This is a genomic window from Aeromonas sp. HMWF016, from assembly GCF_963878195.1.
Lineage (GTDB): Bacteria > Pseudomonadota > Gammaproteobacteria > Enterobacterales > Aeromonadaceae > Aeromonas > Aeromonas lacus.
Window position 1 is genome coordinate 1 of the sequence record NZ_CAWNWX010000105.1, and the last position, 43057, is coordinate 43057.

38 protein-coding genes are annotated in these 43057 nt (G+C 58.5%); 26 read left to right on the forward strand and 12 right to left on the reverse strand.

Translation table 11 applies throughout. The features are described from left to right. Positions 1-85: 85 nt before the first annotated feature. The 3 genes from AACS24_RS17445 to AACS24_RS17455 form a co-directional block, all read right to left on the reverse strand. Complete coding sequence (locus AACS24_RS17445; RefSeq protein WP_033113718.1) at positions 86-322, reverse strand: DUF2789 family protein; 237 nt, start codon at positions 320-322, stop codon at positions 86-88. Between the two features lie 341 nt (positions 323-663). Further along, complete coding sequence (locus AACS24_RS17450) at positions 664-963, reverse strand: DUF3301 domain-containing protein (protein ID WP_041208068.1); 300 nt, start codon at positions 961-963, stop codon at positions 664-666. Between the two features lie 110 nt (positions 964-1073). Further along, positions 1074-2114, reverse strand: coding sequence for a DUF3549 family protein (locus AACS24_RS17455; RefSeq protein ID WP_108570423.1), 1041 nt, complete (start codon positions 2112-2114; stop codon positions 1074-1076). 259 nt (positions 2115-2373) lie between these two features. Between AACS24_RS17455 and AACS24_RS17460 the strand changes: the two genes are divergently transcribed. The 6 genes from AACS24_RS17460 (at position 2374) to ptsG (ending at position 8767) form a co-directional block, all read left to right on the forward strand. Then, entirely contained in the window at positions 2374-2709 is a 336-nt protein-coding gene (locus AACS24_RS17460) for a YqcC family protein (RefSeq protein ID WP_033113715.1), read from the forward strand. Next, positions 2706-3479 carry a tRNA pseudouridine(65) synthase TruC gene (gene truC, locus AACS24_RS17465; RefSeq protein WP_108570425.1) on the forward strand — a complete coding sequence of 258 codons (774 nt, stop codon included), beginning with the start codon at positions 2706-2708 and terminating at the stop codon, positions 3477-3479. The genes AACS24_RS17460 and truC overlap by 4 nt, the downstream gene beginning before the upstream one ends. Before the next feature lie 77 nt (positions 3480-3556). Then, positions 3557-3991, forward strand: coding sequence for a flavodoxin (locus AACS24_RS17470; RefSeq protein ID WP_108570426.1), 435 nt, complete (start codon positions 3557-3559; stop codon positions 3989-3991). Between the two features lie 526 nt (positions 3992-4517). Beyond that, a complete protein-coding gene (locus tag AACS24_RS17475; RefSeq protein ID WP_108570427.1) occupies positions 4518-5837 on the forward strand; it encodes a maltoporin in 1320 nt (439 codons plus the stop codon). Between the two features lie 77 nt (positions 5838-5914). Continuing rightward, positions 5915-6916, forward strand: coding sequence for a MalM family protein (locus AACS24_RS17480; protein WP_258222861.1), 1002 nt, complete (start codon positions 5915-5917; stop codon positions 6914-6916). A 420-nt stretch (positions 6917-7336) separates the two neighbouring features. Then, positions 7337-8767, forward strand: a complete 1431-nt coding sequence (gene ptsG / locus AACS24_RS17485; protein WP_033116101.1) for a PTS glucose transporter subunit IIBC — start codon at positions 7337-7339, stop codon at positions 8765-8767. A gap of 160 nt (positions 8768-8927) precedes the next feature. On the opposite strand, the gene AACS24_RS17490 is transcribed toward ptsG, so the two are convergent. From AACS24_RS17490 to map, 4 genes are all read right to left on the reverse strand, one after another. Beyond that, positions 8928-9311 (reverse strand): DUF3461 family protein, encoded by a 384-nt coding sequence (locus AACS24_RS17490; protein WP_033116100.1) that lies wholly within the window; start codon positions 9309-9311, stop codon positions 8928-8930. A gap of 130 nt (positions 9312-9441) precedes the next feature. Then, complete coding sequence (dapD, locus tag AACS24_RS17495; protein ID WP_108570428.1) at positions 9442-10269, reverse strand: 2,3,4,5-tetrahydropyridine-2,6-dicarboxylate N-succinyltransferase; 828 nt, start codon at positions 10267-10269, stop codon at positions 9442-9444. A gap of 173 nt (positions 10270-10442) precedes the next feature. Further along, positions 10443-13079 carry a bifunctional uridylyltransferase/uridylyl-removing protein GlnD gene (gene glnD, locus AACS24_RS17500; RefSeq protein WP_108570429.1) on the reverse strand — a complete coding sequence of 879 codons (2637 nt, stop codon included), beginning with the start codon at positions 13077-13079 and terminating at the stop codon, positions 10443-10445. A gap of 86 nt (positions 13080-13165) precedes the next feature. After that, positions 13166-13954: a type I methionyl aminopeptidase gene (gene map, locus AACS24_RS17505; RefSeq protein WP_108570430.1), complete on the reverse strand. Its 789-nt coding sequence runs from the start codon at positions 13952-13954 to the stop codon at positions 13166-13168. A 369-nt stretch (positions 13955-14323) separates the two neighbouring features. Here map and rpsB point away from each other — a divergent pair, with 369 nt between their 5' ends. The 17 genes from rpsB to accA all read left to right on the forward strand — a co-directional run bounded on the left by rpsB (position 14324) and on the right by accA (position 33587). Beyond that, on the forward strand, positions 14324-15052 hold the full coding sequence (rpsB, locus tag AACS24_RS17510) for a 30S ribosomal protein S2 (RefSeq protein ID WP_005303470.1): 729 nt from the start codon (positions 14324-14326) through the stop codon (positions 15050-15052). Between the two features lie 104 nt (positions 15053-15156). Further along, the gene (tsf, locus tag AACS24_RS17515; RefSeq protein WP_033116096.1) at positions 15157-16038 is read left to right on the forward strand and encodes a translation elongation factor Ts; all 882 of its coding nucleotides are present in this window, start codon (positions 15157-15159) and stop codon (positions 16036-16038) included. Positions 16039-16109: 71 nt separating this feature from the next. Then, positions 16110-16844: a UMP kinase gene (pyrH, locus tag AACS24_RS17520; protein ID WP_041208077.1), complete on the forward strand. Its 735-nt coding sequence runs from the start codon at positions 16110-16112 to the stop codon at positions 16842-16844. Between the two features lie 48 nt (positions 16845-16892). Further along, positions 16893-17450, forward strand: a complete 558-nt coding sequence (frr, locus tag AACS24_RS17525; protein ID WP_108570431.1) for a ribosome recycling factor — start codon at positions 16893-16895, stop codon at positions 17448-17450. Between the two features lie 72 nt (positions 17451-17522). Then, complete coding sequence (gene uppS, locus AACS24_RS17530; RefSeq protein WP_108570432.1) at positions 17523-18299, forward strand: polyprenyl diphosphate synthase; 777 nt, start codon at positions 17523-17525, stop codon at positions 18297-18299. Positions 18300-18326: 27 nt separating this feature from the next. Beyond that, a complete protein-coding gene (locus AACS24_RS17535; RefSeq protein WP_041208079.1) occupies positions 18327-19184 on the forward strand; it encodes a phosphatidate cytidylyltransferase in 858 nt (285 codons plus the stop codon). Beyond that, positions 19184-20380 (forward strand): 1-deoxy-D-xylulose-5-phosphate reductoisomerase, encoded by a 1197-nt coding sequence (ispC, locus tag AACS24_RS17540; protein ID WP_108570433.1) that lies wholly within the window; start codon positions 19184-19186, stop codon positions 20378-20380. The genes AACS24_RS17535 and ispC overlap by 1 nt, the downstream gene beginning before the upstream one ends. Further along, on the forward strand, positions 20380-21732 hold the full coding sequence (rseP, locus tag AACS24_RS17545) for a sigma E protease regulator RseP (RefSeq protein ID WP_108570434.1): 1353 nt from the start codon (positions 20380-20382) through the stop codon (positions 21730-21732). The genes ispC and rseP overlap by 1 nt, the downstream gene beginning before the upstream one ends. Positions 21733-21766: 34 nt before the next feature. Continuing rightward, complete coding sequence (bamA, locus tag AACS24_RS17550; RefSeq protein WP_108570435.1) at positions 21767-24307, forward strand: outer membrane protein assembly factor BamA; 2541 nt, start codon at positions 21767-21769, stop codon at positions 24305-24307. A gap of 149 nt (positions 24308-24456) precedes the next feature. Then, positions 24457-24969, forward strand: a complete 513-nt coding sequence (locus AACS24_RS17555) for an OmpH family outer membrane protein (RefSeq protein ID WP_033116088.1) — start codon at positions 24457-24459, stop codon at positions 24967-24969. A 3-nt stretch (positions 24970-24972) separates the two neighbouring features. Continuing rightward, entirely contained in the window at positions 24973-25992 is a 1020-nt protein-coding gene (gene lpxD / locus AACS24_RS17560) for a UDP-3-O-(3-hydroxymyristoyl)glucosamine N-acyltransferase (RefSeq protein ID WP_005343790.1), read from the forward strand. Between the two features lie 24 nt (positions 25993-26016). Next, complete coding sequence (fabZ, locus tag AACS24_RS17565) at positions 26017-26478, forward strand: 3-hydroxyacyl-ACP dehydratase FabZ (protein ID WP_005338559.1); 462 nt, start codon at positions 26017-26019, stop codon at positions 26476-26478. A 5-nt stretch (positions 26479-26483) separates the two neighbouring features. Continuing rightward, positions 26484-27275, forward strand: coding sequence for an acyl-ACP--UDP-N-acetylglucosamine O-acyltransferase (gene lpxA, locus AACS24_RS17570; RefSeq protein ID WP_108570436.1), 792 nt, complete (start codon positions 26484-26486; stop codon positions 27273-27275). Beyond that, on the forward strand, positions 27268-28407 hold the full coding sequence (gene lpxB, locus AACS24_RS17575) for a lipid-A-disaccharide synthase (protein ID WP_108570437.1): 1140 nt from the start codon (positions 27268-27270) through the stop codon (positions 28405-28407). Before lpxA ends, lpxB begins: the two co-directional genes overlap by 8 nt. A gap of 75 nt (positions 28408-28482) precedes the next feature. Next, complete coding sequence (gene rnhB, locus AACS24_RS17580; protein WP_108570438.1) at positions 28483-29073, forward strand: ribonuclease HII; 591 nt, start codon at positions 28483-28485, stop codon at positions 29071-29073. Positions 29074-29141: 68 nt separating this feature from the next. After that, positions 29142-32621 (forward strand): DNA polymerase III subunit alpha, encoded by a 3480-nt coding sequence (dnaE, locus tag AACS24_RS17585; protein ID WP_108570446.1) that lies wholly within the window; start codon positions 29142-29144, stop codon positions 32619-32621. 15 nt (positions 32622-32636) lie between these two features. Beyond that, complete coding sequence (gene accA / locus AACS24_RS17590) at positions 32637-33587, forward strand: acetyl-CoA carboxylase carboxyl transferase subunit alpha (RefSeq protein WP_108570439.1); 951 nt, start codon at positions 32637-32639, stop codon at positions 33585-33587. A 149-nt stretch (positions 33588-33736) separates the two neighbouring features. Here accA and AACS24_RS17595 read toward each other — a convergent pair whose 3' ends face one another. Together AACS24_RS17595 and tal are read right to left on the reverse strand one after the other, a co-directional pair. After that, entirely contained in the window at positions 33737-33919 is a 183-nt protein-coding gene (locus AACS24_RS17595; RefSeq protein ID WP_005338547.1) for a DUF3545 family protein, read from the reverse strand. A gap of 159 nt (positions 33920-34078) precedes the next feature. After that, positions 34079-35029 (reverse strand): transaldolase, encoded by a 951-nt coding sequence (tal, locus tag AACS24_RS17600; protein ID WP_033116083.1) that lies wholly within the window; start codon positions 35027-35029, stop codon positions 34079-34081. Between the two features lie 711 nt (positions 35030-35740). On the opposite strand from tal, the gene AACS24_RS17605 reads away from it, so the two are divergent. Then, positions 35741-37171 (forward strand): alanine/glycine:cation symporter family protein, encoded by a 1431-nt coding sequence (locus AACS24_RS17605; protein WP_033116082.1) that lies wholly within the window; start codon positions 35741-35743, stop codon positions 37169-37171. A 73-nt stretch (positions 37172-37244) separates the two neighbouring features. Here the strand turns inward: AACS24_RS17605 and AACS24_RS17610 are convergent, their stop codons facing one another. From AACS24_RS17610 to AACS24_RS17620, 3 genes are read right to left on the reverse strand one after another with little or no spacing between them, the layout of a single operon-like run. Beyond that, positions 37245-39215, reverse strand: coding sequence for a transglutaminase TgpA family protein (locus tag AACS24_RS17610; RefSeq protein ID WP_108570441.1), 1971 nt, complete (start codon positions 39213-39215; stop codon positions 37245-37247). Further along, positions 39202-40185 (reverse strand): DUF58 domain-containing protein, encoded by a 984-nt coding sequence (locus AACS24_RS17615; protein WP_108570442.1) that lies wholly within the window; start codon positions 40183-40185, stop codon positions 39202-39204. The genes AACS24_RS17610 and AACS24_RS17615 overlap by 14 nt, the downstream gene beginning before the upstream one ends. Next, the gene (locus AACS24_RS17620; protein ID WP_108570443.1) at positions 40182-41102 is read right to left on the reverse strand and encodes an AAA family ATPase; all 921 of its coding nucleotides are present in this window, start codon (positions 41100-41102) and stop codon (positions 40182-40184) included. Before AACS24_RS17620 ends, AACS24_RS17615 begins: the two co-directional genes overlap by 4 nt. A gap of 212 nt (positions 41103-41314) precedes the next feature. Here AACS24_RS17620 and ampC point away from each other — a divergent pair, with 212 nt between their 5' ends. Beyond that, a complete protein-coding gene (gene ampC, locus AACS24_RS17625; protein ID WP_108570444.1) occupies positions 41315-42463 on the forward strand; it encodes an FOX/MOX family class C beta-lactamase in 1149 nt (382 codons plus the stop codon). A 293-nt stretch (positions 42464-42756) separates the two neighbouring features. Beyond that, positions 42757-43057, forward strand: a 301-nt coding sequence (locus AACS24_RS17630; protein WP_146181406.1) for an MFS transporter, incomplete at its 3' end; no start/stop codon positions are given.

Here is a 43057-nt window from a genome sequence, read left to right on the forward strand (position 1 = left end):
CTGCTGAATGGGTGGATGAGGGGGCCAAAGTGGCTGGTCGGGGCGGGATCTTAACCAAAGCCCGCAGGGGATAAAAGGGGAGGGCTCAGCGGGGCTGGCGCAGCATCAGGTCGAGCTGGTCGATCGCCTCGCACCAGTCGGAGTCGTGCCACAGGGCATCGCGCAGAAAGCTGGCCTGGGCTGCGCTCCAGAACTGCGCTTCCGGCAGCAGGGTCTCGTTGTCGAGATGATGCTCGTGGACGAATCGATAGAGGCTCAACTCGTCGTTGGCCATGCCGAGCTGGGCGAACAGGGCGGGTAAATCGTGGTGCAGGGGGGCCATCTCGTCTCTCCCTTGGCTAATCCCTGAGATTATAGACAGGCGGATTTTTTCCCCCGCTGCGGGTCGGGGTTTGATCCTGATGGCGGAGGGGGCATTGCGCCGCTTATGACGAGGGCTGGAGAGAGGAGAGATGGCCCGGCTTGATCGCTATAAACAAAATTTATGGGTTTTAGGAAAATGACCCAATTCCAGCTTATAGCGAGGGAAGCGCATAGCTGACGGCATCCAGCATGCCGTTTGTGCTCACCAGAAGGGTTCGTCCGATCTGTGCCATATGGCTTGCCGGCCCCGACCCGGGTGGGGAGGGGGATAAGCAGGCCGGGTGATGGAGCAAGGGGATGTTAAACCGTGGGAATGCGATGGGGCGGCAGCTCGACGCCGATAACGTGCAGGCCCTGCATCTTGAGGGTGCCCTGATAGTGGCTCTCGCCATCGCTGGAGAACTCGAACTGGTAGTGGGTGAGCAGCCTGAGCGGTTTGCCGGCCACTTCACGGCGGCTGCGGGCCAGCGACAGCAGTTGCAGGTCGTGGTGCTGGCAGTAGCGGCGCATATATTGCCACGCCAGTTCGGCCTGACGGCGTTGCAGCCAGAAGGCGCCGGCTATCGCCATCAGCGCCAGAATTCCGAGCATCTCTCCCATAGGCAGCTTCCTTGTTGTCGGATGATTGTCAGAGCTGGCTGTCAGCCAGATAGCGGGAGCCTGTGGCCAGGCTCCCTTGTTTCCCAAACCGTGGCCAATGGGCCTGCAGATCAGGCAGTGGCAAACAGGCGGCCAATCGCCTTGCCCAGCTCCTCGCTGCGTTCCGGGTCACGCAGTCTGGCCAGCATATCATTGCGCAGGGCCGGTAAAGTGACGAGCTCGGCAAAAACCTGATTGAAGAACCGGGTCGGTTGCAGGGCGAGCTGTTCCAGATAGTCGCCGAGCAGTCTGGCATCCTTCAGATCGGGCCAGAGCCGGCCTGCGATAGCGAGCAGCAGTGCCGGGCCCGGCTGGGTTTGCAGCAGGGTCAGCAGCTTGTTGGTACGCAGCGCGCTGCCGGGGCAGGAGGCCATGGCGCGGCAGAGGTAGGCCAGGGTCTCCGGGTTGGGCGTGGCACACTCCTGCTCCTTGCCGATCCGCTCGAGCAGGGCGCCTTGCACTGCTGGCGGCAAGGGGGCGCTCTCCAGACTCTGGCAGAGGGCGTAGAGCGGCTCTTGCGGCAGCTTGGGCAGCGCCTTGCAAACCAGCGCCAGATTGCGCTCATCATGCAGCCGCTCCGCCAGATCGGCAAAACCCTGCAGCCCCAGCGTCTGCCAGCCGGTGTCGTTGGGGGCTGCCAGATAGTGGCAGAGCGCTTCGTAATAGGCAGACGGGGCCTGCTCCAGCTGGCGCGCCAGCTTGGCGTGCAGGCTGGCCATCTTGGCCTCGGCCGGGCGGAAGGTGTAGGGGTTGTCAGCCAGTCGCTTGGCTTTCTCTTCGTCGAGCTCGCCGGTCAGCTTGTAGCCCAGCGTCTCTACCACCTGATCCATGAAGTGCTTGGGGCCGCTCGAGATGAGCAGGCCGCGCTCGTCGAGAGCAAACTTGAGGAACCAGAGGTAGTGACGCGATTCGCTCGGCTGGAAGAAGTGGACGCCGAGCCAGGCGTGTTGCTGCAGCGGCCAGGGGTAGGGCTCTTGCTGCTGTTCGATGCGCACAAAGGTGTCGCTTGCCAGCGGCCGCACCTGGCGGCCCATGTCAAACAGCTGGAACTGAGTGCCAGCCTGGGTCAGAAAGTCGGTCAGAGTATTGATGGCGGTCGGCGTCGCAGACATGGAGAGCTCCGGCTTGAATATGATGCGGGCCGATTATAAGGCCATGGCCACGGATAGCCAGCGTTGGCTCCGGCTCTGATGGCGAGCCTGAGGCGGGATCTCTGCATGGCAGCGGCTCGGGAGGAGGTGTATAGTATCGCCCTTTTTTACGGGCGGTTGGCTGCGAAGGCTGCCGCTCTGGTTGGCGTCTTGTTGTTGCCTTGCTCGGCAAGCGCGCCGCCATCCCGGATCAACCTGTGGTGATGAGGAAGTACACGATATGAATCAATATTTGCTGGTCGCCGGCTTGCTGGGGGAACTCACGGCCGAGCTGCAGCGCCTCGAGCGCTGGCAGGCGGAGCATCCGGGCGAGGAGGCACTGGCCAGTACCCTGCCTTTTTGTGTCGATACCCTGAGCTTTGACCAGTGGTTGCAGTTCGTGCTGATCCCGCGCATGGAGCAGCTGGTGGTGATGCAGGCGCCGTTGCCGAGCAGCGTCTCCCTCTATCCCATGGCCAGCGAAGTCTATAAAGAGGAGCTGGCCGAGGTGGAGGCCCTGCTGCGGCTGATCGCCCGCTTCGACCTGCTGCTCTCCGGCAAAGTGGTCGAGCAATGATGGACGAGCAGAGCAAAGAAGAGAAAGCGCTGCAGCTCACCCTGCTCTATCAGGATGAGTGGCTGGTGGCGGTCAACAAGCCCTCCGGCCTGTTGGTGCATCGCAGCTGGCTCGACAAGGCCGAGACCCGCTTTGCCATGCAGATGACTCGGGATCTGATCGGTGGTCGCCATGTCTATCCGGTTCATCGTCTCGACCGGCCCACCTCTGGGGTGCTGCTGTTCGCCCTCGATCCGGCGGTTGCCCGTACCCTGACCGAGGCGTTTGCCAACCGTCAGGTGCACAAGGAGTATCTGGCGCTGGTACGCGGCTGGGCGCCCGAGCAGGGGGTGATCGACTACCCCCTCAAAGAGCAGCTGGACAAGATTGCCGACGCCATGAGCAATCCGGATCGGCCGGCGCAGGAGGCGGTCACCAGCTTCCGCCGGCTGCATCGGGTCGAGCTGCCCCATGCGGTCTCCAAGAAACACCCCACCAGTCGCTACAGTCTGGTCAGATTGTTCCCGAAAACCGGCCGCAAGCATCAGCTGCGCCGTCATATGGATCATCTGTTCCACCCGATTGTGGGCGACACCACCCACGGCGATGGCCGTCATAACCGCTTCTTCCGCGAACACTATGGCTGCGAGCGCCTGCTGCTGGTGGCCCGCACCCTGAGCTTTACCCACCCGATCCTCAAGGTGCCGATGCGGATCCAGGCGCCGCTTGGTCAGGATGTGCTGCGCCTGTTTGCCGAGCTGGGCTGGCCTGCCAGCGAGAGCGACTACTGATTTTCATCAGGTTGCATCTGGCGCCATCTTGCCGATAAAGTGGCTCATCATCCGACTGAAATGGCAGGGAGCAGGTGATGGCACAGATCGATATCGTGGTGGGGAGCGTCTATGGCGCGGCCATGCTGGTGGCCGAGACGCTGGCTGATGAGCTGACACGGCAAGGGCACAAGACAGCGCTTTATGAAGAGGCACGGCTGGAGGATATCGACCCCGGCCGTTTTTTATTGTTGGTCAGCGCCACTACGGGGCAGGGGGACATTCCCCCCAATCTGCAGCCCTTTGCTACCGATCTGGCTGAGCGAGCCCCCTGGCTCAAGGGGTTGCGGTACGCTCTGGTCGCCATGGGGGACAGCAGCTACGACCATTTTTGCGGCGCCGGCCGTCGGCTGGATAGCCAGTTGCAGGAGCTGGGGGCAGCAGCGGTTGTCCCTCGCCTTGAGCTGGATGCGACCCTGCACGATGAGCCGGAGCGGGTCGCTCTGGCTTGGCTAAAAAGCTGGCATATATAGCCGCAAAATTACGCTGTAATTTGCTTCATATAAGTCCCCTGTCCGGTTCGGCAGGGGATTATTATTTGTACGCTATTCTCCCCATGCTCATCAAATATCCGCACTGACAGTGACGACATATTTCTCACTGACACCGTTTTCTTGTTTGTGTCGTTCTAAAAGGCAGCAAGACATATCAGGAAAATAAAAGTTCAATTATGAAAGCGATTTCAGTCATGTTTTTGCCAATGAGTGATCAAATATTCACTTTCATCTCGTTGCGAATTAATTGATGAGAGCGGTTTCAGATTGATCTTGATCGCTTCCTTTTTGATTTTGTTGGTGAGTTGTTGTCTATTTTTTGGGTTTTTAGCTGAATTGGTGTGAGGCGATCGTTTGCCGAGCGATTTGTCGCCATTTTGTGAGTCGGTTCATATTTGTCGCGATATGTGCTCCCTATAATCGACCTCGGTTATCACCAGCAGGATTGCCCGGTGATAAATATTCAGGATCACACTCCTCACAGCGGGAAATAAGGAATATGACAATGAAAATGAAGTGGCTCCCGATTGCTGCAGCTGTTACTGCCGCCCTGGCTTCCCAAGCCGCCTTTGCCGTAGATTTCCACGGTTACTTCCGTTCCGGTGTCGGTGTTTCCGATAACGGCGACATGCAGACTATGAGCAAGAACCGTGTTGGTCGTCTTGGTAACGAAGCTGAAACTTATTCTGAAGTTCAGTTGGGCCAAGAGGTTTACAACAAGAACAACCAGACCTTCTACGTAGACTCCATGTTTGCCATGGTTGCAGGTAAACAAGGCCGTGACTGGGAAAGTACCGGCGGTGATAATGCAGACTTCGCCCTGCGTCAGTTCAACGTTCAAGCCAAAAATATGTTTGGCGGTAACGAGACCCTCTGGGCCGGTAAGCGCTACTACCAGCGTCATGATATCCATATCTCCGATACCTACTACTGGGATGTATCCGGTGCTGGTGCTGGTGTAGAAAACATCGAAGTGGGTCCTGGCAAACTGTCTGTGGCTGTGGTTCGCAATGATCCATGGGATGCTATCTATAAGGGTGATACAGAGGCCAACACTCAGTATCGTCTCGATGCAAATGGCAACTATGTGCTGGATGATAAAGGCAACAAGATCAAAATTGATGATCGTGTAGACACCAATACCTTCGATATCCGTTACGCTGGCATCCCGCTTTGGACTGATGGTTCTCTGGAAGTTGGCTACGACTATGCCAAGGCCAATTTGACTGATGAGCAAAAGCGTCAGAATCCGGATTACAAAGATGGCCATATGTTCACTGCTGAACTGACCCAATCCATGCTGGGTGGTTTCAACAAAACTGTGGCCCAATATTTCCTTGATGGTCTTGCTAAGCAAGGTGTTGATTATGGTTCTGGTTCAGGCAGTGGTTTGAGCCAAGCTGCCGCCAGTGGTGACGGCTTCCGCCTGATCAACTGGGGTGTGCTGCCGGTAGGTGATAAGGTCGAGTTTGGCCACCAAATCCTTTATGCACAAGCCAATGGCCTTGACAAAGATACTACCGACATGGATACCTTCTCCGCAGTTGTACGTCCGATGTACAAGTGGAACGATGTGATGAAGACCATCGCAGAAGTCGGCTACTTCAAGGACAACAAAGAAGTTAATGGTGTGAAAACCAGCTCTGACGGTTCCAAATATACTTTGGCTCAGGCTTGGTCTGCTGGTTCCAGCTTCTGGGCTCGTCCGGAAATCCGCGTGTTTGCTTCTTATATGCAGCAAGATGGTAACTTCCGCGAAAACAGTAACGGAGTTAAGCAGGACAATGCTTGGAACTTCGGTGTACAAGCCGAAGCTTGGTGGTAATCTCACCATCACCTGATATCAAGTCGCCCCCGCTTGTCGGGGGCTCTTTTTTTCAAGATGGCGTGTAGGGTATGCAGATGAAATATAGCAAGGTAGCGTTGACGATTTTGTGTTCCACTCTGATGACGGCGTGTGCGTCTCTTGAGGCTACAGTTGCTCCCACCCAGGAGTACAAGAGTATCCTCGATAGCCGTGCCAGCGCTCTGCAGCAACTCGGCACAGTCACTGTATGTTGCTCTAGTATCAGCGAGTTGCGGTATCAGCCATTGGCCGCTGAGCAGAAAAAAGTGATTGCCATTGATGGCAGTTCTCCGGCGTTCAACTTCCCGGAAGGCAAGAGTTATTATGCAGCGTTCAAGCTGCCGACCAATTCCGGCGATCTCAAAATTACGGTTGCAGGTCTGATCGACAAGACCCTGTTCAACCCCACTGTATTGATGCTGGACTCCCAGTTCAAACCGACTCGTACTATTGGTTCCGACATCATTACCTATAAGCCGGCCAGAATGCTGGATGGTGATCGGGTAGAAGGGGTCTTTACCATTGACCGTTCCTATGTGGGTAACCCGAACAACGAAACCTACATGGTGATTTACACCACTCAGGCTACTTTGAGCCAAACCACCCAAGCGATGAGCCCCTCCAAGATGATGGCCAAGTCATTGAGTGTTCAGGATTATGGCGCCAAAGATCCGCTGATCCCTCACTCTGCCTGGGGTGTGGTTAGCATTGATGTGGAAGACATGAGCTCCACCAAGCTCGGCGATAACTTCTACAAACCGGTTTACCAGGAAGCGATCGATGCCAACACACCGATCGTCGATCCGGCCCCGAACAAGCTGGTTGTTCCTGCAGCAACGGCAACCACAGCGGCTGTTGCAACAAGAGCCACAGCCCCTGCCAAACCGGTTCCGGCCATGCTGAGTGAAACCGAAGCCTTCTATCAATCCCAGATCGAGAAGGCGGTGAAAGCGGGCGATATCGACAAGGCGATGCAACTGGTCAATGAAGCCGAACGTGCCGGGTCGACCAAAGCGAAACAGGTATTTGTCGATGCGGTGAAGCGCTCGCAAAAATAAGCTCAAGCAAATTTGAGTGAGCACTATATTTATTAAGGCCTCCCTTGTTGGAGGCCTTTTTAATCGGTAGACTGTAATAATAGAGAATTGGCTTGTTACATTGAGTTACATGTTGTTTCGGTGTGCATTATTTGGAATGATAAAAATACAAAGCGAAACTGTAGTTTATATTTAAGTGTAATAGAGTGATTGTGCCGAGCTGCATTCACCAAATATATGTAATTCCGCCTCCAGAACAAGTTGTGATCTCTCCTCCAAAATCAATATTCCACTCCCATCGAAAGCAGAAATTTACGACCCGCTGGGTTATATTCTGATGGTCAAAATAAGCAAACCCCATTCGATAATATTTCGATGAAGAGTCGTTGGTTCATCCTAATAAATCGTTCAGGGACGACAATCCATTCAGGAGCGCACACAATGTTGAAAAATGCTTTCGCTAATCTGCAAAAGGTTGGTAAGGCGCTGATGCTGCCAGTATCAGTCCTGCCAGTTGCAGGTATTCTGTTGGGGGTGGGTGCTGCCCACTTCAGCTGGATGCCGGAAATTGTTTCCCAGTTGATGGAACAGGCCGGTGGTTCCGTATTTGGCCAGATGGCCCTGCTGTTCGCAGTGGGTGTAGCCCTTGGCTTTACCAATAACGACGGTGTATCCGGTCTGTCTGCCATCGTTGGCTACGGCATCATGGTCGCCACTCTGAAGGTAATGGCACCTGTGATGGGTGTTGAAACCATCGAGACCGGTGTGCTGGGTGGTATCCTGGCCGGTGGTATCGCTGCCTGGGCCTTCAACCGCTTCTACAAAATCCAGCTGCCCGAGTATCTGGGTTTCTTCGCCGGCAAGCGTGCCGTACCCATCATCACCGGTTTCCTCTCTATCGGTCTGGGTGTCATCCTCTCCGTAATTTGGCCGCCTGTAGGTGGCGCTATCGGTGCCTTCTCTGACTGGGCTGCCAACCAGAACCCGGTACTGGCCTTCGGTATCTACGGTGTGGTTGAGCGTTCTCTGATCCCGTTCGGTCTGCACCACATCTGGAACGTACCGTTCTTCTATCAGGCTGGTACCTGCGTCAACGGTGCCGGTGAAACTGTTCACGGTATCATGACCTGCTTCCTGACCGCTGATGACGCGTCCCGCGCTGCCGGTAACGGCTTCGGTCAGCTGGCTGGTGGCTACCTGTTCAAAATGTTCGGTCTGCCTGCTGCTGCGTTTGCCATCGCTCACGCTGCCAAGCCGGAAAACCGCGCCAAGGTAGTGGGCATCATGGCCTCTGCAGCCCTGACCTCTTTCCTGACCGGTATTACCGAGCCGATCGAGTTCTCCTTCCTGTTCGTTGCTCCGGTACTGTACGCCATCCACGCTGTACTGGCTGGTCTGGCTTACGTGTTGACCAACACTCTGGGTATCGTTCACGGTCACACCTTCTCCAACGGTTTCATCGACTTCGTTGTTCAGTCCCCGCGTGCCAGCCACATGATGCTGCTGGTTGGTCTGGGTCTGGTATACGCTGCCATCTACTACGTGGTGTTCAGCTTCGTTATCCGTGCCATGAACCTGAAAACTCCGGGTCGTGAAGACGAGAGCACCGAGTCCACTGTTGGCCAAGGTAAAGACGAAATGTCTGCCGCTCTGGTTGCTGCCTTCGGTGGTAAAGAGAACATCGCTTCTCTGGATGCCTGCATCACCCGTCTGCGTGTTGGCGTGAAAGATGTAGCCAAGGTTGACCAGGCTGGTCTGAAGAAACTGGGTGCTGCCGGTGTGGTAGTGGCTGGTTCCGGCGTACAAGCCATCTTCGGTACCAAGTCCGACAACCTGAAAACCGACATGGATATCTGGATGAAGAGCAACTAATTCAGTTGCCTGACATCAGGTTCCGGAAGAGGGAGGCGCAAGCCTCCCTCTTCTTTTTGTATTCAGTTTGGGCGCAGGTAATGAGTCCATCGTGAAGCTTGCTGGTACGCGGCAATAAAAAGAGCGCCACATCGGGCGCTCTTTAAGCAATGGGGGAGGGTTAGAGTTTCTCCAGATCCCGCTCGATTTCGCTGATCTTGTTCTGCACCACTTTTTCCAGATGGCGCAGGTCGCGGAGGATCTTCTGTTTGATATCGGGGTCGGCATGAACATGAACGCCCTGGGTCAGGCTGTCGAGTTCGTCCACCACGTATTTCAGGTTGGCGTTGATCTCGGTGACATCCTTGTACTCATGGGTGCCCGAGTCGACCAGCATGGTTTTGCGCTGGCGCGGGTATTTGAATTTGACACTCTTGGCGAAGAACTCGCCCTTCTGCTTCTTGAAGTAGATCTTGAGGATGTCGTGGTTGGCCTCCTGGCGCAGGGTGTAGCTGTCGACGGAGGCGGGATCCTGGATCCCCAGGCTCTTGAGATTCTCGTACATCAGGCTTCCTCGGTTTGAAACGATCCTGTCCCATCTATCTTAACCGAAGCCTCATGGCTTGCCTGTGACAGCGGCGCCAAAATCAAAAGGGCGCCATCAGGCGCCCTTTAAATCATGGCAGCAAAACTGCTTACTCGTCGATGGAGCGCAGCAGAGCGTTGATGCCGACTTTGGCACGGGTCTTGGCATCGACCTTCTTGACGATCACCGCTGCGTAGAGGCTGTATTTGCCGCACTTGGAGGGCAGGGAGCCGGAGACGACTACGGAGCCAGCCGGTACGCGGCCGTAGTGGATTTCGCCAGTTTCGCGGTCATAGATGCGGGTGGATTGGCCGATGAAGACGCCCATGGAAATGACGGAACCTTCCTCGACGATCACCCCTTCAACCACTTCGGAGCGGGCACCGATAAAGCAGTTGTCTTCGATGATGGTCGGGTTGGCCTGCAGCGGCTCCAGTACGCCACCGATGCCGACACCGCCGGAGAGGTGCACGTTTTTGCCGATCTGGGCGCAGGAACCGACGGTAGCCCAGGTGTCGACCATGGTGCCTTCGTCAACGAAGGCGCCGATGTTGACGTAAGAGGGCATCAGCACAGTGTTGGGTGCAATAAAGGAGCCTTTGCGGGCGGTCGCCGGCGGCACCACGCGTACACCGGCAGCCTTGAACTGCTCTTCGGTGTAGTTGGAGAACTTGAGGGGAACCTTGTCGTAGTACTGGGCGTCGTCACCCTTGATGATGCCGTTGTCGTTGATACGGAACGAGAGCAGTACCGCCTTCTTCAGCCACTGATGAACAACCCACTCACCGGCGATCTTCTCGGCAACCCGGGCCTTGCCGGAGTCCAGCAGCTCAATGACTTGCAGGATGGCGGATTTGGTAGCGCTGTCCACAGTGCTCGGGGTAATGGTGTCGCGGCGCTCGAAGGCCGCTTCAATGATCTGTTGCAACTCGGTCATGACAGGTTTCCTTTAAAAAATTCTGTTTGTTGTATCACACTTTTCCGACTGTTTTTAAGTGGCTGACCGGAATTCTTCCGACCAGCGACCATTTCTTTCATATTTCCCATCCAACCATTTGTTTGGTATGGGAAAACGGAGGTGAAAACAGCCTCTTTCGAATCAGATTGCACTCACTCCATGACAAATTGCTGCGGATTGAGCTGATGCACCAGCCGCTCTTCCAACTGCAGTTGCTGCTCCGCCGTCAATGGCTCGCCATCAAGGCTGGTCAGACTGAAAAAGTCCTCGACCCGTTCGCCGAAGGTGGCGATCTTGGCGGCGTGCAGCGACAGGCCACACTGCTGGAATACTGCACCGATCCGCGCCAGCAGGCCGGGAGTATCGAGGGCGGTCAGCTCCATCAAAGTGTGGCGGCTCTCCCCTTTATGGGGCAGGAAGACCACCCGGGTCGGCACGCTGAACTGGCGGTGGCGCCGCGACAGCGGCTTGTTGCGCAGCACCAGCTTGCCTGGCTCCTGCAGCGCCTTCTCCAGCGCCTTCTTGATGGTGGCGGTGCGGTTGGGGCTGATGGGCTCGCCGTTCGGTTCCAACACCACGAAGGTATCGAGCACGAAGTTGCTGCGCGAGTTCATGATCTGGGCGTCGTGGATGTTGAGGTTCTTCTGATCCAGCGCCGAGGCGACGGTGGCAAACAGGTTCGGCGTGTCGCGGCAGTAGATGAACACCTCGCTGCCACCGCGGGTCGGGTGTTTGCCGATCAGCACCAGCGGCGCCGGGTTGTCGCCATGCTCGATGATATGGCGGCAGTGCCAGGCGATCTGTTCCGGGCTGTGGCGCAGGAAGTAATCGGCCTTGAAGTCGCCCCAGAGCTGGTTGATGGCCTCTTCCGGCACGTCGCGCTGCGCCAGCAGCTGTTTGGCCTGACGCTGGTTCTCGCGAATGCGCAGTCGCATGTCGGGCGGGTTCTCCAGCCCCTGGCGCAGCGCCTTCTGGGTAGCGAAGTAGAGCTCGCGCAGCAGGGTGCCCTTCCAGTCGTTCCACAGTGTGTCGTTGGTGGCGCAGATATCGGCCACGGTGAGGCAGTAGAGCAGGTCGAGATGCTGCTCGTCGCGCACCTTCTGGGCAAAGTCGGTGACCACGTCGGGGTCATAGATATCGCGGCGCTGGGCGGTGACCGACATCAGCAGATGGTGGCGCACCAGCCAGGCGACCAGCCGGCTCTCGTAGCGATCGAGGCCGTGCAGCTGGCAGAATTCCAGCGCATCGACGGCGCCAAGTTCCGAATGATCGCCACGTCGCCCCTTGGCGATATCGTGGAACAGGGCGGCGATGCTGAGCAGTTCCGGTTTGCGTAGCCGGGTGAACACCTCGTGGCAGAGCGGGTGACTCTGGCGGTTGGCCGGGTTGGGAAAGCCGTGAATGTTCTTGAGCAGCCGATGAGTGTGCTCATCGACCGTGTAGGCGTGGAACATGTCGAACTGCATCTGGCCGACGATGAGGTTCCACTGGGGCAGATAGGCCGCCAGAATGCCGTATTTGTGCATCAGGCTCATCGGCAGGCCGATGCCGTTGGGGTGGCGCAGCAGCGCCATGAACAGGCGGCGGCACTCCGGCAGATCCTGCAGCCAGCAGTTGAGCTTGCGCCGCGCTTCGCGCAGCTGGCGCAGGGTGGCGGAGTGGATACCTGCAATCTCGGGATGTTGGGCCATCTGGTAGAAGAGGCGCAGGATGGCGGCTGGCTCGCGGGCGAACAGTTCGGCGTCTACCGCATCAATGAGGCGGCCACGGAGCTGGAACTCGTCGGAGAGGCGGCGCACATCCATGGCGCTGTTGCCAAGGATCGCCTCGTCAAATAGCTGCAGCAGCATCTCGTTGAGCTCGGCGACCCGCCGCACCGTTTGGTAGAAGCGCTTCATCATCTGCTCGATCGGCGTGTTGCCTTCCCCCTCGAAGCCCAGCATCTGGGCCACGGTACGCTGGCGATCGAACAGCAGGCGGTTGTCGCCCTTGTTGATGGCCATGTGCAGGGCAAAGCGCACCTTCCAGAGGAAATTTTGGCAGTCGAGCAGCTCGCGGTACTCGGCCCGGTTGAGGAAGCCGTGACTGGTCATCTCGAACAGGGTGGTGGCGCCGAAGTGGCGACGGGCGACCCAGGCGAGGGTCTGAATGTCGCGCAGGCCGCCCGGATTGCACTTGAGATCCGGCTCCAGCTTGTAGGCGGTACCGAGAAACTGCTGGTGCCGCTCCGCCTGCTCCTGGCGCTTGGCGCGAAAGAAGGCTTCGCTCGGCCAGAAGTGCTGGGGACCGGTCGCCTCCTTGAGTTGCCGGAAACCCTCCTTGCGACCGGTGATGTAGCGCGCCTCGATGAGGTTGGTGGCCACCGTGATGTCGGCTTTGCCCTGCTCGATGCACTCCGCCACGTTGCGCACCGCCTGACCCACCTCCAGCTTGAGATCCCACAAAAGGGTGATGAACTCGCCGATGCGCAGCCCCAGCACTTCGTCCAGCTCGTCGCCGTCATAGAGGATCAGCAGGTCGATATCGGAGTGGGGGTGCAGCTCGCCTCGGCCATAACCCCCCACCGCGATCAGGGTGAGGTCGCTCTTGTCGAAGCCAAACTTCTGCCAGAGGCGGCAGAGCAGTTGATCCATATATTCGGAGCGGGTGGCAACCAGCTCGATGATGTTGTCACCGGCATCGAAGCGGGCGTGCAGCCAGCCGAGAAAGCGGCTCAGGTACTCTTTGCAGTTGTCGCGGGTGAGCTGGTCGTCGGGTAACAGGTGGGGGGAAAGCAGGCTGGCGTCCATGGCATCTCACACACAAGTGGCAGGCATATGGCTGAAACGGGCAGTAAAAACCCCGGCGCTTTTCGCTAAAGGGCCGGGGTTCGATGTTAGCTGTGTTTGATGAAGCGGTCGATAGTGTCGTCGGGACGCAGGGTCAGCACTTCGCAGCCATCCTCGGTCACCAGCAGGGTGTGTTCCCACTGGGCTGAGTCGCCGCCATCCTTGGTGGTGACGGTCCAGCCATCCTTCGGATTGACCTTGCAGTGGTACTTCTTGCTGTTGACCATGGGCTCGATGGTGAAGCACATGCCCGCTTTCAGCTCCAGCTTACCGCCGTTGCGGTAGTGGAGGATCTGCGGCTCTTCGTGGAACTCGGCACCGATGCCGTGGCCACAGTAGTCGCGTACCACGGAGAAGCCTGCCTTCTCGACGATGGGCTGGATAACAGCGCCAATTTCGGTGATGCAGGCACCCGGGCGCACCTTCTTGATAGCGGCGTAGAGGCTCTCTTGCGCAACCTTGCAGAGCTGACGACGCAGCGGGGTGGTCTCGCCCACGATGAACATGGCGGAGGTGTCGCCGTGGTAGCCATCCTTGATGACGGTGATATCGAGGTTGATGATGTCGCCATCACGCAGCTTCTTGTGGTTCGGGATGCCGTGGCAGATCACATCGTTCACCGAGGTACAGATGGATTTGGGGAAGCCATGGTAGTTGAGCGGAGCCGGGATGGCCTGCTGCACATCAACGATGTAGTTGTGGCAAAGGGTGTTCAGTTCGTCAGTGGTGACGCCTGCTTTGACATGGGGCGCAATCATGACCAGCACATCGGCGGCCAATTGGCCGGCAACGCGCATCTTTTCAATCTCTTCCGGTGTCTTGATTTTAATGGACATGGGATCTCTCTTGCGGCCTGCCACCGGGCCTGCGAGGGCAGGCTGGACAGGTAATGAAAAATAGATGCGTTTGCAATCAGGCCAAAATTTTATCCGCAACCCCTTCGTACTTCCAGTGTGATTGTCATCACAACGTCAAATGGCAGTCGCAACCTCCGTTGACGGGATCCATATTTAGCAGTCGTTTAGCCTCGCTCCGGTGGTGTCGTGGCCAAAGTTATGATATAAAGCGCGCCGGAATGGGGAACTTGCGTCCCGATTTCATCACCCTTACTTAAACAACACACACACATCGACACATATGCCGGGGTGCCTTAACGGGTCGGTTATATGGGATGTGTGGAGGCCTAACCCCAATAGAGGTATAAAATGGCTAAAGTTTCTATGCGCGACATGCTGCAAGCCGGCGTTCACTTCGGTCACCAGACTCGTTACTGGAACCCGAAAATGAAATCCTACATCTTCGGTGCTCGCAGCAAAGTTCACATCATCAACCTGGAAAAAACCGTTCCGATGTTTGACGATGCCATGAACTTCATCAGCTCCGTAGCTGCCAAGAAAGGCAAGGTACTGTTCGTAGGTACCAAGCGTGCCGCGTCTGAAGCCGTAAAAGAAGCCGCTGAGCGTTGCGACCAGTTCTATGTTAACCACCGCTGGCTGGGCGGCATGCTGACCAACTGGAAAACCGTTCGTCAGTCCATCAAGCGCCTGAAAGATCTGGAAACCCAGAGCCAAGACGGTACCTTCGACAAGCTGACCAAGAAAGAGGCGCTGATGCGTACTCGCGAAATGGAAAAGCTGGAGAAGAGCCTGGGTGGTATCAAGAACATGGGCGGCCTGCCTGACGTTCTGTTCGTTGTCGATGCCGACCACGAGCACATCGCTATCAAAGAAGCCAACAACCTGGGTATCCCGGTAGTTTCCATCGTTGATACCAACTCCAACCCGGACGGCGTTGATTACGTCATCCCGGGTAACGACGACGCTATCCGTGCTGTTCAGCTGTACCTGAATGCTGCTGCTGACACCGTACTGGAAGCTCGCGCTCAGGACATCGTTGTTCAAGCTGAACAAGATGGCTTCGTTGAAGCTGAGTAATTGATAAGGACTGCAAAGCCCTTATTAACCAAGCTGATGTAATTGGTTAGCAGGGGCCCTTGTGGCCCCTGTTTCTTGTCAATTCAAGACCGAGGATACTGGACATGGCAAACATTTCTGCCGCCCTGGTAAAAGAACTGCGCGAGCGCACCGCCGCTGGCATGATGGATTGCAAAAAAGCACTGGAAGAGGCCAACGGCGATATCGAGCTGGCCATCGAGAACATGCGTAAATCCGGTCAGGCCAAAGCCGCCAAGAAAGCTGGCCGTATCGCCGCTGAAGGTGTGATCTTCGCCCGTACCGAAGGCAACGTTGCCGTCATGATCGAGCTGAACTGCGAGACTGACTTCGTTTCCAAGGATGCTGGTTTCCTGGCCATGGGTCAGAAGATCGTCGAGATCGCTGCTACCCAGAAAATTGCTGACGTTGACGCGCTGAAAGCCGCTGACTTCGGCAACGGTGAGTCTGTAGAGCTGACCATCACCAACCTGATCGCCAAGATCGGTGAGAACATGAACCTGCGTCGCGTGATGCTGGTTGAAGGTGACAACCTGGGTACCTACGTTCACGGTTCCCGCATCGGTGTTATCACCAAGCTGACTGGCGGTACCGACGAGCTGGCCAAAGATCTGGCCATGCACGTAGCTGCCAACAGCCCGCAGTTCGTCAAGCCGGAAGATGTTTCCGCTGACGTCGTTGCCAAAGAGCGCGAAATCCAGATCGACATCGCCATCAACTCCGGCAAGCCGAAAGAGATCGCCGAGAAGATGGTTGAAGGCCGCATGAAGAAGTTCACCGGTGAGGTTTCCCTGACTGGTCAGCCGTTCGTGAAAGATCCTTCCATGACCGTTGCCGAGCTGCTGAAGAAAGAAGGCGCTGACGTTGTCTCCTTCACCCGTTTCGAAGTGGGCGAAGGCATCGAGAAGCAAGAGACCGATTTCGCTGCTGAAGTTGCAGCTCAAATCGCGGCCGCTCAGAAGGCCTAATCGAACCGGTTTTTCCGTTTCCCCAGACCGCGACTTATGTCGCGGTCTTTATATGACCAGGAATCAGTGACATGAGTACCAATCCCAAACCTGCATACAGACGTGTTCTTCTGAAGTTGAGTGGTGAAGCCCTGCAAGGCGCCGAGGGTTTCGGCATTGATCCGGCGGTGCTGGATCGGATGGCCCAAGAGATCAAGGAGCTGGTTGAGTTGGGTGTTCAGGTCGGTCTGGTCATCGGTGGCGGCAACCTGTTCCGTGGTGCCGGTCTTGCCAAAGCGGGCATGAACCGCGTGGTGGGCGACCACATGGGTATGCTGGCAACCGTGATGAACGGTCTGGCCATGCGTGATGCCCTGCATCGTGCTTATGTGAATGCCCGTCTGATGTCTGCCATCTCCCTGCAGGGGATCTGTGACTCCTACGTCTGGGCCGAAGCCATCAGCCAGCTGCGTGCAGGCAAAGTGGTGATCTTCTCTGCCGGTACTGGCAACCCCTTCTTTACTACCGATTCTGCGGCCTGTCTGCGCGGGATCGAAATCGAAGCCGACGTGGTGCTGAAAGCCACCAAGGTCGATGGTGTATACAACGAGGATCCGGTCAAGAATCCGGATGCCGTGCTGTACCATGAATTGAGTTATGATGAAGTTCTTGAAAAAGAGCTCAAGGTGATGGATCTTGCTGCCTTTACTCTGGCACGTGACCATGATCTGCCGATCCGCGTGTTCAACATGAACAAACCGGGTGCCCTGCGCCGGGTTATCATGGGTGAGCCGGAAGGTACCCTGATCCATCACGTCAGCAAATAAGATAGATGCGAGCCGCGCGGCGGCTCGTTCGCCAAAAGGAAAACCGCTGTGATCAACGAGATTAAAAACGACGCCAAGGAGCGCATGGGCAAGAGTGTCGAGTCACTCAAGACCCAGATGTCCAAGATCCGTACCGGCCGTGCTCACCCGAGCCTGCTCGACGGTATCCAGGTTGAGTACTACGGTGCGGCCACTCCGCTGAAGCAGCTGGCCAACGTGGTAGCCGAAGACTCTCGCACCCTCTCCATCTCCGTGTTTGACCGCTCCATGATCCAGGCGGTAGAGAAAGCGATCCTGACTTCCGATCTGGGCCTGAACCCCTCCAGCAACGGCCAGAGCCTGCGTGTGCCGCTGCCGCCGCTGACCGAAGAGCGTCGCCGCGACCTGACCAAGGTTGTTCGTGGTGAAGCGGAAAACGCCCGTGTCGCCGTGCGCAACATCCGTCGCGATGCCAACGCCGATCTGAAAGCGTTGCTGAAGGACAAAGAGATCTCCGAAGACGACGACCGTCGCGCTCAGGAAGAGATCCAGAAACTGACCGACTCCTTCATCAAGATGGTCGATGAGGCCCTTGCTGCAAAGGAGAAGGAGCTAATGGAAATCTAAGCGCCTGAAAGGTATATTACGAGCGCCGTGTAGTGCCCCTGCACGGCGCTTTTGTCTTTGTGGGAGAAAACCATGTCGCTTTTGGCTGCGTTGGGTGATTGCGCCAACACCTCTTTGCCCCGTCACGTCGCCATCATCATGGATGGTAACGGCCGCTGGGCCCAGAACCGTGGCAAGATGCGGGTCTATGGGCACAAGGCTGGCGTCAAGTCGGTGCGTGAGGCGGTGACTTTTGCCGCCCGGGCCAAGATCGAAGCATTGACCCTGTTCGCCTTCTCCAGCGAGAACTGGCGTCGCCCGGAAGGGGAGGTCAGTGCCTTGATGGAGCTCTTCATTACCGTGCTGGGCCGTGAGGTGAGCAAGCTTCACAGCAACGGCATCCGGCTCAAGGTGATCGGCGATACCGCCCGCTTCAGCGAGCGGCTGCAGGCCAAGATCGCCAAGGCGGAAGCACTGACCGCCAACAACAAGGGTTTGACCCTGAACATTGCGGCCAACTATGGCGGCCAGTGGGATATCGCCCAGGCGGCCCGCAAGCTGGCCACTGCCGTTGCGGCCGGTGAATTGTCGGCCGACCAGATTGATGAGTCCATGCTTGGCCGCGAGGTGTGCATGGCCGATCTGCCCCCGGTGGATCTTCTGATCCGTACCGGTGGTGACCATCGCATCAGCAATTTTGTTTTATGGCAGCTCGCCTATGCCGAGCTCTACTTTACCCCGGTGTTGTGGCCCGATTTCAACGAGGCCGAGTTCAGTGAGGCCGTTGCCTCCTTTGTTGCCCGCGAACGCCGCTTCGGTTGCACGGGTGAACAGATCCGGGAATTGATCGCCGAGCAGCAGATCGGCTAAACCCCGCTCCCAAGAGAGAGGTTTCTTTTGCTAAAACAACGAATTATTACTGCTTTGATGTTGATCCCCCTGGTATTAGGGGCGCTTTTCTTTCTGCCATTGAAGTTTTTTGCCCTGTTGGCTGCGCTGGTCTTTTTGCTGGCCAGCCGTGAATGGAGCGGCTTTGTCTCTGCCGCCCCGCAACAATGGTTACCCATCGTATTCTGCCTGCTGCTCGGGGCCAGCCTGTTCTGGCTGCCGGTGGAGCAGCTCTGGACTCCCCATCTGCACCCGCTGGTGATGGGCGTACTCTGGACTGCCGTCAGCTGGTGGCTGCTCGGCTTGCTGCTGGTGCTGCGTTATCCCCAAAGCGCCAAGCTGTGGAAAGAGTCGGTCTGGCTCAAGTCCCTGTTTGGTCTGGTGACTCTGGTTCCCTTCTTCTGGTCGCTGGTGGCTATCCGTGGTTACAACTTCTATCACGACCCCATGATGGGGGCCTGGATCCTGCTGTTCGTCATGGGACTGGTCTGGGCGGCAGATTCTGGCGCGTATTTTTTCGGCAAGGCGTTCGGCAAACACAAGCTGGCACCGGCCGTGAGCCCGGGGAAAACCATCGAAGGGATGTGTGGCGGCCTCTTTACTGCCAGCCTGCTGGCGGTGGGGGTGACCTGGTTCATGGGCTTCGTGCCCGCCAAGATGGGGATCGTGCTGTTCTGCTCGCTGCTGGCGGTGCTCGCCTCGGTGTTAGGCGATCTGACCGAGAGCATGTTCAAGCGTGAAGCCGGCATCAAGGATTCAGGTTCCCTGCTGCCGGGCCATGGCGGCATTCTCGACCGGATCGACAGCCTGACCGCCGCCCTGCCGGTGTTTCTGCTCAGTTATCTGCTACTCAGTCAGGAGTTTTGATGCACAAGTCACTGGTTATTCTGGGGGCCTCCGGCTCCATCGGTCAGAGTACCTTGAAAGTGCTGCGCCATAACCCGGGCAGTTGGCAAGTATTGGCGTTGACCGCCGCCCGCAACGTGGATGCCATGTTGCGGGATTGTCTCGAATTCTCCCCCCGTTTTGCCGTGATGGTCGATGAGGAGGCAGCCCGTGAGCTGGCTGCCCGTCTGCAAGCGCACGGCAGTGCGACCCGGGTCATGTCTGGTGCCGCCGCCCTGTGCGACGTAGCTGCTCACCCCGATGCTCACAGCGTGATGGCGGCCATCGTCGGTGCTGCCGGACTCGCGCCCACCATGGCTGCGGTACGTGCCGGCAAGCGCATTCTGCTGGCCAACAAGGAGGCGTTGGTGATGTCCGGTGCCTTCTTCATGGAGGCCGTGCGTGAGCATGGTGCCGAGTTGCTGCCCATCGACAGCGAACATAACGCCATCTTCCAGTGCCTGCCGACCGACGTGCAGCGCCAACCCGGTTTCTGCGATCTGGCGGCGGCGGGGATCAGCAAGATCCTGCTGACCGGTTCCGGTGGCCCGTTCCGTTATACCGAGGTCGACGAGCTGGCCCATGTCACGCCGGCGCAAGCGATCGCTCACCCCAACTGGTCGATGGGGGCCAAGATCTCGGTCGACTCCGCCACCATGATGAACAAGGGGCTGGAGTATATCGAGGCGCGCTGGCTGTTCAATGCGGCGCCGGAGCAGATCCAGGTGGTGATCCACCCGCAGTCGGTGATCCACTCCATGGTGCAGTACAAGGATGGTTCCGTGCTGGCCCAGCTCGGCAATCCCGATATGTGCACTCCTATCGCCCACGCGCTGGCCTATCCCAATCGCATCCCTTCCAGCGTGGAACCTTTGGATTTCTTCAGTGTCGGAGAGTTCAGCTTTATCCGGCCTGATTACGATCGCTATCCCTGCCTGGCGCTGGCCATCAATGCCTGCCACAAGGGACAGGCTGCGACCACTGCGCTCAATGCGGCCAATGAAGAGGCGGTTGCCGCCTTCCTGGCCGAGCGGATTGGCTTTATGGATATTGCCCGGATCAACGAGGCGGTTATGCTGGCGCTGGAGAGCAGTGCCGTGAGCTCCCTCGACGATCTGTTTGCCCTAGATGGCGTTGCGCGTGCTCGCGCTCGCCACCTGATTGAGGAGCTTGGCTGATGGGCGGTGTGTTGTGGAATATCGGCGCTTTTGTCGTTGCCCTTGGCCTGCTGGTCGCGGTGCACGAGTTTGGCCACTTCTGGGTTGCCCGCCGTTGCGGGGTAAAGGTTGAGCGTTTTTCCATCGGTTTTGGCAAGGCGATCTGGCGTCGCCTTGGCAAGGACGGCACCGAATACGTGCTGGCCCTGATCCCGCTGGGTGGCTACGTCAAGATGCTTGATGGCCGGGTGGATGAGCTCAAACCCGGTGACGAGCAGTATGCCTTCAACCACAAATCGGTATGGGCCCGGATGGCCATCGTTGCGGCTGGCCCCATGGCCAACTTCGTTTTTGCCCTGTTTGCCCTCTGGCTGATGTTCATGATCGGCGTGCCGGCGGTAAAACCGGTGATTGGCGAGGTGCGCCCTGCTTCCATCGTGGCCGAGGCGGGCATCCTGCCAGGCATGGAGATTGTCGGGGTCGGTGATGAGCAGACCGGCGACTGGGAGAGCGTTACTTATGCCCTGCTGAGCCATCTGGGCGATCAGTCGGTCACCCTCAAGGTGAAAGCCCCCCAGACCAGCTATGCCACCGACAAGAATCTGTCGCTGGATAGCTGGAAGTTTGATCCGGACCGGGAATCCCCGATCGGCAGCTTGGGGATCGTGCCCCTTGGTGGCAAGGTATTGCCAGTGGTGTCGGCCGTGGTAGCCAAGAGTGCCAGTGAAAAGGCGGGTTTGCAGGTTGGCGATCGCATCAAGCGGGTCGGTGAACAGGAGATCACCGAGTGGGCCCAGTTCGTCGAACTGGTACAGCACGCACCGGGTGCGCCGCTGCAGGTAGTGGTCGAGCGCAACAACCGCGACCTTGATGTGACCCTGACCCCGGATACCAGAAAGGTGCAGGGCAAACTGGTTGGTTTTGTCGGCCTCTCGCCGCAACTGGTTCCATTACCGGATGAATACCGAATTCTGTTACAGTATGGCCCTTTGCAGGCCCTGTGGCAGGGAGCCCAGAAGACCTGGAGCCTGATCACGCTCACCTTTGACATGATCGGCAAGCTGGTTGCTGGCATAGTGTCGCTGGATAACCTGAGCGGCCCCATCTCTATTGCCAAGGGGGCGGGCAGCAGTGCCGACTACGGTTTGGTCTATTTTCTCAGTTTTCTGGCGCTGATCAGCGTCAACCTGGGGATCATCAACCTGTTCCCCCTGCCGGTGCTCGATGGTGGCCATCTGGTCTATTTCCTTATCGAAGCGGTCACTGGCAAACCGGTGTCGGAGAGAATTCAGGAAGTGGGTTTCAGGATCGGTGCCGCCATTCTGATGTTATTGATGGGCATTGCGCTGTTTAACGATTTCGCTCGCCTCTGAGGCCAGAGCATCAACAAGGACACATAAGAACAAAATGGCTGTTAAAAAAGCATTGGTGTTGAGTTGCCTGCTGGGCGCCAGTTTCCTGGCCCAGGCGGCCCCTGCCTCTTTTGTGGTGCAAGATATCCAGGTCGAAGGTTTGCAACGGGTGACCCTGGGTGCGGCACTGTTGAACCTGCCGATCCGGGTTGGCGACTCTGTCGACTCCGTCGCATTGGCGAATGCCATCAAGAAGCTCTACTCCTCGGGCAACTTCGAGGATGTGAAGGTCTATCGCGATGGTCAGGTGCTGCAGGTTATGGTCAAGGAGCGTCCGACCATCTCCAGCATCGAGTTCTCCGGCAATAAGGATATCAAAGAGGAGCAGCTGACCCAGAGTCTGGAGTCCTCCGGCATCCGTGTCGGCGACCCGCTGGATCGCACCGTGCTTACCTCCCTCGAGAAAGGGCTGGAAGATTTCTACTATGGCGTGGGCAAGTACTCCGCCAAGGTCAAAGCCATTGTCACTCCGCTGCCGCGCAACCGGGTCGACCTGAAGTTCACCTTCGTCGAAGGTCAGGCCGCCAAGATCCAGCAGATCAACATCGTCGGCAACAGCGTCTTCCCGGAAGACAAGCTGATCGCCCAGCTCTCCCTGCGTGACGAGGTGCCCTGGTGGAACTTCACCGCGGATCAGCGCTATCAGAAGCAGAAGCTGGCCGGTGATATCGAAACCCTGCGCTCCTACTACATGGACCGCGGTTATATCCGCTTCCAGCAGGAGTCCACTCAGGTCTCCATGACCCCGGACAAGAAGGGCGTCTACGTCACCCTCAACATCAAGGAAGGGGATCAGTACAAGGTCTCCGGCGTCCAGCTCAAGGGCGACCTGATCGACCGCGGCGGCGAGATGAAGGGGCTGATCCCGATCGAAGCGGGCAGCACCTACTCTGCGAGCCAGGTTACCCACACTGAAGAGGTGCTCTCCAAGTTCCTCGGTCGTTATGGTTACGCCTATCCGAAAGTGGTCACTTTCCCGCAGATCAACGACAAGACCAAGGAAGTCGAGCTCATCGTCAACGTTGAGCCGGGTCCGCGCGTCTACGTGCGCAACATCAACTTCACCGGCAACGCCACCACCGAAGATCAGGTGCTGCGCCGCGAGATGCGCCAGATGGAGGGCACCTGGCTCTCCTCCGACAACATCGAGCAGTCCAAGAGCCGCCTCAACCGCCTGGGTTACTTCGAGAGCGTGGAAGTGGATACCAAGCGGGTACCGGGCAACGAGGATCTGGTCGATCTCGACTTCAAGGTCAAAGAGCAGCCAGCCGGCTCCATCAACGCGGGTGTGGGTTACGGTACCGAATCGGGCCTGAGTCTGCAGGCCGGTATCTCCCAGGACAACTTCATGGGAACCGGCAAGCGGGTTGCCATCAACGCCAGTACCAACGACTACTCCAAGAACGTTGATCTGAGCTATAACGACCCCTACTTCACCGTCGATGGCGTCAGCCTGGGTGGCCGGGTCTACTACAACCAGTTCCGCGCCGATGATGCGGATATCGTTGATTACGAAAACGAAACCATCGGTTTCCGTCTCTCAAGCGGCTTCCCGGTCAACGAGTTCAACCGTCTCGACTTCAGTACCGGTGTTGAAAGCACCAAGCTGAGCCGTCCGTCATTTAATGCCCAGAACTATCAGGAGTGTCTGAAAGACAACCCGGATACCAATGGCAACACCTACTGCTGGGATCAATGGAACGACAATCGCCAGTCGGTGCAGATGGATCAGTTCTGGAACCTCTATTCGCAGGATGGCTCCAACCTCGACTTCGTGACTGTCGACCTGACTGCAGGCTGGACCCGCTCCACCCTCAACAAGGGGATGTTCCCGACTGCCGGTGATCGCCAGCGGGTCAACGCCAAGGTGACTGTGCCGGGCATGGAGCTGCAGTACTACAAGCTCTCCGCCGAAGATGCCCACTACTTCCCGCTCGATGCGGATCACAACTGGGTAATGATCGGTAAGGGGCGCGTCTCCTACGGCAATGGCTATGGCAATGACTCCATGCTCCCCTTCTTCGAAAACTACTACGCTGGTGGTTTCGATACGGTGCGTGGCTTCAAGAGCAATACCATTGGTCCCAAGGCGATCTACAAGGTCTATAACAAGCCAACTGTTGCTGGACAAAGTCCGACCTGTCAGACAAATGCTGACGGTTCTTGCTTGTACGAAGGTTCCGACACCTCGGTCGGTGGCAACGCGCTGGCTGTGGCCTCGTTCGAACTGGTCTTCCCGACTCCGTTCGTCTCCGAGACCTACCGTCCGCAGATCCGCTCTACCGCCTTTATCGATGCCGGTACTGTCTGGAGCACCGATTTTGCCAATGGAGCCTACCCCTGCTCCGCCGGGGCAGATTGCAACTACTTGAGCCAGGACTACTCCAGCCCGGGCAACATCCGGGTCTCTGCCGGTGTCTCCCTGCAGTGGCTCTCGCCCATGGGCCCGCTGGTATTCGCACTGGCCAAGCCGATCAAGAAATATGAGGGTGACCGTACCGAGTTCTTCTCGTTCAACATCGGCCGTACCTTCTGATGAGTGTTTCACCCCCACCCATGCGGTGGGGGGATTCAATGATGGGACGCGCAGCTTGCGTGCCTCACCAGGTAACAAGACGGTGTCAATGCCGCTTGCATAATCGGGTAAATCAGGTAGCCCTCGCCATGAGGGAACAAGGAGTAAGTGTGAATAAAGCGTTGAAAGTAGCTGGTTTGAGCTTTGCACTGATGGCTGCCGGCATGGGTTCTGCCTTCGCTGAGACCAAGATTGCCGTGGTCGATATGGGCGAAGTTTTCCAAAAGCTGCCCCAGCGTGAAGCCGTTGCCGCCAAGCTGAAAGGCGAATTCGAGCCGCGCATGCGCGAGCTGCAGAAGCTGGAACAGGAAGGCCAGAAGCTGGTCGAGAAGTTCCGCAAGGATGAAGCCTTCATGAGCGCCGAGCAGAAGAAGCAGAGCCAGGAGAAGCTGGCCAAGCTGCAGATGGAGTTCAACCAGAAGCGTCAGGCATTCGAGCAGGACAACGGCCGTCGTCAGTCTGAAGAGCGCAACAAGATCCTGACCAAGGTGCAAGCTGCCATCGACTCCATCGCCAAGAGCAATGGTTACGATCTGGTGCTGGAGCGTAACGCCGCCCCGTATGCCGCCAGCAAGCTGGACATCTCCGGCCAGGTTATTTCTCAGGTAAGCAAGAGCAACTAATTGATGGCATTTACTCTCGCACAGCTGGCCCAGCAACTGGGGGCCCAGGTCCATGGCGACGGAACCCTGGAAATCCGCAAGGTAGCGACACTGGAAAAGGCCGGGGAGGGTGAGATTACCTTCCTGTCCAACAAGAAGTACCGCTCTTATCTGGAGCAGAGCAAGGCGACTGCCGTGCTTATTACAGAGGCGGATCTCCCTTTCTGTCCCACCAATGCGCTGGTGCTCAAGGATCCCTACGTGGGTTTTGCCCGGGTAGCCCAACTGCTGGACACCACCCCGCAGCCGGCCATGGATATCCATCCGAGTGCCGTCATCGCGGCCGACGTCCAGCTGGGCGAGAGAGTGGCCATCGGTGCCAATGCAGTGATCGAATCCGGCGTTGTGCTGGGTGACGATGTCCGCATTGGCCCGGGTTGTTTCGTTGGCAAGAATACCCGGCTGGGAGCTCGCTCTCGGCTGTGGGCCAACGTCACCCTCTATCACAATGTGACCATGGGTACCGACTGTCTGGTTCAATCCGGTACAGTGATCGGTGCCGATGGTTTCGGTTATGCCAACGAGCGTGGCGAGTGGATCAAGATCCCCCAGCTCGGCGGCGTGACCATTGGCAACCGGGTCGAGATCGGTGCTTGCACCACCATCGACCGCGGTGCGCTGGAAGATACCCGCATCGCTGACAACGTCATCATCGACAACCAGTGCCAGATCGCCCACAACGTCGAGATCGGCTACGGCACCGCCGTGGCGGGCTCCACCGTGATGGCAGGTAGTCTCAAGGTCGGCAAATACTGTATCATTGGCGGCGCTTCCGTCTTTAACGGGCATATGGAGATCTGCGACCAGGCCACCGTCACCGGTATGGCCATGGTGATGCGACCCATTACCGAGCCCGGTGTCTACTCTTCCGGCATCCCTCTGCAAACTAATAAAGAGTGGCGCAAGACCGCCGCCCGGGTGATGCGTATCGAAGAGATGCACAAGCGGTTAAGCAAGCTTGAGAAGAAGCTGGATCAAGAATAATCACGATTGGTATAGGGTACTGTTTTGACTACTGAAAAGAAGAGCCTGGGCATCCAGGAAATCATGGATCTGCTGCCCCACCGTTATCCGTTTCTGATGGTGGATCGTGTAGACGACTACGAGATCAGCGATGAGCGCAAAACCCTGCGCGCCATCAAGAACGTCTCCTTCAACGAGCCGATCTTCCAGGGGCACTTTCCGGCCAAGCCGGTGTTTCCGGGCGTACTGATCCTGGAAGCGATGGCGCAGGCCACCGGTATCCTGGCCTTTACCATGGTGGGCAAGCCGTCCCCCAATGAACTCTATTACTTTGCCTCAATCGACAACGCTCGCTTCAAGCGTCCGGTCGGCCCCGGTGACCAGCTGGTGCTCGATGTGGAGTTCCTGAAAGAGCGTCGCGGTATTGCCAAGTTCACCGGTGTCGCCACCGTCGACGGTGAAGTGGTCTGTACCGCCGAGCTGATGTGCGCCAAACGCGAGGTTTAACACACGTGATCGACCAGACTGCCACCATTCACGATACTGCTATCGTCCATGAGTCTGCCGTGATCGGTAAAGGGGTTGAAATCGGCCCCTTTTCTGTCATCGGCGCCGAGGTAGAAATCGGCGACAATACCTGGGTGGGCTCCCACGTGGTGATCAAGGGGCCGACCAAGATTGGTCGTGGCAACAAGATCTTCCAGCACACCTCCATCGGTGAGGATTGCCAGGACAAGAAGTACGCCGGCGAACGCACCTTCCTCGAGATTGGCGACAACAACGTCTTTCGCGAGAACTGCACTGTACACCGTGGCACCATTCAGGATCAGAGCCTGACCAAGGTGGGTAGCGGTAACCTGTTCATGGTCAACGTTCACGTTGCCCACGACTGCATCATCGGTGACAACTGCATTTTCGCCAACAACGCGACCCTGGCGGGCCACGTGGTGATCGGCGATTTCGTGATCTTCGGTGGTCTCTCTGCCATTCACCAGTTCGGCCGCGTTGGCTCCCACGCCTTCGTCGGTGGCTGCGCCGCCCTGAACAAGGATGTGCCGCCCTACGTGATGGCCGCCGGCAACTACGCCAAGCCGTTCGGAGTCAACTCCGAAGGTCTGCGTCGCCGCGGTTTCAGCGCGGAGGCCATCTCTGCCGTCAAGCGTGCCTACAAAGAGATCTTCCGCTCCGGCAAGACCATCGAAGAGGTGCTGCCGGTGCTGATCGAGATGGCGCAAACCGAACCGGCCGTCCAGCTCTATGTGGACTTCCTCAAAGACAACGAGCGCGGGATCATCCGTGCCTGATCCGGTTCGTATCGGTATCGTCGCCGGAGAGGTCTCCGGCGATATTCTGGCTGCCGGTCTGGTGCGCGAGCTGCAAGTCCGCTACCCGGACGCGCAGTTTGAAGGGATCGCCGGGCCGCGCATGCAGGCCCTCGGCGTCAAGGCCCTGTTCGAGATGGAAGAGCTCTCCGTCATGGGGATCACCGAGGTGCTGGGGCGTCTGCCGCGCATCCTCAAGGTTCGTCGCGAACTGCTGCGCCACTTTATTGCCAATCCGCCCGATATCTTCATCGGCGTGGATGCACCGGATTTCAATATCGGGGTGGAGCTGAAACTGCGCCGCGCCGGTATCAAGACGGTTCACTATGTCAGTCCCTCGGTGTGGGCATGGCGTCAGAACCGCATTCACAAGATCAAGGCCGCCACCGACATGGTGCTCGCCTTCCTGCCGTTCGAGAAAGCTTTCTACGACCGTTTCGAGGCCCCTTGCCGTTTTGTCGGCCACACCATGGCGGATGACATTGCGCTGGTGCCGGATCAGGCTGCGGTGCGCCGCAAGCTGGGCATTGATGCCAATCGCCGCTGGCTGGCGGTGCTGCCGGGTAGTCGCACCGCAGAAGTGGGCTTTATGTCCCCCCTGTTTCTCGAGGCGTGCAAGCACCTGACCGTGCGCTATCCGGATCTCGGTTTTATCGTGCCGCTGGTCAACGAAAAACGCCGTGAGCAGTTTATGGCCATCAAGGCCGAGCTGGCCCCCACGCTCGATATGGTGCTGCTCGATGGCCAGGGCCGCGAGGCGATGATCGCCGCCGACGTGGTGATGCTGGCTTCCGGCACGGCGGCGCTCGAAGCCATGCTGGTGAAAAAGCCGATGGTGGTGGGCTACAAGCTCAAGCCGTTCAGCTACTGGCTGGCCCAGCGGCTGGTGAAGACCGAATTTGTCTCCCTGCCCAACCTGCTCGCCGGTCGCATGCTGGTGCCGGAGTTGATCCAGCACGAATGCACCCCGGAGAATCTGGTGGAAGAGGTGAGCAAGTATTTCGAGCACGACAACAGTGCGCTGGTCAACACTTTCACCGAGCTCCATCAACTCATTCGCTGCAACGCCGATCTGCAGGCTGCCGAGGCGGTAGCAGAGCTGCTCGGCAGATAGTGCCCGGGCGGCCGCAGGGGCTGTGCCAACGCGACGTCAGGCCCTGCGGGGCCTGTTTTGATTCAAGGCTACAAGATGATGATCGATATTCCTGACGACAAGCTGGTTGCCGGTGTGGACGAAGTGGGCCGTGGCCCCCTGGTGGGGGATGTGGTCACTGCCGCGGTCATTCTCGACCCGGCCAATCCGATTGCGGGGTTGGCGGACTCCAAAAAACTCTCCGAGAAGAAGCGCCTCGCCCTGTTTGACGAGATCAGGGAGAAGGCGCTGGCCTTCGCCATCGGCCGGGCCACACCGGAGGAGATCGACGAGCTCAACATCCTGCACGCCACCATGCTGGCGATGCAGCGTGCCGTGGCGGGGCTGAAGGTGACGCCCGAGCTGGTCTTTATCGATGGCAACCGCTGCCCGGCTCTGCCGATGGAGGCGCGCGCCGTGGTCAAGGGCGATAGTCTGGTGGCCGCCATCAGCGCCGCCTCGATCCTCGCCAAGGTGACCCGTGATACGGAGATGACCGAGCTGGACAGCCGTCATCCCGAGTACGGTTTTGTCCGCCACAAGGGTTATCCGACTGCGGAGCACCTCGCCATTCTGGCCGAGCGCGGCCCGCTGCCCGAATATCGCAAAAGCTTCAAGCCGGTGCGCCGCGCACTGGGGCTCGAATAATCCATGCGGATCTGTCTGAACGATTTCTGCCTTGGCTGGTTCTGCTTGCGTAATGAGAGGGCATGACGATGGCTGACCCCCGTTTTATCCATTTGCGAGTCCACACCGACTTCTCCATGGTGGATGGACTGCAGAAGATCAACCCGATCGTCGGAGCTGCCGCGGCCGATAATATGCCGGCGATTGCCCTGACCGACCAGATGAACATGTGCGGTCTGGTGCGCTTCTATGGTGCCGCCCACGGCAAGGGGATCAAACCCATCGTCGGGGCCGACTTCTGGGTGCAGAGCGAGGAGCTCGGTGACGAGCAGTTCCGCCTCACCCTGCTTGCCATGGACAACGAGGGCTACCAGAACATCACTCTGCTCATCTCCCGCGGTTATCAGCGCGGCCATGTGCAGGGGCGTCCGGTCATCGACAAGGCCTGGCTTGCCGAACACGCCAAGGGGGTGATCGTGCTCTCCGGCGGGCGCGAGGGGGATGTTGGCAAGTTCCTGCTCAAGGGCAACCGCCAGATGACCGAGCAGTGCGTCGCCTTCTATCAGACCCACTTCCCCGATGCCTATTACCTCGAGCTGCTGCGCACCGGCCGCTCCGACGAGGAAGTCTATCTGCACATGGCGGTGGCGATTGCCACCGAGTTCGCGCTGCCGGTAGTGGCGACCAACGAGGTGGTGTTCCTCAACGCCGATGACTTCGACGCCCACGAGATCCGGGTCGCCATCCACGATGGCTATACCCTGATGGACAAGCGCCGTCCCCGTCGCTATAGCCCGCAGCAGTATCTGCGCAGCCAGGAGGAGATGTGCGAGCTGTTTGCCGACATCCCGGAAGCGCTGGAGAACACGGTGGAGATCGCCAAGCGCTGCAACGTGACGGTGCGTCTCGGCGAATACTTCCTGCCCAACTTCCCGACCGGCGATATGACCACCGAAGATTTTCTGGTGGCCAAATCGAAAGAGGGTCTGGAGGAGCGTCTCGAGTTCCTGTTTCCGGATCCGGCTGTGCGGGCCGAGCGCCGTCCCGAGTATGACGAGCGTCTCGACATCGAGTTGAAAGTGATCAACCAGATGGGCTTCCCGGGTTACTTCCTCATCGTGATGGAGTTTATCCAGTGGTCCAAGGATAACGGCATCCCCGTTGGCCCGGGCCGGGGTTCGGGTGCGGGTTCTCTGGTGGCCTACGCTCTCAAGATCACCGACCTCGACCCGCTGGAATTTGACCTGCTGTTCGAACGTTTCTTGAACCCGGAGCGGGTATCCATGCCCGACTTCGACGTCGACTTCTGTATGGACCGGCGCGACGAGGTGATCGAGCACGTCTCCGACATGTATGGTCGGGAGGCGGTGTCGCAGATCATCACCTTCGGCAGCATGGCGGCCAAGGCGGTGGTGCGGGATGTGGGCCGTGTACTGGGTCACGCCTATGGCTTTGTCGATCGTATTTCCAAGCTGATCCCGCCGGATCCGGGCATGACGCTCGCCAAGGCGTTTGAGGCCGAGCCCAAGCTGCCCGAGCTCTACGAGCAGGATGAGGAGGTCAAAGACCTCATCGACATGGCTCGCCGGCTGGAGGGGGTGGTGCGCAACGCCGGTAAACACGCCGGTGGCGTGGTGATCGCGCCCACCAAGATCACCGACTTTGCACCGCTCTACTGTGATGACGAGGGGGCACACCCGGTCACCCAGTTCGACAAGAACGACGTGGAATACGCCGGTCTGGTGAAGTTCGACTTCCTGGGTCTGCGAACGCTCACCATCATCGACTGGGCGCTCGGCATGATTAACCCGCGTCTTGCCAAAGAGGGCAAGCCGCCGGTCGACATCGCCGCCATCCCCATTGATGACAAGCGCTCGTTCGACCTGCTGCAGCGCTACGAGACCACAGCGGTATTCCAGCTTGAATCCCGCGGTATGAAGGACCTCATCAAGCGGCTGCAGCCCGACTGTTTCGAAGACATGATCGCACTGGTGGCGCTGTTCCGTCCGGGCCCGCTCCAGTCAGGCATGGTGGATAACTTCATCGACCGTAAACACGGTAATGAAGCCATCTCCTATCCGGACGAAAAGTGGCAGCACGAGAGCCTGAAACCGATTCTGGAACCCACCTACGGCATCATCCTCTATCAGGAGCAGGTGATGCAGATTGCCCAGACCCTGGCGGGCTACACGCTCGGTGGCGCGGACATGCTGCGCCGGGCGATGGGTAAGAAAAAGCCCGAGGAGATGGCCAAGCAGCGGGCCGGTTTCGAAGAGGGCGCCATCAAGAATGGCGTCGACGGCGAACTGGCGATGAAGATCTTCGATCTGGTGGAGAAGTTTGCGGGCTACGGCTTCAACAAGTCGCACTCCGCTGCCTATGCGCTGGTCTCCTACCAGACCCTCTGGCTCAAGACCCACTTCCCGGCCGAGTTCATGGCGGCGGTCATGACCGCCGATATGGACAACACCGACAAGATCGTGACCCTGGTGGACGAGTGCCAGCGGATGGGGCTGACCGTGATCCCGCCGGACGTGAACACCGGCCGCTATCGCTTCAGCGTCAATGAAGACGGTCACATCGTCTACGGTATCGGCGCGGTGAAAGGGGTCGGTGAAGGCCCCATCGACGCGATTCTGGACGCGCGGGATCGGGACGGCCCGTTCCGCGATCTGTTCGACTTCTGCAACCGGGTCGACATCAAGAAGCTCAACAAGCGGGTGATGGAGAAGCTTATTCTCTCCGGCGCCATGGATCGGCTCGGCCCCCACCGCGCCGCCCTGATGGCGACCCTGGAGGAGGCGATGCGCGCCGCCGAGCAGCACGCCAAGGCGCAGGCGGTGGGGCAGGTCGACATGTTCGGCGTGCTCACCGAGGAGATTGACGACGTCAAGAAGGCGTTCGCCAATGTGCCGCACTGGCCTGACAAGGTGTGGCTGGAAGGGGAGCGCGAGACCCTCGGGCTCTATCTCACCGGTCACCCTATCAACCAGTACAGCGGCGAACTGCGTCGTTATACCTCGGGTCGCCTGTGCGACCTGCATCCTACTTCCCGCGATACGGTAACCACGGCGGCAGGGCTGGTGATTGCCGCCCGCAGCATGGTGACCAAGCGCGGCAACAAGATGGGGATCTTCACTTTGGACGACCGCTCCGGCCGTCTGGATGTGACACTTTTCAGCGAAGCGCTGGAAAAGTACGAAGAGTTGATGCAAAAAGACCGTATTTTGGTGGTTTCTGGACAGGTCAGCTTTGATGACTTCTCCGGTGGCCTTAAAATGTCGGCCCGTGAATTACTGGATATCAACGATGCGAGGGAGCGTTTTGCCAGAGCAATTCGCATCTCCCTTGATGAACAGCGTATCGATGATCGCTTTTTTCCGCGTTTGTGCGAGATTTTGGAGCCCGCCCGTGCCGGAGTCTGTCCGGTTCAGGTAAACTATCGTCGCCCCGGTTCCCGGGTGCGATTGACGCTCGGTACCGAGTGGCGGGTGACGCCCACCGATCAACTGTTAGATGACTTGCGCGTCCTGCTTGGGCGAGAGCGGGTCGAGTTGGTTTTTGATTAGAGGTTCTAAGGCCCTATGAGTCTTTTTCTGGATTTTGAACAGCCGATTGCCGAGTTGCAGGCGCAGATTGATGAACTCAAGCATGTGAGTGAAGGCAATCGTGCCGTGGATCTTAAAGACGAGATCCATCGGCTGGAGAAGAAAAACGAAGAGCTGACCAAGAAGATCTTCGGTGATCTGGGTGCCTGGCAGGTATCCCAGATGGCGCGTCATCCCCAGCGCCCCTACACCCTCGACTACCTCGAGCACATCTTCACCGATTTTGACGAGCTGGCTGGCGATCGCGCCTATGCCGACGACAAGGCCATCGTGGGCGGTATCGCCCGTCTCGACGGCGAGCCGGTGATGGTGATTGGTCACCAGAAGGGTCGCGAGACCAAGGAGAAGATCAAGCGCAACTTCGGCATGCCGCGCCCGGAAGGGTACCGCAAGGCCCTGCGCCTGATGGAGATGGCCGAGCGCTTCAAGATGCCGATCATCACCTTTATCGACACTCCGGGCGCCTACCCGGGCGTGGGTGCCGAGGAGCGTGGCCAGTCCGAAGCGATTGCCCGCAACCTGAAGGTGATGGCCGGGCTGACCGTGCCGGTAGTCTGCACCGTGATCGGTGAAGGCGGCTCCGGTGGCGCACTGGCTATCGGTGTGGGTGACCGCGTCAACATGCTGCAGTACTCCACCTACTCCGTCATCTCGCCGGAAGGGTGTGCTTCCATTCTGTGGAAGAGTGCCGACAAGGCCTCCGTGGCGGCCGATGCGATGGGCATCACTGCCCAGCGTCTGAAAGAGCTCAAGCTCATCGACTCCATCGTTGAGGAGCCGCTTGGCGGCGCTCACCGCGATGTCGCCAAGATGGCCAAAAGCCTCAAGGCGCGCATCAAGCAGGATCTGGATGCCCTGCGTCCGCTCGATAGCGAGCAGCTGCTGGAGCAGCGTTACCAGCGTCTGCTGGGCTACGGCTACTGCTAAGTCCGCTGGCTCTGCATCAAGCCCCCGTCGATACGGGGGCTTTTGTTTTATGGCCCCTAACAAGCTGCCAGGTGTGCTTCTGAGCGCTGGTTGGAGGCAACAAAAAAGCGCCCCGGGTGAGCGGGGCGCTTTTACCAAGATTGACTCGATTACAGCTCAATCTCGTCGGTCAGACCTTCATAGGCGATATCGATTGATTGCAGCTCCTTCTGCAGGCGGTGTTTGTCTTTCAACGCCTCAATCTCGCGCCATTTGCGTTTTTTTCCCGTTGTCCCGCGGCTACGTGAACCGAGCTCAACTACCTCGTCATAATCGAAGTTGAACATTTCCATGGCTCCCTCCTTGGTTTTTATCGTTTTCACCATCCGTATAACATAACGAGGTTGAAAATAAAACGTTTTCGTTACAGCTCTATGACCGTGCTAAAAGTCGGGTACAAAAAAACCGGGCTCCCCTGAGGGAGCCCGGTTTTTAGTAGAAAAATTAATCGATTACAGGCGACCAGCCAGCATGGTTTCCAGCTTGCCCTGGTCGATGGCAAACATGCGGATACCTTCGCCAAGCTTCTCGTGAGCCATGGCGTCCTGGTTCAGCTCCCAGCGGAATTCGGCCTCGGTCATCGGGGTCGGTTTGGCTTTGCGCTCGCCGGTGTAGTCCAGCTTGCGTACCACGGCGCCTTCAGCCTTGCTCAACTCTTCCAGCAGGGCCGGGCCAATGGTCAGGCGGTCGCAGCCAGCCAGTTCCAGGATCTCGCCGGTGTTGCGGAAGCTGGCGCCCATGACCACAGTCGGGTAGTCGTGCTGCTTGTAGTAGTTGTAGATGGAGGTAACGGAGACCACGCCCGGATCTTCACTGGCAGTGTAATCACGGCCATTTTTGGCCTTGTACCAGTCGAGGATGCGACCCACGAACGGGGAGATCAGGAAGGCACCGGCTTCGGCACAGGCGCGGGCCTGGGCGAAGGAGAACAGCAGGGTCAGGTTGCACTGGATACCCTCTTTCTCCAGCACTTCGGCGGCACGGATCCCTTCCCAGGTGGAGGCCAGTTTGATCAGGATGCGGTCGTTGCTGATACCGGCTTCGTTGTAGAGACGGATCAGTTTGCGGGCCTTGGCGATGCTGGCGTCGGTATCGAAGGAGAGACGGGCATCCACTTCGGTGGAGATACGGCCCGGAACGATCTTCAGCACTTCCAGACCGATGTTGACTGCCAGCTTGTCGCCCGCGTCGATGATTTGCTGTGCCTTGTCCTGGCTCTGGGATTTGGCCCACTTGATGGCGTCTTCGATCAGCGGTGCGTACTCGGGGATCTCGGAGGCTTTCAGAACCAGAGAGGGGTTGGTGGTGGCATCGATGGGCTGATAGCGTTTGATCGCTTCGATATCGCCGGTGTCGGCAACAACAGTGGTCAGGGCTTTCAGCTGGGTTAATTTATCGGCCATAGCGAGTGTCATCTCTTAATGAGGGAGTAATCCCTGGGTTGCGGGCTTGAGACGGTGGTTCTGAAATAAAATTACAGGATCTTGATGCCTCAGGCTCAGAAAAGCGCGACGGGTATGACCCATCGTCATTGCCTGCCTAATTAATACTTATGTGGTGCTTCCTGCAATAGGGGCACTTGGCTGTTAAATATTCAGGCTGTTGAGATATTCCGTTTTAATGCAAAAAAGCCACTGATTAATAAGGTTTTTTTGTATTTTTGGCAGAGTGTTTCCGGTTTGCGGCCAAGCCATTTTTTTTAGCCAATATTCATATTTGCGTGGCCGATCACATAAATTCTTGAGTTGCATACTTGAAATTTTCTTACAGCGAAAACGTTTTGCGAAATATCCCCTCTTGAAAGCCGTTTCATGCAAGCGTTTGCCTGTTTCTGACGGAGGGAAATAGGCCGGCAGAAAAATACTCCTATGGAGCTATATTCGCGTTTGTCTGATTAAATTATTGGATTTGTTGAAAGTTTGCGATTTAAATGGAGCTTTAGTGGCGTTTTCCGTTCGTTTTTTGTGTCCAGAGTGATCGGGATCACTATTCCGGGCTCTTCCGCTGTGCTAGATTCCGCCCCTTTAGCGACACGATAATTAAACAACAGACAGAAAGCGGCCTGTGTACGCAGATTTGCACTGGCCATGGATGTGAATAACAACGAGAGAATTATGGACACCTTGATTGCGATGCTAAACGACCTGATGTGGGGAGCCGTGCTCATCTACCTGCTCATCGGGGTCGGTATCTTCTTCACCTTCCGCCTGGGTTTTATCCAGATCCGCCACTTCGGCCACATGTTCTCCGTGCTGAAAAACAGCCGCAAATCGGACAACGCCGGCATCTCCTCCTTCCAGGCACTCTGCACCAGCCTCGCAGCCCGGGTCGGCACCGGCAATCTGGCCGGTGTGGCCGTCGCCATCTATCTGGGTGGCCCCGGCGCCATCTTCTGGATGTGGCTGATCGCCTTTATCGGTATGTCGACCGCCTTCGTCGAAAGCACTCTGGCCCAGCTCTACAAGGTCAAGGATGAGGATGGCAACTACCGTGGCGGTCCTGCCTACTACATGGAGAAGGGGCTTGGCATGCGCTGGATGGGGGTGCTCTTTTCGCTCTGCCTCATCCTGGCGTTTGGTCTGGTCTTCAACGCGGTGCAGGCCAACTCCATCAGTCTGGCGATGAAGGTGGCCTTCGGTATTCCTGACTGGGTCAGCGGTCTGGCGCTGGTGCTGCTCTCCGGCCTCATCATCTTCGGCGGCATTCGCGGCATCGCCCGTTTTGCCGAGCTGGTGGTGCCCTTTATGGCGTTGGCCTACATCCTGCTGGCGTTGGTCATCGTGGCCATGAACATCAGCGAGCTGCCCCACGTGATGATGCTGATCTTCAAATCCGCCTTCGGCATTGAACAGGCGGGTTCGGGAGCGCTCGGCTATGCCATCTCCCAGGCGATGATCAACGGCATCAAGCGCGGTCTCTTCTCCAACGAGGCGGGCATGGGCTCGGCTCCCAACGCAGCAGCCACTGCCACCCCCTATCCGCCGCACCCGGCCTCACAGGGTTATGTGCAGATGCTGGGGGTCTTTATGGACACCATCATCATCTGCACCTGTACCGCAGCTATCATCCTGATGTCAGGTCAGTTTGAGCCGGGCTCCGGTGTGACCGGGGTGGAGCTGACCCAGCGTGCGCTCTCCTCCCAGATTGGTCATGGCGGCAATATCTTCATTGCGGCGGCCATCTTCTTCTTCGCCTTCACCTCCATCGTTGCGAACTACTCCTATGCCGAGACCAACCTGGTGTTCCTCGAGCACAACCACAAGGGCGGCCTGATGCTGTTCCGGATGTTTGTGCTGGGGATGGTGATGTTCGGCTCGGTAGGAGAGTTGCCGACTGTCTGGGCGATGGCGGATGTCTCCATGGGGCTGATGGCCATCGTCAACCTGGTGGCCATCCTGCTGCTCTCCGGCGTCGCCATCAAGCTGGCGAAGGATTACAACGACCAGCTCAGGCTGGGCAAGGTGCCTACCTTTGATGCCAACAAGTACCCCGAGATCCGCTCCCAGCTGGAAGAGGGTATTTGGGATAATCCTGTCAAAAAGTAATCCGTGTTGCATGATGTGAAAGAGAGGGGAGCCGGTGGCTCCCCTCTCTGCTTTTATGCCTTGTGTGATGCGCTTATGGCTGGCGATCCCAGCTCTGGCAAATCTGGTGCACTCGCCGTTTCAGCTGTCGCTGGCAGCGTCTCTGCTGATGGGCTGTGAGCGGCCCGTAACGCCAGCGCCGGTAGATCCAGGCCGCCTGCAGCAAGGGGCGGGATAGAGCAGGGCGCAGCGTTGCCAGTCGTTCACACCACTGGCCCAGCGTCTCGCCTGCTTGCACTGTGCAACCGGCCTCGTTTCCCCGACGCAGCAGTGGCTGCCAGATCCGCAGGGTTGCGGGTTCACGGGCAGGCCAGAGGAGCGGCAGGCTGACCATCAGAGCGACCAGCAGCAAACTGAGCAGGATAAGCCAGGGGATCTGCCCGGCCAGCAATGGCCAGTGCAGCGCAACCTGTTGCCAGAGCTGGCCGGCATCGTGTCCCAATACCCAGCGGCTCCACTGGTAGTCGAGATTGTTGCTCCACCAACGCAACTGGTTGAGCAGGGCCCAGCTGCGATAGCGCTGCAAAGAGAGGGGGTCGGCAGCGGCAAACTGCTCGCCGAGCGCCTGTGCCATATTGCCTTCTATCCGCTCCGGTGCGACGGCTGCGGTCGGGTCGATGCGCTGCCAATGCTGCTGCCGGTCGAGATACTCCACCCAGGCGTGGGCATCGAACTGGCGGACTGCCAGATAGCTGCCCTGCGGATTCCACTCGCCACCGAGATAGCCGGTCACCAGTCGTGCCGGAATACCGGCTGCCCGCAGCACAAAGGCAGTTGCCATGGCGTAGTGGCCACAAAATCCCCGCCGGGTATCGAACAGAAAATCGTCCACCCCATCCGGGCCAAGCCGCGGCGGTGTCAGAGTATAGGTGTAAGGCTGGCTGCGAAATCGGGTCATCAGGGCCCCGACCAGCGCGCTCGGTTCGGGATAACGGTTGGCAAGCTCCCGGGCATAGGCCCGCGCCTGCGGGTTGCCCTTGGCAGGTAGCTGGAGGTTGCGCTGCCGTTCACGCTCTGTCGCGTCGGGGAGCGTCGCTGTGCTTGCCCGATAGCGGATGGCCAGATCGTTGCTCCCCTGTCGGTAGAGGGTTGCGATCGGAGTGGTTTGTACCGGCCCCACCACCACGCGGGGCGCCGTCATGGCGAAGGCCCAGCGATGGCGCTGTGGCTCTGCGAGCACTTCATAGCTTCCCGCAGGCAGCGGGCTATCTGATAGCGTGGATGTCACGTTCAGCAAGGGGACTGTTTGCTGCCATCTTTTCACCTCGGTGCTCAGTTGCCAGCGCCGTCCGTCAAAATACTCCTGCCGCATGACCGGAAAGTAGCGCTCGTACTGCGGCGGCGGGTCATCGGCAAAGGTGACGCGAAACACCAGCTCGGAGGAGCTGACCAGCTCGTTGATGTCGCCGGGGGCAACCTCTTCCGAGAGGCCCGTCAGGGCTCGGCTTGCGGTGGGCATCTGCCAGAGCGGTGGCAACCTTGGCAGCACGATAAAGAGGGTCAGCAGCAGGGGAAGGGCGAGCAGCAGGGCGCCGCCCGCGCTGCACCATGGACGCTTCTGCTGCGGGGCTGCGGCATTGACCAGTGCAGTGACCGCCAGCCAGAGCGAGAGTGCCAGCAACAGCGCCCAGCCGATGCTCTGGCGCTGCACCAGTGCCAGCGCAATCAGAAAGAAGGCGAGCAGCAGCACCTGCTCGACATCCCGATCGCGCCGGACCTCGATGAGCTTGAGGCTGTAGCCGAGCCAGAGCAGGTTGACCAGCGCGGGCAGGGTGCCCAATCCTCGCCACTGCAGCAGGAGCATCAGCAAACAGCCGATGGCCAGTATCGCCAGCACTCGTGCTGGTGGAGGACGCCAGCCGCGCCACAGCATCATGGCGCGGGTAAACAGGGTGATGGCGCCCACCGCCATGACCCATAGCTGTAGCTGGGGCCAGAGTGCGGCAATGAGCAGCTGCTGTTGCAGGGCGATAAGGGGCAGCAGACGCCGGTTATCGAGCAACATCCGTTCTGCCCTCGTCTGCCGGGTTATCCAGTTGCGCCAGTGCCAGCAGGCAGCGCTGTACAAATGCGGGGCCGCTATCAGGCCCCAACGTCTCCCGGGCCAGCGTCAGGGAGAAGGGAAGCCCCTGTTTGCCATAGTCGCAGCACCACCAGGCAAGTACCGCCAGCCGCTGCTCCAGATTGCCACCTGCTACCCGCGACAGGCTGAGATGGCGGCCAGCCTGATGCGGTTCACAGAACTGCTTGCTCAGCAGGCCGCGCCCCTGTGCCAGTTGCTTCCAGGCGATCCGGCTCATGGCTTCGCCCTGTTGGTGGGCCCGCAAGGTATCAAAGTCGCCAATGGCGGCTGGCAACATATCCCCCTGCTGCTCATCGGCCGTGGTCCTCTCACCCTCCTGCAGCGGGCCATAGACAGCCTTGGGGTAGACCCATCCCTCCAGTTGCAGATCCGGCAACGACCAGCAGCGAAAGAGGCCGAGGGGATAGCGGCTCTCGACTTTAAGCCGGCCAAGGGGGAGGCGACCGCGGCGCAGACCCGTGACCGGCAACAGCAGGTCGAGGGGCGTGGAGTCTATCTCGGCCTGCCAGTGCGGGTTATCGCCCAGAGTGAACTGAACGCCGTAGATCGGGCGCGGGCTTTGTACCCGTATTCTGATGGGGAGCTGGCTGCCCGCCTCGCCGGTGGCGGTGGGCCCGCCCATCAAGGCCAGACCCAGCAGGTTGCGATGGGTGAGCCACATGGCCGTCATAAACAGGCTGCCGAGGCAGTAGGCGACCAGCAGTACCAGATTGTTCTGGTAGTTGGTGCCGAGTAGATAGATGGCGAGCAGTACCAGCAGATAGAGCAACCCCATGCGGGTGGGCAGGATGAAGAGGCTGCGCGGCCCCAGCGTGATCTGGCGCGCCGGAGGGATGCGGCGATCAAGCCAGCGCAACTGCCAGCGATCCCTTAGCTGGCGCCAGCCAGTCATGGCCGTTCCGGATCGACGCTGGCCAGCAGCCGCTGGCTCAGGGGGCAGGCTTCGCCGTGCTGCACGCCAAAACTGCCCCGCAACCGGTGTTCCGCCACATAGGGAAAGACCGCCTGCACATCTTCCACCGTGACGAAGCGTCGTCCCGCCGCCAGCGCCCAGGCCCGGCTCACCGCCAGCAGGGTTTGGGCCGCTCTGGGGGAGAGGGGCTGCGGCAGCTCGCCATCAAAACGGCTCTGCTGTACCAGTGCCAGCAGGTAGTCGAGGGTGGCATCCGAGAGGTGAATGGCCTCGGCTTCGGCTTGCAACAGGGCCAGGATATTTGCGTCCAGCAGGCAGGGGAGGGGCTGGCTCTGCTGCTGGCCGCGCAGCAGTCTGCGCTCCGCCTCGCGAGGGGGGAAACCGAGTGAAAGCCGCACGGCAAAACGGTCGAGCTGGGATTCGGGCAGGGGATAGGTGCCCGCCTGATCGGCCGGGTTCTGGTTGGCGATGACGAAAAATGGAGTGGGGAGGGGATGGGTATGCCCCTCGATGCTTACCTTCTGCTCGGCCATCGCCTCCAGCAGCGCGCTCTGCACCTTGGGGCTGGCGCGGTTGATCTCGTCGGCCAGCAGCACCTGGGTGAAGATGGGGCCGGGGTGAAAGGTGAAGTGCTGCTGGCGGGGATCAAAGATCTGCAGGCCCAGCAAATCGGCAGGTAGCAGATCGGCGGTAAACTGCATCCGGCGGCAGCTCAGTCCCAATACCTGTGCCAGCGCCTGAGCCAGAGTGGTCTTGCCCATGCCGGGCAGATCCTCGATCAGCAGGTGGCCACGGGCCAGCAGGGTGACCAGTGCAACCTTGAGCTGCAGCGGTTTACCCAGAATCACCTGTTCCAGCGCTGTCAGCACCGCCGTGATCTGTTCCTGTGATTTCACTATTCCTCCCGCTTTCGGCTTGCCCGTATCTTGCTTCTCTCTTTTGGCACCTACAGCTTATACGCCAGTCGCTCTGGGCGGGCTCAGTACGCCGTAAAACCATTGAAATGGCCCGTTTTTTCAATGACTTCACACCGACTTCACAGTTGTTCACGCTCAGCTCACCAAGCGTCCTTATGATGCACTTCTCAACTCACCACAAGACAGATGTCATGAAACAACCAACAACTCTTTCGCGGTTGGCGCTGGGTTCCCTGCTGATCTCGTCATTCGCTTCTGCCACGCAGGATGTTCCGCTCGCTACCATCGTGGACGGCACCATTCAACCCGTGCTCAAGGAGTACCGGATCCCGGGAATGGCGGTTGCCGTACTGAAAGATGGCAAGACCCACTATTTCAACTATGGCGTTGCCAACCGGGAGAGCGGTCAGCGCGTCAGCGAGCAGACCCTGTTTGAAATCGGCTCGGTCAGTAAGACCCTGACCGCGACCCTCGGTGCCTACGCCGTGGTGAAAGGGGGCTTCAAGCTGGATGACAAGGTGAGCCAGCACGCATCCTGGCTAAAAGGGTCTGCCTTTGATGACGTGACCATGGCCGATCTTGCGACCTACAGCGCAGGGGGCTTGCCACTGCAGTTCCCTGATGCGGTCGACTCGACAGAGAAGATGCGAGCCTACTACCGCCAGTGGGCGCCGCTTTTCGCCGCCGGTACCCAACGGGAGTACTCCAACCCCAGCATAGGTCTGTTCGGCTATCTGGCTGCGAGCTCTCTGGGCCAACCCTTCGAGCAACTGATGAGCCAGACTCTGTTGCCGGGGCTCGGCCTTGCCCACACCTACCTCAAGGTGCCTGCGGCAGCCATGGGCGATTACGCCTACGGCTATGCCAAAGAGGAGAAACCGATCCGGGTCAATCCGGGAGTGCTGGCGGACGAGGCCTATGGCATCAAGACCAGCTCGGCGGATTTCATCAAGTTTGTCGAGGCCAACATGACCAAGCGGGGTGATGCCGCCATGCAGCAGGCCATTGCCATGACTCATACCGGTTTCTTCTCGATAGGAGAGATGACTCAGGGGCTGGGCTGGGAGAGTTATGCCTATCCGGTGACCGAACAGGTGCTGCTGGCGGGGAACTCGCCGGCGGTGAGCTACAAGGCCAATCCGGTGGAACGCTTTGCCGCGCCCAAAGATATGGGGGAACAGCGACTCTACAACAAGACGGGATCGACCAACGGCTTTGGCGCCTATGTCGCCTTTGTCCCGGCCAAGGGTATTGGCATCGTCATGCTGGCCAACCGCAACTATCCCAACGATGTCCGGGTCAAGGCGGCCTACGCCATTCTGAGCAAGCTGGCCGACTAATCACGGGCGTAGCGTTTTACTGAAAGCAAGTGCGCCGGGATTGTCCGGTGCACTTTTATTGCGTTTATTTTTACTCAGCTCACGGTGCTCTTCTGCCTGGCGGCTTGTCCATCCAGTTGCCTTAATCGCACATAGGCAGAAACAATATTTCCATTTTGGAATGTATCGATCGCCATCTCTTCACTAGGTGTGGTGGTAGCCCCCCCCTATAGTGCCCCGCATATTCACCCGCTTGCCTGCTGTTTGCCGCGCTTTTGGCAGAACAGGGGCCAGACTTCTGTTACGGAGCCTCCATGAGAACTTTTCTGCTGTGCGCCTTTCTGATGATCATCCTCTATCCGGTCGGCATCGATCTCTATCTGGTCGCCGTCCCCCGGATTGCCGAGAGCCTGCAGGCGAACGAGGCTCAGATCCACACCGCTTTCTCCATCTATCTCTTCGGCATGGCAGCGACAGTCCTGTTGGGAGGCATGATTGCCGATCGTTATGGCCGTCGCCCCGTGGTATTGGGTGGCGCCATCATCTTTCTTGCCGCCTCGCTGGTGGCGGCCCATTCAGCCGATGTCACCCAGTTTTATCTGGGGCGATTCTGGC

Bases quoted from the DNA above. Each gene is read 5' to 3' on its own strand.
- AACS24_RS17455 (WP_108570423.1), bottom strand. From the start codon at position 2,114: ATGTCTGCGACGCCGACCGCCATCAATACTCTGACCGACTTTCTGACC.
- truC (WP_108570425.1), top strand. From the start codon at position 2,706: ATGATGGACGAGCAGAGCAAAGAAGAGAAAGCGCTGCAGCTCACCCTG.
- rpsB (WP_005303470.1), top strand. From the start codon at position 14,324: ATGGCTAAAGTTTCTATGCGCGACATGCTGCAAGCCGGCGTTCACTTC.
- map (WP_108570430.1), bottom strand. From the start codon at position 13,954: ATGTCCATTAAAATCAAGACACCGGAAGAGATTGAAAAGATGCGCGTT.
- AACS24_RS17450 (WP_041208068.1), bottom strand. From the start codon at position 963: ATGGGAGAGATGCTCGGAATTCTGGCGCTGATGGCGATAGCCGGCGCC.
- AACS24_RS17605 (WP_033116082.1), top strand. From the start codon at position 35,741: ATGGACACCTTGATTGCGATGCTAAACGACCTGATGTGGGGAGCCGTG.
- dapD (WP_108570428.1), bottom strand. From the start codon at position 10,269: ATGACCGAGTTGCAACAGATCATTGAAGCGGCCTTCGAGCGCCGCGAC.
- AACS24_RS17610 (WP_108570441.1), bottom strand. From the start codon at position 39,215: ATGTTGCTCGATAACCGGCGTCTGCTGCCCCTTATCGCCCTGCAACAG.
- rnhB (WP_108570438.1), top strand. From the start codon at position 28,483: ATGATGATCGATATTCCTGACGACAAGCTGGTTGCCGGTGTGGACGAA.
- tsf (WP_033116096.1), top strand. From the start codon at position 15,157: ATGGCAAACATTTCTGCCGCCCTGGTAAAAGAACTGCGCGAGCGCACC.
- glnD (WP_108570429.1), bottom strand. From the start codon at position 13,079: ATGGACGCCAGCCTGCTTTCCCCCCACCTGTTACCCGACGACCAGCTC.
- AACS24_RS17460 (WP_033113715.1), top strand. From the start codon at position 2,374: ATGAATCAATATTTGCTGGTCGCCGGCTTGCTGGGGGAACTCACGGCC.
- AACS24_RS17470 (WP_108570426.1), top strand. From the start codon at position 3,557: ATGGCACAGATCGATATCGTGGTGGGGAGCGTCTATGGCGCGGCCATG.
- ptsG (WP_033116101.1), top strand. From the start codon at position 7,337: ATGTTGAAAAATGCTTTCGCTAATCTGCAAAAGGTTGGTAAGGCGCTG.
- ispC (WP_108570433.1), top strand. From the start codon at position 19,184: ATGCACAAGTCACTGGTTATTCTGGGGGCCTCCGGCTCCATCGGTCAG.
- AACS24_RS17445 (WP_033113718.1), bottom strand. From the start codon at position 322: ATGGCCCCCCTGCACCACGATTTACCCGCCCTGTTCGCCCAGCTCGGC.
- rseP (WP_108570434.1), top strand. From the start codon at position 20,380: ATGGGCGGTGTGTTGTGGAATATCGGCGCTTTTGTCGTTGCCCTTGGC.
- dnaE (WP_108570446.1), top strand. From the start codon at position 29,142: ATGGCTGACCCCCGTTTTATCCATTTGCGAGTCCACACCGACTTCTCC.
- uppS (WP_108570432.1), top strand. From the start codon at position 17,523: ATGTCGCTTTTGGCTGCGTTGGGTGATTGCGCCAACACCTCTTTGCCC.
- AACS24_RS17475 (WP_108570427.1), top strand. From the start codon at position 4,518: ATGAAAATGAAGTGGCTCCCGATTGCTGCAGCTGTTACTGCCGCCCTG.
- AACS24_RS17615 (WP_108570442.1), bottom strand. From the start codon at position 40,185: ATGACTGGCTGGCGCCAGCTAAGGGATCGCTGGCAGTTGCGCTGGCTT.
- tal (WP_033116083.1), bottom strand. From the start codon at position 35,029: ATGGCCGATAAATTAACCCAGCTGAAAGCCCTGACCACTGTTGTTGCC.
- AACS24_RS17490 (WP_033116100.1), bottom strand. From the start codon at position 9,311: ATGTACGAGAATCTCAAGAGCCTGGGGATCCAGGATCCCGCCTCCGTC.
- accA (WP_108570439.1), top strand. From the start codon at position 32,637: ATGAGTCTTTTTCTGGATTTTGAACAGCCGATTGCCGAGTTGCAGGCG.
- ampC (WP_108570444.1), top strand. From the start codon at position 41,315: ATGAAACAACCAACAACTCTTTCGCGGTTGGCGCTGGGTTCCCTGCTG.
- AACS24_RS17480 (WP_258222861.1), top strand. From the start codon at position 5,915: ATGAAATATAGCAAGGTAGCGTTGACGATTTTGTGTTCCACTCTGATG.
- bamA (WP_108570435.1), top strand. From the start codon at position 21,767: ATGGCTGTTAAAAAAGCATTGGTGTTGAGTTGCCTGCTGGGCGCCAGT.
- AACS24_RS17595 (WP_005338547.1), bottom strand. From the start codon at position 33,919: ATGGAAATGTTCAACTTCGATTATGACGAGGTAGTTGAGCTCGGTTCA.
- pyrH (WP_041208077.1), top strand. From the start codon at position 16,110: ATGAGTACCAATCCCAAACCTGCATACAGACGTGTTCTTCTGAAGTTG.
- lpxD (WP_005343790.1), top strand. From the start codon at position 24,973: ATGGCATTTACTCTCGCACAGCTGGCCCAGCAACTGGGGGCCCAGGTC.